Raw genomic sequence first — 57,275 nt, 5'->3', positions numbered from 1 at the left:
GGGTGCTTCTGGGTCTCAGACATAGCGAATCTTCCAGTCGGGGACCGGCAGGTGGCATGGAGCCGCCAGGGCTTTCCGGCAGGAAGGTGCCCAGGGGTGGCCGGTACGAGAGTGAATCGGTGTGGTGAGGCCGGGAGCCGCGGGAGCGGACGGGGAAGGTCCGGGATCCGGACGATGTCCGCATCGTTATCGAATATACATGTTCGTTATCTAAACGCAACTATTGCTGTGACGGGTGTCTCTGGCGTGTCGCGCGGGGCGGGCCGCTGCCCTGCCGGCGCGATCCGGCCGGTAGCGTGGGCACCGTGACAGACCGCCCCCTGCGCCTGCTGATGGACGCCCGCTACACGCGCACCGACTTCCATGACGGCATCTCGCGCTACGGCGCCAGTCTCATCGCGGCCGTGCACCGGCTGACGACTGCGGGGGAGTGGGCCGGCCGTGTTCAGATGCACATGCTGGTCAGTGACGAGGCGCAGCTGCGCCTGCTGCCGGCCGGCGTCCCGTGGCACCGCGCCACCGGGCCCACCTCGCCCCTCGAACCGACGCTTCCCGTGCAGGTGAACCGGCTGCGTCCGGACGTGGTGTTCTCCCCGATGCAGACGATGGGCTCCGCCGGCCGCCGCTACGGGCTGATCCTCACGCTCCACGACCTCATCTACTACGAGCACCGCACCCCGCCGCGGAACCTGCCCGAGCCGGTGCGCTGGCTGTGGCGGCTCTACCACCTCGGCTACGGACCGCAGCGGCTGCTGCTCAACCGCGCGGACCGCGTGGCCACCGTCTCTCAGACCACGGCCGGGCTGATCGCCGAGCACGCGCTGACGCGACGCCCCGTGGACGTGGTGCCCAATGCGCCGCAGCCGGTGGCCGAGCCCCGGAACCCGGACGCGGCGCCGGCCCGCTCGCTCGTCTACATGGGCTCCTTCATGGACTACAAGGACGTGGACTCGCTCGTGGCCGCGATGCCGCTGCTGCCGGGGTACACGCTGCATCTGCTCTCGACGGTGCCGGCCGAACGCCGGGCGGAGCTGGAGGCGCTGCTGGCGCGGCGGCGCGCCGAGACGGGGGCCGGGACAGCGACCGGAGCGCACGGCGCGGGGGCCGGAACCTCCGGTGAGGTGGTCTTCCACAACGGCGTCACCGACGAGGAGTACATCGCCCTGCTCCGCGAGGCCACGGCGCTGGTGACCCTGTCCCGGGCCGAGGGCTACGGCCTGCCCGTGGCCGAGGCGATGTCCCACGGCACTCCGGTGATCGGCTCGGACATGCCGATCTTCCGCGAAGTCGCCGGGGGAGCCGAGCCCGCCTTCCTCCCGGTTCCGCTCGACGGCGACCGTCCCGCCGCCTTCGCCGCGCAGGTCCGCACCCTCACCGCGCCCGGCGCCTGGGCCGCGGCCTCGCGGGCCGCCGTGGGGCGTGCCGCCCGCTACCGCTGGGAGGACTCGGCGGCGCGGCTGCTCGCGGCAGTGGAGTCCGTCGCCGATGAACGCGCTCAGTCCCGCTCCCGCCGCGGCTGAGCCCCGTCCTCACCGGCATCGTCCTCCCTCCCGGCGCCGCCGTCCTCGCCGAGCGGCCACAGCACCGAGGGGCCGGACAGCCCCAGCAGCAGCGCCGGGTCCAGATAGCGATCCCGCAGCGTGCGGCCCACCAGCCAGCCGTCCAGCACGCGCACGCCCAGGTGCACGCACGGCTCGGCGCAGTGCTCCGCCGCCGGGTCCAGCCGGCCGACCGGCTGTCCCGCCGTCACCGTCTCCCCCTTCCCGACGACGGCCACCACCGGCTCCATCGAGCTCACCACCTCCTGTCCGTGGTCGATCGACAGCACCGGCCGCCCCGCCACCATGCCGACGTGCCGGACCGTCCCGTCCGCCGGAGCCAGCACGACGTCCCCGCGCAGCCGCAGGTCCACGCCGCGGTGACCGGGATCCCAGGGCTGTTCGGGGGCGTCGAAGGCGCGCAGCAGGTCTCCGGCACCCGCGCCGGGCGCGGGGGAGGACCAGCGCAGCCCCGCCGGGATCGGTGTGGGGTCGGGTGCGGAGGCGGCGGTGCCTGCAGCGGACGACGCCGCCGGTGGGCCGGCACCGGCCGGTGCGGCGCCGAGCAGCACGGTCAGCAGCAGCACCGTCGCCGGGCGGCGCAGGCCGGGGCGGCGGAAGGGCGCCCGCCTGCTCGGGCGGGGCGAAGCGGTGAGTGACGTTCCCATGGGGCCAGGGTGCGCAGAAGACGGAGGCCGGTGCCGTCGTCGAGAAGCGAACTGTGGAGGGAACCGGGCAACCGGTCCGCTGTGCAGGAGGGGACGAGCGGGCGGAAGAGGTGCCGGGCGGGCTGGGGTACGATGGTCACAGCGGTGACGTGTGCTGTGCCCGGAAACGGGAGGCGACGTCATCGACTACGCACACCACGGTGCGGCTGCGGGGCCCCGGTCCCACAGCGGCAGACCCCACCGACGGTCCCGTCCCCACGGACGGGTTTCGGCGGCGGTCCGGCGGCACCGCCGTCGTGGTGTCAGGGACCGCCCGGCCGGGCGGTCGAAGAACCGTGAAACAACGATCGGCAGCCGCCTGCGCACAGACGCGCGGGGTCCTACGGCCGCCACAGAAGGGATTCGACATGTCGTCCGTCGTGACCATGCGCCAGCTCCTCGACTCCGGTGTCCACTTCGGCCACCAGACCCGCCGCTGGAACCCCAAGATGAAGCGCTTCATCTTCACCGAGCGCAACGGCATCTACATCATCGACCTCCAGCAGTCGCTGACCTACATCGACCGTGCCTACGAGTTCGTCAAGCAGACCGTCAAGCACGGTGGCACCATCCTGTTCGTCGGCACCAAGAAGCAGGCCCAGGAGGCCATCGCCGAGCAGGCCAACCGCGTCGGCATGCCGTACGTGAACCACCGCTGGCTGGGCGGCATGCTCACCAACTTCCAGACCGTCTCCAAGCGCGTGCAGCGCATGAAGGAGCTCGAGGAGATCGACTTCGAGGACGTGGCCGGCTCGGGCCACACCAAGAAGGAGCTCCTCCTGCTCTCCCGCGAGCTGCAGAAGCTCGAGGCCAACCTGGGCGGCATCCGCAACATGTCCAAGACCCCCTCCGCCGTGTGGGTCGTGGACACCAAGAAGGAGCACCTCGCCGTGGACGAGGCCCAGAAGCTGGGCATCCCGGTGGTCGCCATCCTCGACACCAACTGCGACCCGGACGAGGTCACCTACCCGATCCCGGGCAACGACGACGCGATCCGCTCCGTCGCCCTGCTGACCCGCGTGGTCGCCGACGCCGTCGCCGACGGCCTGAGGGCCCGCTCCGGCAAGGGCGGCGACGCCTCCGCCGAGCCGATGGCCGAGTGGGAGCGCGAGCTGCTCGAGCAGCACAACGCCGAGAAGGCCGCCGAGGCCGAGCAGACCGAGGGTGAGGCCGCTGAGGCCGCCGCTCCGGCCGCCTCCGAGGACGCCGCCAAGGGCGAGTGACCCCGGACCGCCCCGGCGGGCGCCCAGCCGCACCCGCCGGGGTGGACCCCAGACATCAGCATCCCGCAACCACCCCATCCAACGGGAAGGACCGAACGAGCATGGCGAACTACACCGCTGCCGACATCAAGGCCCTGCGCGAGCGCACCGGCGCCGGCATGATGGACGTCAAGAAGGCCCTCGACGAGGCCAACGGCGACACCGACAAGGCCATCGAGATCATCCGCGTCAAGGGTCTCAAGGGCGCCACCAAGCGCGAGGGCCGCGCCGCGGCCGAGGGCCTCGTCGCCGCCACCGTCGAGAACGGCGTCGGCGTGATGGTCGAGCTGAACTGCGAGACCGACTTCGTGGCCAAGGCCGAGAAGTTCATCACCCTGGGCGACGTCGTCCTGAAGACCGCCGTCGACTCCGGCGCCGCCGACCTCGAGTCGCTGCTGGCCGCCGAGTACGAGGGCCGCACCCTCGGCGACCACGTCACCGAGGAGGGCGCCCTGATGGGCGAGAAGGTCGTCGTGCGCCGCATCGCCCGCGTCGAGGGCGCCTTCGTGGACGCCTACCTCCACAAGACCTCCAAGGACCTGCCGGCCCAGGTGTCCGTGCTCCTGGCCGTGGACTCCGACTCCGACGAGGCCAAGACCGCTGCGCACGACATCGCCGTGCACACCGCCGCCTACTCGCCGACCTACCTCACCCGTGAGGACGTCCCGGCCGAGACCGTGGAGAACGAGCGCCGCATCGCCGACGAGACCGCGCGTGCCGAGGGCAAGCCGGAGCAGGCCCTGCCGAAGATCGTCGAGGGCCGCCTGACCGGCTTCTTCAAGGAGATCGTCCTCGAGGACCAGCCCTTCGCCAAGGACCCGAAGACCACGGTGGGCAAGGTCGCCTCCGAGGCCGGCACCAAGGTCACCGGCTTCGCTCGCTTCCGCGTCGGCAACTGAATCACGCCGCGGCGCCTGCCGCTCGGTCCGCCCCTGATTCGGGGGTAGGATCGTAGCGATCCGAGCCCGCGCCGGTCCGCATGCACCGCATGCGGCCGCCACCGATGGCGGGGTGGTCACCAGCTCGGTGACCACCCCGCCGTTGTGTGCCCACACCTGGACAAGCCCGAGACGACGCCCCGAGGAGTCCCGCACATGGAGACGAACACCCACACCCAGTCCCTGCCGACCGTGACCGACGCCGCCACGGGACGCCGCCGCGTGCTGCTCAAGCTCTCCGGCGAGGTCTTCGGCGGCGGCAAGGTCGGCGTGGACCCGGACACCGTCCGCGGCATCGCGGAGCAGATCGCCGAGGCCGCCGAGTCCGTCGAGATCGCGATCGTGGTCGGCGGAGGCAACTTCTTCCGCGGCGCCGAGCTGTCCGAGAACGGCATGGACCGCCGTCGCGCCGACTACATGGGCATGCTCGGCACCGTCATGAACTGCCTCGCCCTCCAGGACTTCCTCCTCCAGGCCGGCGTCTCCACCCGCGTGCAGTCCGCGATCTCCATGGAGCAGGTCGCCGAGCCGTACATCCCGCTGCGCGCCATCCGCCACATGCAGAAGGGGCGCGTGGTGGTCTTCGGCGCCGGCACCGGCCTGCCCTACTTCTCCACGGACACCGTGGCGGCGCAGCGCGCCCTCGAGATCGGCGCGGACGAGGTCCTCATGGCCAAGTCCGGCGTGGACGGCGTCTACACCGCCGACCCGAAGAAGGACCCGAACGCCGAGCGTCTGGACCACCTCACCTACGACGAGGCCCTGCAGCGGGACATCCGCGTCATGGACCTGACCGCCATGACCATGTGCAAGGACAACGGCCTGCCCATGCGTGTGTTCGGGATGGAGGGCCCCGGCAACGTCACCGCTGCTCTGCGCGGCGACGGCATCGGCACCACCGTCACCCCCTGAGCCGGGGCCCGCCCGAGTCCGAGTCCCTGAATCCCACGTAGGATGGAGGGCAGCCACTCACCCACACGTCAGGAGACATCGTGATCCAGGAGACCCTGCAGTCCGCCGAAGAGCAGATGGGCCGCACCATCGAGGCCACCCGCGAGGACTTCGCCTCCGTGCGCACCGGCCGCGCCAACCCGGGCCTCTACTCCAAGGTGATGGTGGACTACTACGGCGCCATGACCCCGCTGCAGCAGCTGGCCTCCTTCACCACCACGGACGCCCGCACCCTGCTGATCACCCCCTTCGACGTGTCCGCGCTGCGCAACATCGAGAAGGCCCTGTCCGAGTCGGAGGTCGGTGCCAACCCGTCGAACGACGGCAAGGTCATCCGCGTGGTGATGCCGGAGCTCACGGAGGAGCGCCGCAAGGAGTACGTGAAGCTGGTCAAGCAGAAGGCGGAGGAGCACAAGATCTCCGTCCGCAACGCCCGCCGCAAGGCCAAGGAGGCCATCGACAAGGCCGTCAAGGACGGCGACGTCGGCGAGGACGAGGGCGCGCGCGGGGAGAAGGAGCTCGACGCCATGACGAAGAAGCACGTGGACCTCATCGAGGACATGGCGAAGAACAAGGAAGCCGATCTGCTCGAGGTCTGAGGCCCCGCCCGGGCCCCAGCGACGCCCCACCGGAAGCATCCAATGACCACAGCCGCGGAGACCCCCGCACCCCCACGCGGCGGCCGAGACCTCAAATCCGCCGTCCTCGTGGGGGTCGTGCTGTTGGGCGTCGCCCTGGCCGGCCTGATCCTGTGGGACTGGCTGCTGGCGCTGCTCATGGTGGTGCTGCTGGTCGCCGGCGTCACCGAGGTCGCGAATGCCGTCCGAGGCATCGGCCTGGACGTCCCCAAGCCCCCGCTGTGGATCGCGGCCGTCGCCCTGCCGCTGGCCGCGCTGCTGTGGGGAGTGGAGGCGCTGTTCATCGCCCTGCTGGGGTCGTTGATGCTGGTCTGCCTCTGGACGGAGGCCACTCGCCGCAGACCCACCGGCCAGATCATCCTGGCCGGCGTGTTCGCCGTGATGTGGGCCCCGTTCCTGCTCTCCTTCGGCGTCGCGCTGCTGGACCAGCCGCGCGGCAACTTCATGGTGGCCTGCCTGCTGCTGATGGTGATCGCCAACGACACCTTCGGCTACATCGTGGGCTACCGCTTCGGCAAGAACCCCATCGCGCCGCGCATCAGCCCGAAGAAGTCGTGGGAGGGCCTGGTGGGCTCGCTCCTCGGCGCGGTGCTGGTGGGCGTGGTGGCGGTGCCACTGCTGGTGGGCCAGCCCTGGTGGGTCGGCCTGCTGCTCGGCGTGTTCGCGGTGGTCGCCGCGACCGCCGGCGACTTCTCCGAGTCCATGGTCAAGCGTGAACTCGGAATCAAGGACATGTCCTCCCTGCTGCCGGGCCACGGCGGGGTCATGGACCGCCTGGACTCACTGGTGTTCGCCGCACCGGTGGCCTACACCCTCTTGGCCCTGCCCATCGCCTGAGCGGCGCCCCTGCCCAGGCACCTTCCCCTACGGCCGCCCCAGCGGCCCCTGACACCACAGGAGTGCGGATGTCGAAGAAGTCGCCTGATGACCTGAAGACCACCGTCGACCAGCCCTTCGAGCGCGTGGAGTCCGACGAGATCGGCTATGAGCCCAGCCACGTGGACGCCTTCATGGTGCGTGCCCGCAAGGCCTACGAGGGCGCCGGCGAGCTATCCGTCGAGGACGTCCGCCAGGCCCGCTTCGCCACCGTCAACGGCGGCTACGCCACGGACCAGGTGGACGACGCCCTGGACCGCCTCGAGGACGCCCTGGCGGACTCCGAGCGCGAGGCCTTCGTCTCCGAGCGCGGCGACGAGGACTGGGCCGTGATGCTCACCGAACGCACCGAAGAGCTGCTCGGCCGTGCCGACCGCGCCCCGGGCGAGCGGTTCCGCCGCCCGTCGCGCGCCGATGCCCAGTCCTATGACGTGGACCAGGTGGACGAGTTCTGCGACCGCCTCGCCGAGGCGCTGCGCGCCCCGGAGGGGGAGTCCGAGCTCGATGCGGACGACGTGCGCCGCGCCGCCTTCGCCGCCGCGGAGGGCCGCAAGGGCTACGAGGAGGGCCAGGTCGACGCGTACCTCGACGCGGCCGTGGACGTTCTGCTCCGCCGCGGCTGAGCCGCACACGAACTGTCCGGCAGCCCTACGCGGAGGGCTTCCGGCTGCCTCCGCGCGTGTTGTCAAGTCCTGTCCATGTGACTAGACTCACCCGGAGTCATCGGAGGTGACTGAGGCCACAACCGCGCCCGTGTCACCCGCCCCCGGACGGCGCCGAACACCTCCGGTGCCCGGTCACGAGAGTTGAGGACATGACGCAAGTCGATCTCCCCGCTGAGGCGGACATCCCGCAGTCAGAGCACCGCGAGTACCTGCAGGTGCTGGACGCCCAGGGCGTGCGCAGCGCCGAGCCCGAGTTGGACCCGTGGCTGGAGGACGTCGACGACGACGCCCTCTCCCAGCTGTACCGGGACATGGTCCTGATCCGCCGCCTCGACACCGAGGCCACCCACCTGCAGCGCCAGGGGCAGCTGGCCCTGTGGCCGCCGCTTCTCGGCCAGGAGGCCGCGCAGGCCGGCTCGGCCGCAGCGCTGCGCGAGGACGACTTCGTCTTCCCGTCGTACCGGGAGAACGGCGTCGCCCTGCTCCGCGGCGTGGACGCCCTCGGACTCATCCGCCTGTGGCGCGGCTCCACCTTCTCCGGCTGGGACCCGAAGGCCCACAAGGTGGCCGCCCAGCAGATCATCATCGGCGCGCAGGCTCTGCACGCCACCGGCTACGCCATGGGTGCCGCCATGGACGGGGACAAGTCCGCCACCATCGTCTACTTCGGCGACGGCGCGACCTCCCAGGGCGACGTCAACGAGGCCATGGTGTTCGCCGCCACCTACAAGGCGCCGGTCGTCTTCTTCTGCCAGAACAACCACTGGGCCATCTCCGAGCCGGTGACGCTGCAGTCGCCGCGGCACCTGGCCGACCGCCCGTGGGGCTTCGGCGTCCCGTCCCTGCGGGTGGACGGCAACGACGTGCTCGCCGTGCTGGCCGCGACCCGCCGTGCCGTGGAGCGCGCGGCGAACGGCGGCGGCCCGACCTTCATCGAGGCCGTCACCTACCGCATGGGCCCGCACACCACCGCGGACGACCCGACCCGCTACCGCTCGGACGAGGAGGTCGAGTCCTGGAAGGCCAAGGACCCGATCGACCGCGTGGCCGCCCACCTGCGGGCCAACGGCGTGGACATGGATGCCCTGGAGGCCGAGGCGACGAAGGAGGCCGACGCTCTCGCCGCGGACGTCCGCGCCGCTCTGGAGGTTCTCGAGGAGGCCGGCCCAGACGCCCTGTTCACCGAGGTCTACGCCGAGCCGCACCAGGAGCTCGCCCGCCAGCGCCGGGAGTCCGCGCTGTACCACGCCATGTTCGATGAGGAGGGCCAGGCATGAGCACCGAGAAGATGACCTTCGGCAAGGCGATCAACCGGGCCATGCACCGCGCGATGACGGACGACCCGAAGGTCGTCCTGATGGGCGAGGACATCGGCACCCTCGGCGGCGTCTTCCGCATCACCGACGGCCTGATCGACGAGTTCGGGGCCCAGCGCGTCATGGACACCCCGCTCGCCGAGTCCGGCATCATGGGCACTGCGCTGGGCCTGGCCTACCGCGGCTACCGCCCTGTCGTGGAGATCCAGTTCGACGGCTTCGTGTACCCGGCCTTCGACCAGATCGTGTCGAACCTGGCGAAGATGCGTGCCCGCACCGCCGGCAACGTGCAGCTGCCGGTCACCATCCGCATCCCGTTCGGCGGCGGCATCGGCTCCCCGGAGCACCACTCGGAGTCGCCCGAGGCCTACTTCATGCACACCGCCGGCCTGCGCGTGGTCTCGCCGTCCACCCCGCAGGAGGGCTACGACCTGCTCCGCGCCGCCATCGCCTCGGACGACCCGGTCGTCTACCTCGAGCCGAAGCGCCGCTACCACGACAAGGGCGAGGTCGACCTGGACGCCGAGATCCCGCCGATGGCCCCGGCCAAGATCGTGCGCGAGGGCAAGGACGTCACCCTGGTGGCCTACGGCCCGCTGGTCAAGACCGCCCTGCAGGCCGCCGAGGTGGCCGCGGAGGAGGGCATCGAGATCGAGGTGATCGACCTGCGCTCGATCGCCCCGATGGACTCCGGCCTGGTGGAGTCGTCCGTGCGCCGCACCGGCCGTCTGGTCGTGACCCACGAGGCCGGCCGCTCCGGCGGCGTCGGCGCCGAGCTCGTCGCCACCGTCACCGAGCGCTCCTTCCACTGGCTGGAGTCCCCGCCGGTGCGCGTGACCGGCTTCGACATCCCGTACCCGGCTGCGAAGCTGGAGGACTACCACCTGCCGGACCTGGACCGCATCCTCGACGGCGTGGACCGTGCCATGGGCCGACCCCACTCGCTCGACTCCGTGGACATGTTCGCCGCCCCCGAGACCGCCGCCGACTTCCTGGCCGCCCAGGCCCAGCAGGAGGGAACCCGATGACGAAGAAGATCTTCATGCTCCCCGACCTGGGCGAGGGCCTCACCGAGTCCGACATCACCTCGTGGCGCGTCTCCGTCGGTGACGCGGTCGAGGTGAACCAGGTGCTGGCCGACGTCGAGACCGCCAAGGCCGTCGTCGAGCTCTCCAGCCCCTATGCCGGCACCATCGCCGCGCTGCACGCCGAGGAGGGCGACACGGTGGACGTGGGCGCCCCGGTGGTGACCTTCGACCTCGGCGGCGACGACGGCGGCGACGACGCCCCCGCCTCCGACGGCGCCGAGGAGTCCGGCTCCGGTGACGGCCGCGTCCCCACCCTCGTGGGCTACGGCGCCGCCGCGGAGAAGGGTCGCCCGGCCCGCCGTGCCCGTCGTGGAGTCGGACAGGCCGCTTCGGCCGCCGCCACAGCCTCGGCCCCGGCCGCTCCGACCGAGGCCCCGGCCACGGCGCCCGCAGCCCCGGCCGCTGCCTCCGGCTCCGGCGAGCGTCCGCGCTCCACTCCGCCGGTGCGCCTGTACGCCAAGCAGAACGGCGTGGACCTGGAGACTGTGACCGGCACCGGCGCCCACGGCGTGATCACCCGTGCCGACGTCGAGGCGGCCATCAACGGCGGCTCCGCTGCCGGCCCGGCAGGCCCCGCGTCCGCCGCCGCACCGGCCGCCGCTGCCGCCGTGGGCGCAGCGGCCGGAGCCGTGCGCACCCTCGGCGGTCGCGAGCGCGAGGTGTCCGTCCCGGTCAAGGGTGTCCGCAAGGCCACCGCCGCGGCGATGGTGAACTCCGCGTTCACGGCCCCGCACGTGACCGAATTCCTGCAGGTGGACGTCACCGAGACCATGGAGCTACTCGCCGAGCTCAAGGCCTCCCGCGAGTTCCGCGACGTGAAGCTCACCCCGATGACCCTCACCGCCCGCGCCTGTGTGCTCTGCATGGAGCGCACCCCGGACGTCAATGCCCGCTGGGACGAGGCGGCCGGCGCCATCGTGCAGCAGAACTTCGTGAACCTGGGCTTCGCCGCGGCCACCCCGCGCGGGCTCATGGTCCCGAACGTCAAGGATGCCCAGGCCATGGACCTGCGCGGCCTGGCCGATGCGATCCGCGACCTCACGGACAAGGCCCGAGAGGGCACGCTGGCGCCGGCCGAGCTGACCGGCGGCACCTTCACCCTGACCAATGTGGGCGTGTTCGGCGTGGACGCCGGCACCCCGATCATCAACCCGGGTGAGGGCGCGATCCTCGCCCTCGGCCAGGTCCGGAAGATGCCGTGGGAGCACAAGGGCGAGATCGCCCTGCGCGACGTCATGACGCTCTCCCTGTCCTTCGACCACCGCTTCGTGGACGGCGAGCAGGGCTCCCGTTTCCTCGCGGACGTCGGCGCCATGCTGCGCCGCCCGGGCATGACCCTCGCCATGGTCTGACCCGCACCGACTGCGCTCCATCCCGCGCACCGTCAGAGCGAAGGGCCCCGGAACCGTGTGGTTCCGGGGCCCTTCCGTGTCCGTTCCGGCCCGCCAGGGTCGGGGAGGAAAAGCACGACGACGGCCGCCCGCCCCGCGCTCCCGCCTCACCGGGGTCGGAGGGCGGGGCTCACTCTCCGGTGAGCTCGAGGATCTCCTCGGTGACGATTTCGGCGCGGGCGTTGGAGAAGACCTTCTCCTGGCCGACGACCTCGAAGCCGCGGCGCTTCAGGACCTTCTGGGAGCCGACGTTGTCCGTGGGCACGTGGGCGCGGACCGGGCGCTCTGCGAAGTCGGCGAGGAACTCGTCCACGGCCGCGGTGGTGAGGCCTCGGCCCCAGTATTCGCGGGCGGTCCAGAAGGACAGCTCCGGGATGCCGTCCTCGCGGGAGCAGACGAGGGCTCCGGCGGCGCGGCCCTGTTCGTCCTGGATGGTCTTCACCTGCGTCTTCTCGTCGTTCAGCAGGTGGTCCCAGTGGTAGTCGAACACGCCCCGATCCTTCGGATTGCGCGGGGCGAACGCGGACATCACGTTGGCCTCGTCGTCCTGCTGGTGGGCGAAGAACTCGTCCAGGTCCTCGGGGCGGACATCTCGGAGCGACACGGCGGTGGACCTCTCTGTCACGGTGCGGTCTGCGGTCGCCGTCCGTCGGCACGGACGGGTGCGGCGGGTGCTGATCACGCTACCACCGCGGACCGGGCGCGCAGGGCGCCCCAGGCCATGGCGATCAGGGCCGGGCGGCGGGTGCGGCGGTCCGCGGGGGAGCGGCGCACAGAGCGCGGGGTGGAGTTGAGCAGGCCGAAGACGGCCTGGGCGCGGAAGACGGCGGCGGCCTCGTCCTCGTCCGGGTGGAGGACGCCGATGTGCTCCGCCCAGAGGTCGATGTACGCGCGCTGCACGCGGATCAGGTCCTGGCGCTCCTCGTCCGGCACCGAGCCGAGGTCCCTGTCCTGGACGCGGATGACGTCACGGCGGTGCAGGGCGAAGTCCGTGTGGAACTCGACGAGCGCCTCGAGGGCGTGCTCGCCGGGGCGGCGGCCGGCCACGGCGGCGCGGCCTCCGTCCAGCAGGCCGTGGGAGGCGCTCTCCAGGATCTGCGTCAGCACGGCGGCCTTGCCGCGGAAGTGGCGGTAGATGCCCGGGCCGGAGATGCCGCAGGCCGCGCCGATGTCCTCCAGGCGGACGGACTCGAAGCCGCGCTCGGCGAAGAGCCTCGCGGCGGCGTCGAGCAGGTCCTGGCGTCGCTGGGCCTTGGCCGCCTCCCGGGCGGTGACGGGCTCGGCGACGCTGGAGCTGCGGGGCGTGGGCATGCGGACCATCGTAACGGGCACGTCGGCGCGGCCCGGCGGGCGACGGTCGGGCGGTCCGGCGGTCCTCACGGGCCCGGCGCCCGGCATGCTGTGATGTGGACGACATGGGCATCGGGACAGTAGACTCGACCCTGGTCTTCCAGTTAATCGCAATTCACTGAGTTGGAGGTCGGGCATGTCCGTCCTGTCCACGCGCGCCGTCCCCGAGTCCGCGGAGTTCGCGGACAACGTGGCCGGTCACGCCGAGCTCGAGAAGAGCCTGCGCGAGATCGTCGCGCGCACGGCCCTCGGCGGCAGCGAGAAGTCCCGTCAGCGCCACGTCTCCCGCGGCAAGCTGCTGCCCCGCGAGCGCGTGGACCTGCTGCTGGACGAGGGCTCGCCGTTCATGGAGGTCGGGGCGCTGGCCGCCCACGGCATGTACGACGGCGACTCCCCGGGGGCCGGCATGGTCGCCGGCATCGGCCTGGTGCACGGCCGGACCGTGATGGTCGTCGCCAACGACGCCACCGTCAAGGGCGGCACGTACTACCCGATGACCGTGAAGAAGCACCTGCGCGCCCAGGAGATCGCCCTCGAGAACGCGCTGCCCTGCGTGTACCTGGTGGACTCCGGCGGCGCCTTCCTGCCCCGTCAGGACGAGGTCTTCCCGGACCGCGAGCACTTCGGCCGCATCTTCCGCAACCAGGCGCTGCTGTCCTCGAAGGGCATCCCGCAGATCGCTGCGGTGTGCGGTTCCTCCACTGCCGGCGGCGCCTATGTGCCGGCCATGTGCGACGAGACCGTGATCGTCCGCAACCAGGGCACGATCTTCCTCGGCGGCCCGCCGCTGGTGAAGGCCGCGATCGGCGAGGACGTCACCGCCGAGGAGCTCGGCGGCGGCCGGCTGCACGCCGAGGTCTCCGGCGTGGCCGACCACCTGGCGGACGACGACACCCACGCGATGCAGATCCTCCGGGACATCGTGGCGACCCTGCCCCGCCCGAACGAGCCGGCCTGGACCGTGGTGGACCCTGTCGAGCCCGCCGTGGACCCGGAGCAGCTCACCGGCGTCGTCCCCGTGGACGTCAACGCGGCCTATGACGTGCACGAGGTCATCGCACGGATCGTGGACGGCTCCGAGTTCCACGAGTTCAAGGCCGGCTACGGCACCACTCTGGTCACCGGCTTCGCCCGGATCGACGGTCACCCGGTGGGCATCGTGGCGAACAACGGCATCCTCTTCGGCGAGTCCGCCCGCAAGGGCGCGCACTTCGTGGAGCTCTGCGACCAGCGCGGCGTCCCGCTGCTGTTCCTGCAGAACATCTCCGGCTTCATGGTCGGCCGGGACGCGGAGGCCGGCGGCATCGCCCGGGACGGCGCCAAGATGGTCACCGCCGTGTCCACCTGCCGGGTGCCCAAGCTGACCGTGGTGATCGGCGGCTCCTTCGGCGCCGGCAACTACGCGATGTGCGGCCGCGCCTACTCGCCGCGCTTCCTGTGGATGTGGCCGAACGCCCGCATCTCCGTCATGGGCGGCACCCAGGCGGCCTCCGTGCTCACCCAGATCAAGCAGGACGCCCGCGAGAAGGCGGGCGAGGAGCTGATGAGCGCCGAGGAGTCCGAGGCCTTCGCCGCCCCCATCCGCGCCCAGTACGAGGACCAGGGCAACCCCCTGTACTCCACCGCCCGCCTGTGGGACGACGGCATCATCACCCCGGGCCAGACCCGCCGCGTGCTGGCCATGGCCCTCGACGTCGTCTCCCGCCAGCCCCTGCCGGACACCCAGTTCGGCCTGTTCAGGATGTGATGCCCGTGTCCGAGAAGCTCTTCGACACCGTCCTGGTGGCCAACCGCGGCGAGATCGCGGTCCGCGTCATCACCACCCTGCAGCGCCTGGGCATCCGTGCCGTCGCCGTCTACTCGGATGCGGACGCGGACGCCGCCCACGTGCGCCTGGCGGACGAGGCCGTGCGGCTCGGCCCCGCCCCGGCCCGCGAGTCCTACCTGGACATCGACGCCGTGGTGGCGGCGTGCAGGGCCACCGGCGCCCAGGCCGTCCACCCCGGCTACGGCTTCCTCTCCGAGAACGCGGACTTCGCCCGTGCCCTCGATGCCGCCGGCGTGGTCTTCATCGGCCCGCCGGTGTCCTCCCTGGACGCCATGGCGGACAAGATCCGCGCCAAGGAGACCGTCTCCGCCTACGGGGTGCCCGTGGTCCCGGGCATCGCGGACCCGGCCCTCACCGACGAGCAGATCATCGCCCGGGTGGACGAGGTCGGCTTCCCGCTGCTGATCAAGCCGTCCGCCGGCGGTGGCGGCAAGGGCATGTTCGCCGTCCACTCCAAGGACGAGCTGCCCGGCGCCCTGGCCTCGGCCCGCCGCACCGCGTCCAACGCGTTCGGCGACGACACCCTGCTGCTCGAGCGCCTCATCACCTCCCCACGTCACATCGAGGTGCAGGTCTTCGCGGACTCGCTCGGCACCACCGTGCATCTGGCCGAGCGCGAGTGCTCCCTGCAGCGCCGCCATCAGAAGGTCATCGAGGAGGCACCGGCCCCGCTGCTCACCGCCCACGCAGACGGCGAGGCCCTGCGCGCCCGCCTCGGTGACGCCGCCGTGCAGGCCGCCACCTCCGTCGGCTACGTGGGCGCCGGCACCGTCGAGTTCCTCGTCTCGGACGACAACCCGGACGAGTTCTTCTTCATGGAGATGAACACCCGCCTCCAGGTGGAGCACCCGGTCTCCGAGGAGGTCGTCCGGGTCCGTGGCGAGCAGCAGGACTTCGTCGAGCTGCAGGTCCGCGTCGCCGCCGGCGAGCCGCTCGGCTTCGTCCAGGAGGACGTGACCGTCGAGGGCGCGGCCGTCGAGGCCCGCGTCTACGCAGAGGACCCGGCGAACGGCTTCCTGCCGTCCACCGGGCAGGTGCTCACCTTCGTGGCCCCGCAGGGCGAGGGCGTCCGCGTGGACTCCCTGATGCATGTGGAGGACCCGGACTCCCAGCCCGAGGTCACCGGCTTCTACGACCCGATGATCGCCAAGGTCATCACCCGCGGCGCCGACCGTGCCGAGGCCATGGAGCGCCTCGACGCGGCCCTGAAGGACACCGTCCTCACCGGCGTCACCTCCAACCTCGCCTGGCTGCGCCACCTGGCGGCACTGCCCGAGGTGCGGCAGGGCCGCCTGACCACCACGATGATCGACGGCATGGACGAGTGGTCCGCCCCCGAGCTGGACGCGGACACCCTCGCCGCCGCGGCCGGCGCGCTCGCCGAGGTGGACGTGGACACCGCCCACGAGGGCGCGGCGAGGCAGACCTTCGCCCGTCCCCGCGGCGGCCACGGCGCCTGGGCCGCGGGCGACGCCTGGCGCTCCGTCGGCGCCCCGGCCCCGACCCTGTCCGTCGAGGTCGACGGCGTCCGCCACAGCATCAGCCCGGTGCCCGTCGTCGCGGAGGAGGCGGACGAGCACGGCGCGGCCACGGACGCCCCGGAGCCGGCCGTGGACGCCGCGGAGATCCTGGTGCACCCGGCCGACCCGCGCACCGCCTGGGTCCGCCGTGACGGGTTCACCTGGCGAGTCCACCGCCAGACCCGCGCCGAGCGCCTCGAGTCCGCCCGCTCCGCCGCGGCCGCCCGCCTCGTCCCGGGGGGCGCCGGCTCCCCGGAGGCCCGGACCCCGATGCCGGGCACCGTGGTGGCCGTGCACGTGGCCACCGGCGACCGCGTGGAGGCCGGTGCGCACCTGGCTGACGTCGAGGCCATGAAGATGGAGCACCCCATCACCGCTGCTCTCGCCGGCACCGTGACCGTCCACGTGTCCCAGGGCGACTCCGTCCCGGCCCAGGGCCTCGTGGCCACCGTCGAGCCGGACGCCGCCGAGGCCCCGGCCCAGGACGCCTGACCCGACCGGGACGGTCCGCGGCCCCGCCGTCGCGGACCGTCCTGCCACCAGCACACCCCATCGACCAGACCGACCCGGCGCCCCGGCGCCGCACGGACGAGAAGAACAAGGAGCAGCCCCATGGCCAGCCCGAACCATCGCACCCTGCCCGCCCTGGACGAGGACTACCAGGCCCTCTCCGACACCGTCCGCGAGTTCGCGGACGAGGTCGTCGCCCCGGTCTCCGCCGAGCTCGACGAGAAGCACGAGTTCCCGTACGAGATCGTCGCCCAGATGGGCGAGATGGGCCTGTTCGGCCTGCCGTTCTCCGAGGAGTACGGCGGCATGGGCGGCGACTACTTCGCCCTGGCCCTCGCGCTCGAGCAGCTCGGCCGCGTGAACCAGTCCGTGGCCATCACCCTCGAGGCCGGCGTGTCCCTCGGTGCCATGCCGCTGTACAAGTTCGGCACCGACGAGCAGAAGCAGACGTGGCTGCCGGACCTCGTGGCCGGCAAGCGCCTGGCCGGCTTCGGCCTCACCGAGCCGAACGCCGGCTCGGACGCGGGCGGCACCCAGACCACCGCGAAGCTGGAGGACGGCAGCTGGCGCATCAACGGCGCCAAGGAGTTCATCACCAACTCCGGCACCGACATCACCTCGCTGGTGACCGTCACCGCCGTCACCGGCACCGTCGAGGGCAAGACCGGCCCGGACGGCAAGCCGGTCAAGGAGATCTCCACGATCATCGTCCCGTCGGACACCGAGGGCTTCACCGCGGCCAAGGCCTACAACAAGGTCGGCTGGAACTCCTCGGACACCCACCCGCTGCACTTCTCCGACGCCGTCGTGCCGGAGGAGAACCTGCTGGGCACCCGCGGCCGCGGTTTCGCGAACTTCCTGTCCATCCTGGACGAGGGCCGCATCGCCATCGCCGCGCTCGCCACCGGCGCCGCCCAGGGATGTGTGGACGAGTCCATCGCGTATGCGAAGACCCGCACCGCCTTCGGCCGGAACATCGGCTCCTACCAGGCCGTGTCCTTCAAGATCGCCCGCATGCAGGCCCGCGCCCACGCCGCCCGCCTGGCCTACTACGAGGCCGCGCAGAAGATGCTGGCCGGCAAGCCGTTCAAGACCGAGGCCGCCATGGCCAAGCTGATCGCCGGCGAGGCCGCCATGGACAACGCCCGCGACGCGACCCAGGTGTTCGGCGGCTACGGCTTCATGAACGAGTCCCTGGTGGCCCGCCACTACCGAGACTCGAAGATCCTCGAGGTCGGCGAGGGCACCACCGAGGTGCAGCTGATGCTGATCGCCCGCGAGCTGGGCCTCTGACGTGGCCGAGCAGATGAAGCACGACGACGGCCGCCCGGCTGCCGAGGACCCCTCGCCCACGGCGGAGGGCACTGAGGGCGCCCGGGGCGCCGGGAGCGCCCCGGCCGAGCCCGAGGTGATCGAGCAGCGTGGCCGCTACGCGGACGAGATGGCGGTCGGCCAGGTGTACCTGCACCGTCCGGGCCGCACGCTCACCGAGGCGGACAACGTCCTGTTCACCACGCTGACCATGAACCCGCAGGCGCTGCACCTGGACCACGCGTTCGCGCAGTCGCAGCCGTTCGGCAAGCCGCTGATGAACTCGATGCTGACGCTGTCCACGCTGATCGGCCTGTCCGTGGGGCAGACCACGCAGGGAACGCTCGTGGCGCAGCTGGGGCTGGGGGAGATCTCCTTCCCGCACCCGGTCTTCCCCGGGGACACCCTGTACGCCCGCTCCACCGTGACGGCGATCCGCGAGTCCTCCTCGCGTCCCGGACAGCGGATCGTGACCTTCGACCTCGAGGGGACGAACCAGGACGGCACGGTCGTGGCCAAGGCCCAGCGCACCTGCCTGATGTGGACACGGCAGGCGCACTGCGCCGCCGAGTCCGACGCCTGAGCGCACGGGGCGCCGCCCGGAAGCCGGGCGGCGCCCCGCCTCCTGCCCTCCCACCGACCTCTGCGAAGGAGCAGACCGATGACCGAGATCGCCGCGAAGGCCTGCACCCTGGGCCCGGCCGTCATGTTCACCCCGGCGGACCGCCCGGAGCGGTACGCCAAGGCCCTGGATCGCGCGGACGCGGTGATCCTGGACCTCGAGGACGCCGTCACCGCGGCGGACCGTCCCGCCGCCCGCGAGGCCGTGGCCGCAGCGTGGACCGAGCGGGCGTCCCAGGGCATCGACGCGGACCGCGTGGTGGTCCGCGTGAACCCGGTGGACACCGAGGACCACGCCGCGGACGTGGCCATGCTGAAGGAGACCGGCTGGCGGACCCTCATGCTCGCCAAGGCCGAGTCCGCCGCCCAGGTGGACCGTCTGGTGGAGGCGCTGGGGGAGGACACCCGGGTGGTGGCCCTCTGTGAGACCGCCCGGGGCGTGCTCGCCGCCGCCGAGCTGGCCGCACACCCGCACGTGACCGCCCTGATGTGGGGAGCCGAGGACCTTGTGGCCTCCATGGGAGGCACGTCCTCCCGCACCGTGGACGGCGCCTACCGTCAGACGGTGGCCCACGCCCGCTCCACCGTGTTGCTGGCCGCGGCCGCGCACGGCGCCGCCGCCTGGGACGCGGTCTACCTGAACCTCAAGGACCCGGACGGCCTGGCCGCCGAGGTCGAGGACGCCGTGGCCGTCGGCTGCCGCGCCACCGTGTGCCTGCACCCGAACCAGGTGGCCGTCGTCCGCCAGGGCTACCGTCCCACTCACGAGCAGGTCGCCCGTGCCGAGGCGATCCTCGCCGAGGCGCGGAACCACCCGGGCGCCTTCGCGTTCGACGGCGGCATGGTGGACGAGGTCGTCCTCGCCCAGGCCCGTATCACGCTGGCCCGCGCCGGCCGCTGAGGCCCGGCAACGCCCCTGGTGGGTGCCGTGAGGGTGGGGCACGTCACGACGGCGTCACATGAATACATATCCTTGACTCGGGAAATGGGGTATTTCAGGATGACCGTGATCCGGGTCACATGAACCGGAGGCTCGCACACCTTTGGAGGAGCACCCTCATGGCCCCACCTGACACCGCAGCGTCCGCCCCCACGCCGGCCCAGTTCCGTGCCGCCCAGAGTTCAGAGGAGTTCGGCGAGCTGCGCCGCACGCACCGCAGCTTCGTCTGGCCGATGACCGTGGCCTTCCTGGTCTGGTACGTCCTCTTCGTGGTGCTCGGCGCCTTCTTCCACGACGTCATGTCCATCCGCCTGATCGGCAACATCAACCTGGGACTGGTCCTGGGCCTGCTTCAGTTCGTCAGCACGTTCGCCATCACCGCGGCCTACGTGCAGTTCGCCAACAAGAAGCTCGACCCGCGCGCCGCCGCGATGCGCGAGCGGCTCGAGGCCGAGGCCGGCGACGGCCGCCACGGTGAGGAGGAGATCCGATGAGCACCGTCATGCCCCTGCTCGCCGGCGAGACCGTCGGCACCCCGTGGGTGAACATGCTGATCTTCGGCATCTTCGTCGCCGGCACCCTCGTGATCGTCCTGCGGGCGTCGAAGAACACCGCCACCGCGGCGGACTACTACGCCGGCGGACGTGCCTTCACCGGCACCCAGAACGGCACCGCGATCGCCGGCGACTACCTGTCCGCCGCGTCCTTCCTGGGCATCGTGGGAGCCATCGCCCTCTACGGCTACGACGGATTCCTCTACTCCATCGGCTTCCTCGTCGCCTGGCTGGTCGCCCTGCTGCTCGTGGCCGAGCCGCTGCGCAACACCGGCAAGTTCACGATGGCCGACGTGCTCTCCTTCCGCCTGCGCCAGCGCCCGGTGCGCATCGCGGCGTCCCTGAACACCCTGGCCGTCTGCCTGTTCTACCTGCTGGCCCAGATGGCCGGCGCGGGCGCCCTCGTCTCGCTGCTGCTGGGCATCGACTCGAAGCTCGGCCAGTCCCTGGTCATCGTCATCGTCGGCGCGCTGATGATCCTCTACGTGCTGGTCGGAGGCATGAAGGGCACCACCTGGGTGCAGATCATCAAGGCGATCCTGCTGGTCACCTCGGTGATCGTCATGACCGTCTGGGTCATGGCCCTGTTCGGGTTCAACCTCTCCGCGCTGCTCGGCGGCGCCGTGGACGGCCATGGTGGCGACGAGGCCATCCTGGATCCGGGCCTGCAGTACGGCGCCTCGGCCGTGTCCCAGCTGGACTTCGTCTCCCTGGGCCTGGCGCTGGTGCTCGGCACGGCCGGCCTGCCCCACGTGCTGATGCGCTTCTACACGGTCCCCACCGCCAAGGAGGCCCGCAAGTCCGTGGTCTGGGCGATCATCCTGATCGGCCTGTTCTACCTGTGCACCCTGGTGCTCGGCTACGGCGCCGCCGCCATGATCGGTCCGGAGCGCATCTCCGCGGCCCCGGGCGGCCAGAACTCCGCGGCCCCGCTGCTGGCCTTCGAGCTCGGCGGCTCCCTGCTGCTCGGCATCGTCTCGGCCGTGGCGTTCGCAACGATCCTTGCGGTGGTCGCCGGTCTGACCATCACCGCCGCGGCCTCCTTCGCCCATGACATCTACTCCTCGGTGATCGCCAAGGAGCATGTGAGCCCGGAGAAGGAGGTGAAGATCGCCCGCCGCACCGTGCTGGTGATCGGTGTGCTCTCGATCCTCGGCGGCATCGGAGCCCAGGGGCAGAACGTCGCCTTCCTCGTGGCGCTCGCCTTCGCCGTGGCCGCCTCGGCGAACCTGCCGACCATCGTGTACTCGCTGTTCTGGAGGGGCTTCACCACCCGCGGCGCCCTGTGGTCCATGTACGGCGGCCTGATCACGGCCCTGGTGCTGATCGTCCTCTCGCCGGTGATGTCCGGCTCGGAGACCTCGATGATCCCGGGTGCCGACTTCGCGGTCTTCCCGCTGAAGAACCCGGGCATCATCTCGATTCCGCTGGCCTTCTTCCTCGGCTGGCTCGGCTCCGTGACGGAGAAGCGCACCGAGGATCCGGACAAGCAGGCCGAGATGGAGGTCCGCTCCCTCACCGGCGTCGGTGCCGAGAAGCCGGTCGACCACTGATCGCCTGACCGGGCCCACGCCCGCCACGACCCGCGGGGTCGGACCGTCACGGTCCGGCCCCGCGGGTCGTGCCAGGAAGGATCCGTAGGATGGCCGGGTGAGCATCGCCGACGTCTCCTCCGCAGCCGCCCCGTCCGCCTCCGCCTCCGCCGAGGGGGCGTCCGCCGCGTCCGTGCCGGCCTTGCGCCGGGTGGCACTGGTGGGCTCGACCGGGTCGATCGGCACGCAGGGCCTGGAGGTGATCGCCGCAGCCCCGGAGCGCTTCGCCGCCGTCGCGCTCGCCGCGGGCACGAATGTGCAGCTGCTGGCCGAACAGGCCGTGGCCACCGGCGCGGAGGCCGTCGGTGCGGCGTCCGCCACCGAGGAGCAGGTGCGCTCCGCGCTGGCCGCGGCCGCCGCCCGGGCCGGTGCCCCCGTTCCGGACCCCGAGGTGTTCGTCGGGCCCGAGGCCGCCGAGCGGATCGCCGCCTGGCCCGGCGCGGACACCGTGCTCAACGGCATGACGGGCTCCATCGGCCTGCGGCCCACCCTGGCCGCCCTGCACGCAGGCCACCGCCTGGCCCTGGCCAACAAGGAGTCCCTGATCGTCGGCGGCGCGCTGGTGAAGCAGGCCGCCGCGCCCGGGCAGATCGTCCCGGTGGACTCCGAGCACTCCGCCCTGGCCCAGGCGCTGCTGGGCGGCACCCCCGCCGAGGTCCACCGCCTGGTGCTCACCGCCTCCGGCGGCCCGTTCCGCGGCCGCACCCGCGCCGAACTCGAGCACGTGACCCCCGCCGAGGCGCTGGCCCACCCGACCTGGGACATGGGCCGGGTGGTCACCACCAACTCCGCCTCCATGGTGAACAAGGCGCTCGAGGTGATCGAGGCCCACCTGCTCTTCGACGTGCCGCTGGAGAAGATCGACGTGGTGGTCCACCCGCAGTCCGTGGTGCACTCCATGGTCGAGTTCGTGGACGGCTCCACCCTCGCCCAGGCCTCCCCGCCGGACATGCGTCTGCCGATCGCGCTCGGCATGGGCTGGCCCCACCGGGTGCCCGGAGCCGCCTGCGGCTGCGACTGGACACAGGCGACCTCCTGGACGTTCGAGCCGCTCGACGAGGAGGCGTTCCCGGCCGTCGCCGCCGCGAAGGCCGCCGCCGCGGCCTCGCCCACCCACATGGCCGTGTTCAACGCGGCGAACGAGGAGGCCGTGGACGCCTTCCACGACGGGCTGCTCTCCTTCCCCGCGATCGTGGACACCGTCCGCGCCGTGGTGGACTCCTACGACCCCGCCGCCGTCCCTGGCGTGGGGGAGGAGCTCACCGTGGAGTCCGTGCTGGCGGCCGAGGCGTGGGCCCGCGAGGCCGCGCGCGGACGGTGGTGAGCATGGAGATCCTCTGGTTCGTGGTCGGCGTGCTGGCCATGGCGGTCGGCCTCGCCGCCTCCATCGCCCTGCACGAGGTCGGCCATCTCGTGCCCGCCAAGCTCTTCGGCGTGCGCGTCACGCAGTACATGATCGGCTTCGGCAAGACGATCGTCTCCTGGCGCCGAGGGGAGACCGAGTACGGCTTCAAGGCCATCCCGCTCGGCGGCTACGTCTCCATGGTGGGCATGCTGCCGCCGCCCAAGGACGGGCAGGCGGCCCGCACCGCCTCCACCGGACTGGTCCAGCAGATGGGCCAGCTGGCCCATGACGCCCGCGCCCAGGCCGCCGAGGAGCTCACCGCCGCCGACGAGGGCCGCCAGTTCATCCAGCTGCCGGTGTGGAAGCGCATCGTCATCATGCTCGGCGGCCCGTTCATGAACCTGCTCATCGCCCTCGTGCTCATGACCGTCCTGGTCATGACCGTCGGCACGGCGACCCCCACCACCACGGTCTCGGAGGTCTTCCGCTGCGTGGTGACCTCGCAGGAGCAGCAGTCGCGCGCCGAGGCCGGCCAGGCCGACTGCCGTGACACCGACCCGGTGGCCCCGGCCCACGCCGCCGGCCTCGAGCCGGGGGACACCGTGACCAGCTTCGACGGGCATCCGGTCCACACCTGGGACGAGCTCTCCGCCGCCATCCGCGCCCGCGCGGACCAGCCCACCGCCATCGAATGGACCCGGGACGGGCAGGCCATGTCCGGCACCCTGACCCCGCGCCTGACCGAGCGTCCCGTCACCGACGCCCTCGGCCGCCCCGAGCGTGCCCCGGACGGCACCGCCAAGACCGAGCAGGTCGGGTTCATCGGCATGGGCTCGCAGATCGAGAACGTGCGCGGCACCCCGCTGGACGCCGTCGAGCAGGTCGGCGTGCAGATCCGCGGCGTCGTGGACGTCGTCCTGGTGCTGCCGCAGCGCCTCTGGGACACCGCCGTCGCCGTGGTCACCCCGGTCGAGCGCGACCCGAACGGCCCCATGTCCGTGGTGGGCGTCGGCCGCATCGCCGGCGAGGCCGCCGCCCTCGAGGACGTGCCCCTGCAGGACAAGGGGGCGCTGCTGCTGTCCCTGCTGGCCAGCGTGAACATCGCCCTGATGGTGTTCAACCTCATCCCGCTGCTGCCCCTGGACGGCGGCCACGTGGCCGGCGCCCTCTGGGAGAAGCTGCGCCGCGGGTTCGCGAAGCTCACCGGACGCCCGGACCCCGGCCCGTTCGACCTGGCCACCATGCTCCCGCTCACCTACGTGGTCGGCGCGGCCATGCTCGCCATGGGCGTCATCCTCATCGTCGCGGACATCGTCAAGCCGATCCGGCTCTTCTGAACCGGCCCCGCACCCGAAGTGCGCCGCCGGTGCAGGGCGGGCTGCCGTCGTCGTGAAGCCGCCGGAGGGACACGGAGAGGCGAGGGTCACCCGGGGCCTGCCCTGCGGCCCCACAGCCCCTAGGATGGGTGGGCGCGGTCCCGCCGGGCCGCGCCAGTGAAACACCCCAGCCGCGTCTGAACTCTTAGGAGCCGAAGTGCCCGTCAGCCTTGGAATGCCGTCCGCCCCGCCGCCCGTGCTGGCCCCGCGCCGGCAGACCCGGCAGATCCAGGTCGGCTCCGTGGGCGTCGGCTCGGACCACCAGGTGTCCGTGCAGTCGATGACCACCACCAAGACGCACGACATCGGCGCGACCCTGCAGCAGATCGCCGAGCTCACCGCCGCCGGGTGCGACATCGTGCGCGTGGCCTGCCCGACCGACAAGGACGCCGCGGCGCTGAAGGTGATCGCGCAGCAGTCCACCATCCCGGTCATCGCGGACATCCACTTCCAGCCGAAGTACGTCTTCGCCGCGATCGAGGCCGGCTGCGGCGCCGTCCGCGTCAACCCGGGCAACATCAAGAAGTTCGACGACAAGGTCAAGGAGATCGCCCAGGCCGCCTCGGACCACGGCACCTCCATCCGCATCGGCGTCAACGCCGGCTCCCTGGACCCGCGCCTGCTGAAGAAGTACGGCAAGGCCACCCCGGAGGCCCTCGTCGAGTCCGCCGTCTGGGAGGCCTCCCTGTTCGAGGAGCACGGCTTCAAGGACTTCAAGATCTCCGTGAAGCACAACGACCCGGTGATCATGGCCCGCGCCTACGAGCTGCTCGCCCAGGAGGGCGACTGGCCGCTGCACCTCGGCGTGACGGAGGCCGGCCCGGAGTTCCAGGGCACCATCAAGTCCGCCACCGCCTTCGGCTACCTGCTCGGCCAGGGCATCGGAGACACCATCCGCGTCTCCCTCTCCGCCCCGCCGGTGGAGGAGGTCAAGGTCGGCCTGCAGATCCTGCAGTCGTTGAACCTGCGCGAGCGCAAGCTCGAGATCGTCTCCTGCCCGTCCTGCGGACGCGCCCAGGTGGACGTGTACACGCTGGCAGACGAGGTCACCGAGGGCCTGAAGGACGTCACCGTCCCGCTGCGCGTGGCCGTCATGGGCTGTGTGGTGAACGGTCCGGGCGAGGCCCGCGAGGCCGACCTCGGCGTGGCCTCCGGCAACGGCAAGGGGCAGATCTTCGTCAAGGGAGAGGTCATCCGCACCGTGCCGGAGGAGCAGATCGTGGAGACCCTCATCGAGGAGGCCCGCCGCATCGCCGCGGAGATGGGCCTTGAGGAGGACGGCGGTGACGACGCCGCAGCCGGCGCCCCGGTGGTCAGCGTCCACTGACCTGGACGTCCGGGCCGCCACCGGAGGCGCCGCCCGGCTCCTGACCGACGCCGACACCCCGCAGGTGGCGGAGCTGGCCGACGCGGACCCGGTGGCGAACGTCTTCGTCGCCTCCCTGCTGCAGGCCGGACGCCGCACCGGGCCGCGGGGCCGCACGGCCGCCACCTGCTTCCTGGGCGTCGCGGACCCCGACGACGGCCCCGCCGCTGCATTGCGAGCGGTCGCCTGGGTCGGGTCGAACGTCGTGCCCCTGGCGATCCCGGGTGCCGCCCGCCACGCCCTCACCCTGGGCCGGGCCGCCGCCGCACTGCGGCGCCGCTTCGGCTCCCTCTACGGGCCGGCGGACCAGGTGCTCGGCATCGAGGCGATGCTCGCCTCCCACGGACACCGGCCCCGCTCCGTGCGCCCGGACCAACCGCTCATGGTGGCCCGCGGACCGGGCACGGTGCTGCCCAGCCCGACGCTGCGGCAGGCACAGCCGGCGGACCTGGACACTGTGCTGCCGGCCTCCGCGGCGATGTTCGAAGAGGAACTCGGCTTCTCCCCGCTGCGCCAGGGCGCGGCGTCCTACCGGGACCGTGTCCACCGGCTCATCCAGGCCGGGCGCGTGCTGATCGAGCCGGGGGAGGACGACGGCCAGGCGCCCCGGCGGATGCCGCTGTTCAAGGCGGACCTCGGCGTGCTCAGCACGGACTGCGTGCAGGTGCAGGGGGTCTGGGTGCGCCCGGACCGCCGCGGCGAGGGGCTGGCGGCACCGGCCATGGCGGCCGTGGTGCAGTACGCCGCGCGCACCGCCGACCATGTGAGCCTCTACGTCAACGCCTACAACGAGCCGGCCGTGCGCACCTACGCGCGGGTCGGATTCGAGCAGGTCGGCACCTTCGCCACGGTGCTGTACTGACCGGACGGGCGATAGGATCGCCCGGAGAATCCCTCGCCCGGAGAACGGGCGCTCCGACCGCACGACTCGAAGGAGTCCCACGCATGGCACTGCGCATGTCCACCCTGTTCCTGCGGACCCTGCGCGACGACCCGGCCGAGGCCGAGGTCGCGAGCCACAGGCTGCTCGTCCGCGCCGGCTACATCCGGCGCGCCGCCCCCGGCATCTACACCTGGCTGCCGCTGGGCCTGAAGGTGCTGTCCCGGGTCGAGCGCATCGTGCGCGAGGAGATGGACGCGATCGGCGGCCAGGAAGTCCACTTCCCGGCCCTGCTGCCCCGCGAGCCCTACGAGGCCACCGGCCGCTGGGACGAGTACGGCGACGGCGTCTTCCGCCTCAAGGACCGCAAGGAGGCCGACTACCTGCTGGCCCCCACCCACGAGGAGATGTTCACCCTCCTGGTGAAGGAGCACTACTCCTCCTACAAGGACCTGCCGGTGTACCTGTACCAGATCCAGACGAAGTACCGCGACGAGGCCCGTCCGCGCGCCGGGCTGCTGCGCGGCCGCGAGTTCGTCATGAAGGACTCCTACTCCTTCACCGTGGACGACCAGGGCCTGCAGGAGGCCTACGACGCGCACCGTGCCGCCTACCTGCGGATCTTCGAGCGGCTCGGCCTGGAGGTCGTGCCTGTGCAGGCGACCGCCGGCGCCATGGGCGGCTCGCGCTCCGAGGAGTTCCTGCACCCCTCGCCGATCGGCGAGGACACCTACGTCGAGTCTCCGGGCGGCTACCGCGCCAACGTGGAGGCCGTGACCTCCGTGGCCCCGGATCCGCTGTCCGAGGAGGCCATGGCAGCGCTGCCGGCCGCCGAGGTCAAGGACACCCCGGTCTCCACCACCATCGCCGCCCTCGTGGACGTGGCCAACGACCTCGCCCCGCGCGAGGACGGCCCCTGGACCGCGGCCGACACCCTCAAGTGCGTCGTGCTCACCGCCGTCCTGGACGGCGACGAGCGCCGCCAGTTCGTGGTGGCCGTCCCCGGCGACCGCGACGTGGACCTCAAGCGCCTCGAGGCGTCCGTGGGCGAGGCCCTGGGCGTGCACGGCGAGCCGACCGTGGAGGCCGCCACCGAGGCGGACCTGAAGCGTCACCCTTCCCTGGTCAAGGGCTACATCGGCCCCGGCGAGGGTCCGGACGGACGGAAGGTCCTCGGGGCCGAGGACTCGGTCTCCGGGCTCACCTTCCTCGTGGACCCCCGCATCGCTGCCGGCACCACCTGGATCACCGGAGCCAACGCGGACCAGAAGCACGTGTTCGGCCTCGTGGCCGGCCGCGACTTCACCTGGGACGGCGTGGTCGAGTCGACCGTCGTCCGCGAGGGCGACGCCTCCCCGGACGGCACCGGCGCCCTGACCACCCGCCGCGGCATCGAGATGGGTCACATCTTCCAGCTGGGCAGGAAGTACGCCGAGGCCCTGGACCTGAAGGTCCTGGACCAGAACGGCAAGCAGGTCGTGGTGACCATGGGCTCCTACGGCATCGGCGTCACCCGCAGCGTCGCCGCGATCGCGGAGACCCACCACGACGAGAAGGGCCTGGTCTGGCCGCGCGCCGTCGCCCCGGCCGACGTGCACGTGGTGGTCGCCGCCAAGGGCGCCGACGCCTTCGCCTACGCCGAGCAGCTCACCGCGCGGCTCGAGGAGGCCGGCCACACCGTCCTGCTGGACGACCGCACCAAGGTCAGCCCCGGCGTGAAGTTCAAGGACTTCGAGCTCATCGGCATCCCGACCGCCGTCGTGGTCGGCCGCGGCCTCACCGAGGGGTTGCTCGAGCTCAAGGACCGCGCCACCGGCGAGACCCGCGAGGTCTCGGTGGACGAGGTCGTGGCGGCCGTGTCCGCCGTCGTCGCCGCCGACCCGGAAGCCTGAACGCGGTGGACCTGTTCGGCCCGGTTGAGCTCACCGTCGGCCTGCTGCTGATGGTGGTGCTCGCCGGGCTGGCCGCCGGCTGGATCGACGCCGTCGTCGGCGGCGGTGGGCTGCTGCAGCTGCCGGTCGTCATGCTCATCCCGGGCCTGACGCCGGTGCAGGCGCTGGCCACCAACAAGATGGGGTCGGTGTTCGGCACGGCCACCTCCGCCGCCACCTACGTCCGCCGCGTCAGACCGGACCTGCGCACGGCCGCCGCCACCGCCGCGGTGGCCCTGGCCGCCAGCTTCGGCGGGGCGCTCGTGGCCGCCGTGCTGCCGGCCGCCGTCATCCGCCCCGTGATCCTCGTCGCCCTCGTGGGCGTCGCCGTGTTCACCGCGGTGCGCCCCCAGCTCGGTCATTCCCAACAGCTGAAGTTCACCGGCGCAGCCCACCTGGTGCGCGCGCTGCTCATCGGCCTGGTGATCGGCTTCTACGACGGCGTCCTGGGCCCGGGCACCGGCACGTTCCTGATCATCGCGCTGGTCACCGTGCTCGGCTACGACTTCCTCCACGGCTCGGCCACCGCGAAGATCGTCAACCTCTGCACGAACCTCGGCGCGCTGGCGTTCTTCCTGCCCCAGGGGCACGTGGTCCTCGGCATCGGCCTGGTCCTGGGCGTCTCCAACCTGCTGGGCGGGTACATCGGCGCCCGCATGGCGATCGCCCGCGGCTCCGGGTTCATCCGCGTGGTCTTCCTCGTGGTGGTCGCCGCGCTCATCCTCCGCCTGGGCTGGGACACCCTCGCCCCGCTGCTGGGCTGATCCGGCGCCGGCGGCCCCTGCACCGTGCCAGGCCGGTGCGGGTACAGTGTCCAGGTCCCCGCACCGGCCGCCCGGGCCGGAACGGAGCCGAGAAGGTGAGGAGCGCACAGCCGTGCAGGAGCAGAACCAGTCCGCCGCCGGGTCGCCGCAGCAGGCCCTCGAGCAGATCGTGGCCGCGGCCGTGGAGCCGGAGGGCTTCGTGGTGGAGAAGGCGGTCGTCGTCGGTGCCGCGGACGTGCCCACCGTCCAGGTGACCCTGGACCGCGCCCACGGCGCCGAGGGCGTGGACATGGACGCCGTGGCCCGCCTGTCGCGCCTGGTCTCCGCCGCCCTGGACGACCACGGCGAGTCGGTGCCCGGCGTGGGCACGGGGGAGTACCTGCTCGAGGTCTCCTCGGCCGGCGTCGACCGTCCGCTCACCGAGCGCCGACACTGGGCGCGGAACGTCGGCCGGCTCGTGGAGGTCTCCGTGGACGGCGCCGCCCCGATCACCGCCCGGGTGCTCGAGGTCGGTGCGGACGGCGTGGAGCTCGCCGAGCACCGACCCGGCGCGAAGAAGGGCATGCCGGCCAAGACGCTGGCCCCCGTCCGCGTCCCGTTCGCACAGCTCGGCACCGGAGCCGTCCAGGTAGAGTGGGGCGGAAGTCAGCAGTCCACCGGCGCCGCCCGTGACGGGAAGGGCCCGGCAGATACGACGGAGGCATAAGTGGATATCGACATGAGCGCGCTGCGCATGCTGGAGAAGGAGCGGGAGATCCCGCTGGACAAGCTCGTCCCCACCATCGAGCAGGCGCTGCTGACGGCATACCACCGTACGCCGGGCGCCGTGAAGCAGGCCCGCGCGGAGATCGACCGCAAGTCCGGACGCGTGACCATCTGGGCCACGGAGGTCGAGGAGGACGGCACCGCGATCGGCGAGTTCGACGACACCCCGAACGGCTTCGGCCGCATCGCCGCCTCCACCGCCCGCCAGATCATCCTGCAGCGGCTGCGCGACGCAGACGACGAGAGGGTCCTCGGCGAGTTCCGCGGCAAGGAGGGCGAACTGGTCTCCGGCGTCATCCAGCAGGGCAACAACGCCCGCATGATCCAGGTGAACCTCGGCACCCTCGAGGCCGTCCTGCCCCCGCCGGAGCAGGCCCCGGGCGAGGACTACCGCCACGGCCGCCGCCTGCGCGCCTACGTGGTCTCCGCGGTCCGCGGAGCGAAGGGCCCGTCCGTGACCCTGTCCCGCTCCCACCCGAACCTCGTCCGCAAGCTCTTCGAGCTGGAGGTCCCCGAGATCGCCGACGGCGCCGTGGAGATCACGGCGCTGGCCCGCGAGGCCGGCCACCGCACCAAGATGGCCGTGAAGGCCACGCGTGCGGGCATCAACGCCAAGGGCGCCGCGATCGGCGAGATGGGCACCCGTGTCCGCGCCGTCATGACGGAGTTGAACGGCGAGAAGATCGACATCGTCGACTACTCGGACGATCCGGCGACCATGATCGCCAACGCGCTGTCCCCGGCGAAGGCCGTGTCCGTGGAGATCGTGGACGAGGCCGCCCACTCGGCCCGCGTCGTGGTCCCGCAGCACCAGCTGTCCCTGGCCATCGGCAAGGAGGGCCAGAACGCCCGCCTCGCCGCCAAGCTGACCGGATGGCGCATCGACATCGTCGGTGACGGGGCGGAGCCCGAGCAGCCCTGAGCCCGCACCGCACGAAGGCCGCCTGCCGGCCGCCACGCTGTGACGGCCCGCACACGAGGATGTGTGCGGGCCGTCGTCCTGATGTGCGACGGCGCCCCGGAGGGCGAGAATCCGCCGCGGACGCGCTAGACTCGTAGAGGTCCACCTTCGGGCACCCCTGCAGGCAGGGGTTCGTCCCCGCAGTGCAGAGGAGTCCCGCATGACGTCGCAGACGCCCGTGCGGACTTGCGTCGGGTGCCGGGAGAAGGCGGATCAGACAGAGCTGGTGCGCGTGGCCCTGGACCGCAGCACGGACCCCCCATCCGTGCAGTGGGACGAGGCACGCCGGCGCCCCGGCCGCGGTGCGTGGGTGCATCGCGACCCGGAGTGTGCGGCACGCGCCCTCGCCCGCGGCGGCTTCGCCCGGTCCTTCCGGACCCGGGTGGACTCCGCCGCCCTCGAGGAGGCGCGCCGGCTGAAGAGACAAGAAGACGAAGGCGGGTCAGAGATCTGATGCGTACCCGATGAGCACTGAAGCATGAGTGCCCAACGATGAACATCACCCCCTGCTGTCAGGCAGGCCGTGCGGCGTCGACCATGATGCACGCCCCGGTCTGGGACACCACCGACGGTCTCAAGGCGGGCTGAACGAGGACCACATCTGTTCCGTTCGGCCTCGCTGAGGAGGCCAGAACAGGAGAAACGTGGCCAAGGTCCGCGTCCACGAGCTCGCCAAGGAGCTCGGCATCCCTTCCAAGGAGGCCTTGAGCAAGCTCAAGGAGCTCGGCGAGTTCGTCAGCTCGGCCTCCTCCACGATCGAGCCCCCGGTCGTGAAGAAGCTCCGCAACGCCTACGCCGGCTCCGCGCCGGCCGGCGATGCCAAGAGCTCCGCCGCGAAGCCCGCGGCCGGAGCAGCCAAGAGCTCCGCCGCGAAGCCCGCGGCCGGAGCATCCAAGCCGGCGGCCGCCCCGCAGGCTCCGGCATCCTCGGCCCCCAAGCCGGGTGCCGCCGCCCCGAAGCCGGGTGCCCAGGCCCCCCAGGCCGGCACGCCGAAGCCGGGTGCCGCGGCTCCGAAGCCGGGTGCCGCCGCCCCGAAGTCTGGTGCCCCGAAGCCGGGTGCGCCGACGCCGGCCTCCTCGGCTCCGAAGCCGGGGGCCGCCGCGCCGAAGCCGGGTGCCCCGAAGCCGGGTGCCCCGAAGCCGGGAGCCCCCCGTCCGGGCAACAACCCGTTCACCTCGAAGGCCGGCTCCGCCGGTCCGCGTCCGGGCGCCCGTGGCGGCCGCGGCGGCCCGCGCCCGGGCAACAACCCGTTCTCCTCCAGCCAGGGCATGCGCTCCGGCCGTGAGGACCGCGCCCCGCGCCCCGGCGGCCCCCGCCAGGGCGCCGGCGCCGGCGGTCCGCGTCCGGCCGCAGGCGGCCCCCGTCCGGGTGCCCCGCGTCCGAACCCGGGCATGATGCCCAAGCAGATCACCCCGGCCCCGGCCCCGTCTCGCGGCGGTGGCCGCGGACGTCCGGGCGGCGGCCCCGGCCGCCCCGGCGGCTTCGGCGGCCGTGGCCGCGGCAACGCCCAGGGTGCCTTCGGCCGTGGAGGCGGCCCGCGCAAGGGGCGCAAGTCCAAGCGCGCGAAGCGCCAGGAGTTCGAGCAGCAGCACACCCGCGAGATCGGCGGCGTGAAGATCCCCAAGGGCGACGGCAACACCGTGCTTCGCCTGCGCCGGGGCGCTTCGCTCGCCGACTTCGCCGAGAAGATCCGCGCGGACGTCGCGGACCTGGTGAAGGTGCTGTTCACCCTGGGTGAGATGGCCTCGGCCAACCAGTCCCTCGACGAGGACACCTTCCAGCTGCTGGGCGAGGAGCTCGGCTACAAGGTGCAGATCGTGTCCCCGGAGGACGAGGACAAGGAGCTGCTGGAGGCGTTCGACATCGACCTCGAGGCCGAGGAGGCCGAGGAGGACGACGAGGACCTCGAGCCGCGTCCGGCCGTCGTGACCGTCATGGGCCACGTGGACCACGGCAAGACCCGCCTGCTCGACGCCATCCGCTCCTCGAACGTCATCGAGGGCGAGGCCGGCGGCATCACCCAGCACATCGGCGCGTACCAGGTGCCGGTGGACCACCAGGGTGAGCGGCGTCGCCTGACCTTCATCGACACCCCGGGCCACGAGGCGTTCACCGCCATGCGTGCCCGCGGTGCCAAGGTCACCGACATCGCCGTGCTCGTGGTCGCCGCGGACGACGGCGTCATGCCGCAGACCGTGGAGGCCCTGAACCACGCGCAGGCCGCCGACGTGCCGATCGTCGTCGCCGTGAACAAGATCGACAAGGACACCGCCGCCCCGGACAAGATCCGCGGCCAGCTGACCGAGTACGGCCTGGTGCCGGAGGAGTACGGCGGAGACACGATGTTCGTCGACGTCTCCGCCCGCCAGAACCTGCACATCGACCAGCTGCTCGAGGCCGTCCTGCTCACCGCGGACGCCGCCCTGGAGCTCCAGGCCAACCCGGACAAGGACGCCCGCGGCGTCGCCATCGAGGCCAACCTGGACAAGGGGCGCGGCGCCGTGGCGACCGTGCTGGTCCAGACCGGCACCCTGCGCGTCGGCGACACCATGGTCGTCGGCTCGGCGCACGGCCGCGTCCGCGCCATGTTCGACGAGAACGGCGAGGCCGTGGAGGAGGCCCTGCCCTCCCGTCCGGTCCAGGTCCTGGGCCTGTCCGCCGTGCCGCGCGCCGGTGACTCCTTCCTGGTGACCAACGACGAGCGCACCGCCCGTCAGATCGCCGAGAAGCGCGAGGCCGCCGAACGCAACGCCCAGCTGGCCAAGCGCCGCAAGCGCATCACCCTGGAGGAGTTCGACCAGGCGGTGGCCGAGGGCAAGCTGGACACCCTCAACCTCATCATCAAGGGCGATGCGTCCGGTGCCGTCGAGGCGCTCGAGGACTCGCTGCTCAAGATCGATGTGGGCGAGGACGAGGTGCAGCTGCGCGTCATCCACCGCGGTGTGGGTGCGATCACCCAGAACGACGTCAACCTGGCCACCGTGGACAACGCCATCATCATCGGCTTCAACGTCCGTCCCGCCGAGCGCGTGGGCGAGCTGGCCGACAAGGAGGGTGTGGACATGCGGTTCTACTCGGTGATCTACGACGCGATCGACGACATCGAGGCCGCACTGAAGGGCATGCTCAAGCCGGAGTACGAGGAGGTCGAGCTCGGCTCGGCCGAGATCCGCGAGGTGTTCCGCTCCTCCAAGTGGGGCAACATCGCCGGCTCTCTCGTCCGCTCCGGTCTCATCCGCCGCAACGCCCAGGCCCGCCTGGTGCGCGACGGCGTGGTGGTGGCCGACAACCTCAAGATCGACTCGCTGCGCCGCTTCAAGGACGACGCCACCGAGGTCCGCGAGGGCTACGAGTGCGGCATCGGCCTGGGCAGCTTCAACGACATCAAGGAAGGCGACGTCATCGAGACCTTCGAGATGCAGGAGAAGCCGCGCGACTGACCTGCGCCGGACGCAGGACAGCCCCGCAGCCACAGGAAGGAAGTGAGCTCATGGCCGATCCGACACGTGCAGCCAAGCTGGCCCAGCGCATCAAGGTCCTCGTGGCCGAGGCGCTGCGGCGCAGCGTGAAGGACGACCGTGTGGAGCCGGTGACCGTGACGGAGGTCCGCGTGACCAACGACCTCCAGCACGCCACCGTGTACTACACCGTGCTGGGCGACGACGACACCGTCGCCGCCGCCCACCAGGGCATCCAGGACAACCGAGGGATCCTGCGCCGCGAGGTCGGCCGGAACCTGACGATCCGCCTGGTGCCCACCCTCGAGTTCGTCGCGGACACCGTGCCCGAGGCCGCCGCCCACCTCGAGGAGGTGCTGCGCGCGGCCCGGGAGCGGGACGCTCAGATCGCCAAGTCCAGCGAGGGCGCCGCCTTCGCCGGCGAGGCGGACCCGTACCGCCACGCGGACGAGAACGACGACGAGCGAGCCTGAGGCCCCACCGACCGTGAGCTCTCAGCGCACCGCAGCAGCCCCCGACGCCCCGGGCACCGAGGCGTCGGGGGTTGTCCTCGTCGACAAGCCCGGCGGCTGGACCTCGCACGACGTGGTCGGGCGCATCCGCCGCCTGGCCGGGACCCGCAAGGTCGGCCACGCCGGCACCCTCGACCCCATGGCCACCGGCCTGCTCGTGGTCGGGGTCAACAAGGCCACCCGCCTGCTGACCTCCATCACCGGCACGGACAAGGTCTACGAGGCCACCGTGCGGCTCGGGGTCTCCACCGTCACCGACGACGCCGAGGGCGAGGTCCTGCAGACCCGCCTGGCGAACGCCGTCACCGAGGAGCGGGTGGCCGAGCAGGTCGCCGCCCTCACCGGGGACATCGAGCAGGTCCCCTCCGCCGTGTCCGCCGTGAAGGTGGCCGGCCGCCGCGCCTACGACCGCGTCCGTGCGGGCGAGGACGTGAAGCTCGACGCCCGTCCCGTCACCGTGCACTCCTTCGACGTGCTCGAGATGCGCCGCCTGGACGACGGCCGCGTGGTGGACCTTCACGTGCGCGTCCACTGCTCCTCCGGCACGTACATCCGTGCCCTGGCCCGCGACCTGGGGGAGGCCCTCGAGGTCGGCGGCCATCTGACCATGCTGCGGCGCACCAGGGTCGGCCCGTTCGACGTGGCCGACGCCCACAGCCTCGAGGCCCTCGCCGAGCGCTTCGCCATGACCGAGCTCTCCGCGGCCACCGCGGACCTGTTCCCCGTGCGGGAGGTCTCCGACGCCGAGGCCGAGGAGCTCTCCTTCGGCCGCGCGATCGAGCCCACGGCCACCGGTGAGGAGCTCACCGCCGCCCGCCGCGGCGACGGCACCGTCGTCGCCCTGATCAAGGACGCCCGCCGTCGCGGGAAGGACATCGCGCGTCCGCACCTGGTGTTCTCCCCGTCGGAGGGCCCGGGCGCCGCCGAACAGGACGAACAGAAGGAGCCCCGCCCGTGATCCTGGACGCCTGGTTCTGGACGGGCACCGTCATCGGCGTCCTGTCCCTGCTGATCTGCCTCGTGGCGGCGGCCGTGCGCCGCCACCCGGCGGACTCGGCGATCCTCTCGGCCGCCGCCGTCGAACTGTTCCTGATCGTCTACGGTGTGGCCGGCGCGATCCGGCAGTTCTCCGGGGACACCCTCAACGGTCCGGGCTGGGAGTTCTGGGGCTATGTGATCACGGCCCTGCTGATCCCGCCGCTCGCCGTGGCCTGGGCGATCACGGACAAGACCCGGTGGGCCAACGTGGTGCTCGCCGTCGCCGGCCCCACCGTGGTGGTCATGCTCCACCGCATGCAGGTCATCTGGTACGGACAGTGGTGAGGAGGACCATGAGCACCGAACTGCAGACCCCGCCGCGCCGCAACCAGGGGCTGGGCCGCATCATCGTGATGGTCTACGCCGTCTTCGCCCTCTCGGCGCTGGCCCGCAGCCTCTTCCAGATCCTCAGCCACTTCGACCGTGCCCCTGTGGCCTATGTGCTCTCGGCGTTCGCGGCGATCGTGTACATCGTGGCCACCGTCTCCCTGGCTCGGATCGGCCGCACCGCGTGGCTGGTCTCCCTGGTGGCCGTGCTGATCGAGCTGGTCGGCGTGGTGGGCGTGGGCCTGGCCACCGTCCTGCACCCGGAGCTGTTCGCGGATGCCACCGTGTGGTCGCACTTCGGCGCCGGCTACGGCTACGTGCCGCTGGTGCTGCCGATCGTGGGCCTGGCGTGGCTGCTGACCCACCGCGAGCCGAAGGAGTCCTGAATGAAGCTGTGGACCTCGCTGGACCAGGTGCCGGCGGACCTGCCGAGCACGGTCGTCGCGCTCGGGAACTTCGACGGCGTGCACCGCGGCCACCGTCAGGTGCTGGCCTCCGTGGTGGAGCGCGCCCGTGCCGGCGGCCATGCCGCGGTGGTGGTGACCTTCGCCCCGCACCCGCGCGCCGTGCATCTGCCGCACGTGGTGCACGAGGACATCGTCAGCCCACGCCAGCGGATCGCCCTGCTCGAGGCCGCCGGCGTGGACGCCGTGCTCCAGCAGCACTACTCGCTCGAGTTCGCCCGGCAGACCCCGGAGGAGTTCGTGCGCTCGATGTTCGTGGACGGCCTGAACGCCGCCGCGGTGGTGGTGGGCCATGACGTCCGCTTCGGCCGGGACAACTCCGGCGACTTCGACACGATGGTGCAGCTGGGCCGCGCCCACGGCTTCGAGGTGATCGCGGTGGACGAGTACCCCGCGGACCTGCCGGAGCACCCGGACCGCCGCTGCTCGTCCACGTGGGTCCGCGAGGCGCTGGCCGCCGGCGAGGTCGCGGAGGCGGCCGCGGTCCTGGGCCGCAACCACGTGGTCTCCGGCGAGGTCGTGCACGGCTGCGCCCGCGGCCGCGAGCTCGGCTTCCCGACCGCCAACCTGGCGGCCGACTCCGAGGGCATGATCCCGGCGGACGGCGTCTATGCCGGCTGGGTCCGCGACGGCGAGGGCGGCGTCTGGCCCGCCGCCATCTCGGTCGGCACCAACCCGACCTTCGAGGGCGTGAGCCGTGTGGTCGAGGCGCACGTGATCGACCGCCCGGACGAGCAGGTCGAGGACTTCGACCTCTACGGCAAGCACATCGACGTCGAGTTCGTCGCGCGCATCCGCGGGATGGTCGCCTATGAGGGCGTGGAGAGGCTGATCGCCCAGATGCACGACGATGTCGAGCAGGTCCGCGCGATCCTCGCCTCCTCGTGATCCTTCCCGACGACGGACCCCCACCCGCTGCGGGGCATCTCGCCTCCGACCGGGGCGGGGAGGCGTCGGCCGGTGCCGGCGGCACCGGTGCCGCACCCGCCGTCCCGTCCCTGCCGGGCCGGGCCGCGATCACCCGCACCCGCGGGGTGAACCCCTTCGACGTGACGGTGCAGGAGGGCGAGCACTACGACGCCGTCCGCCCCTCCTACCCGGAGGCCGCCGTGGACTGGGTGCTCGAGGGGCTGGAGGCGCCCCTGGACGTGGTGGACCTCGGCGCCGGCACCGGCCTGTTCACCCGGCTGCTCACCGCCCGGCCGGTGGAGGAGGTCGGTTCGGTGGTGGCCGTCGAACCGTCCGCAGCCATGCGCGCCGTACTTGCCAGGGACGTGGCGGACGCGCCCGGGCCGGTCTCTGACACACCCGGGCCGGTGCCTGACACGCCCGGGCCGGCGTCAGCCGCACCGAGGCGCGCCGCCGGGCGGGTGTCCGGACCGGGACCGACCGGGCGCATCCGCGCCTTGCCGGGCACCGCGGAGGCGACGGGCCTGGCGGAGGCCGGTGCCGACGTCGTGGTGGCGGCCCAGGCCTGGCACTGGGTGGACGTGCCGGCGGCGAGCGCCGAGGCGGCGCGTGTGCTGCGGCCGGGAGGGAGGCTGGCGGCGGTGTGGAACCAGCTGGACACCACCGTGCCGTGGGTCCACCGGCTCACCCGCATCATGCATGCCGGAGACGTCCACGCCGCCGCGCCGCAGCAGCGTCGGTTCGCCGCACCGTTCGGGCCCGAGGAGCACGCGCGCTGGAGCTGGTCCACGGACCTGACACCGGCGCAGCTGCACGGGTTGATGGCGTCGCGGTCCTACTGGCTGCGGGCGAAGGAGCCGACGCGGGAGAGGATGACCGCGAACCTGCGCTGGTACCTGCATGAGCACCTGGGGCACGCCGAGGAGGCGGTGCTCACGGTGCCGTATCTGACCGTCGCGTGGCGGGCACGGCGGCCGCGGCGCCGCTGAGGCAGGCTGGGAGCAGGGCCGCTGTGATGGCCGGGCTGCCGAGGCGAGGAGGACGGACATGGCACGGGTGCGGGTGATCGGTGCGGGCGTGATCGGGCTGAGCTGCGCGGTGCGCCTGCTCGAGGCCGGGCACGGGGTGACCGTGCTGACGGAGCAGGACCCGCAGCAGACGACCTCCCGGGTGGCCGGCGCCCTCTGGTACCCCTACCTGGCCGCACCCGTGGAGCGGGTGACGGCGTGGGGTGTGCAGACGCTGCGGGAACTGATCCGGCTGGCCGAGGCAGAGCCGGCCTCCGGCGTGCACCTGGTGGACGGCACCGAGGTCGGCGTGGACGCGCTGCCGGACCCGGCGTGGGCGGCGGAGGTGCTGGACTTCCGTCGCGTGGCCGGGCGGGACGGAGAGCCCGGGGGAGGCTGGGCCTTCGCCGCGCCGCTGGCGGACACGAGCGTCTACCTGGGCTGGCTGGTGCGGAAGGTCGAGGCGCTCGGCGGGCGGATCGAGCGGCGGCGGCTTCAGGCGGTCCCGGACGACGGCGTGCCCACCGTGGTGGCCGCCGGGCTGGGGGCGCGCGAGCTGCTGCCGGATCCGAGCATGTCCACCGCGCGCGGGCAGATCCTGCTGCTGCGGCAGTGCGGTCTGACCCGCTGGGCGCTGGACCAGACCGGTGAGCAGCCGGTCTACGTGTTCCCGCGGGAGAAGGACATCGTGGTGGGCGGCACCTCGGACCCGGCGGACACCCGGATCGACCCGGACCCGGCCATCGGGGCGGCCGTCCTGGACCGCGCCGTGAAGCTGGTGCCGGAACTGGCCGGGGCGCAGGTGCGCGAGCACCGGGTGGGGCTGCGGCCGGTGCGGCCTGCGGTCCGGCTGGAGGCCGAGACGCGGGGATCCACTCCGGTGGTGCACTGCTACGGCCACGGCGGCGCCGGCGTCACCCTGTCCTGGGGCTGCGCAGACGAGGCCGCGGCCCTGCTCGAGGCATCCCTCTGAGCCCACCCCTCTCGTTTTCGCTAGCGAAATGGGAAGCGGGCGCCTCCCATTTCACCAGCGAAAGTGTGGAGGGAGGGGAACTATCGGGCGGGGCATCGTTGACACCTCCTATTTCGTCAGCGAACGTGCCGAAGGCGGGCGAACAGTGGGCCGGAGCGCCGCCGGACGCCTCCCATTTCGTCAGCGAAAACGCATCAGGGGCGGGCGCCGACCTCCACCGGAACGGTCCGCTCGATGCCGGCGCGCGAGGCCTGCCACCCCAGCAGCGCGGCGCAGCCCGCCGAGAACACCACGGACACCAGGGCCGTCGCCGGGTCGCCGCCGGTGGACGGGTCCACGTACGAGTCGGCGGCGGTGCCGACCAGCGTGCCGACGGCGATCACCACCACGTTGTTCACCACGTGCAGGGCGATCGCCGCCTCGAGTCCGCCGGTGCGCCACGTCAACCAGACGGCGGCCGCGGCGAACGCGCCCAGGTCCAGCAGGATCCAGACGTCGAGGGACCCGTGCGCGAGGGCGAAGACCGCCGTGGAGACCAGACCGCCGACGATCCAGCCGACGAGCGGGCGGCGGAACCAGGAGCCCACGGAGGCCAGCACCCAGCCGCGGAACAGGTACTCCTCACCCGCCGCCAGGAACGGGGTGAGCACGAACGCCATGAGGAACAGCCACACCCAGTCCTCGGAACGCGGCAGGACCACCGCCCCGGTCAGCGCCCAGGTGCCCACCACGTAGACGAGGTAGACCGGCAGCAGCACCAGCGTGCAGCGCAGTATCCAGGCCCAGCGCACCCGCCCGGTCACCGAGTGCAGGAACCGGGCGGCCACCGGGTGGCCCCAGTGCACAGCCAGCAGGGCGACGGGGATGAGCGCGGCTAGCATCACGTTGTTGACTGCGACCACCGGTGCGGACTCGAGGGCCGCGTCGTACACCGCGTCCGGGGCGTCGAGCACGCCCGGGCCTGCCGAGGAGACCAGCGCGGGGACCATGGCGAGGCCTCCCACCACGACCCACACGATCGTCAGGCCGAGGGCGATGCCGAACGAGCCCAGCGGATGCCACCAGCGGTGCCGCGGCGTCCGCATGGTCTGGGAGTAGTCCGCGCCGATCAGCGGCAGATCCAGCGGCCTGGCCGGCCGTGGGGGAGCCGCCGGCGGGAACGGGGCAGTGGCCGCTCCGGAGCCCTGGGGCCCGAACCCGCCCTGTGGGATGACGCCGTACGGCGCCTGCTGCGGAGGAATGCCCTGCGGCGGCACCCCGGAGGGCGCCTGCTCGGGGGAGGCCGGCCGGCGCGGCGGCTCGTCGAGGGCGGGGTTGTACGGCGGCTGGCTCATGAGGAAGACGCTAGCAACGCACCCGGACGCTGCGGAGCCGCCCTGAGGCGGAGGCGCACCCGCGACGAAAGGGCGAGGCGCCGTCGTCGTGTAGGCTGGAGGGTCGGTGCCCGCTGCAGTCCGCGGTGGAGGGCATCCCGGACGCCCGGCGTCCGGCCCACTGTTCGCGGCACAACTCTCAAGGAGTTCACCATGGCCCTGGATCCGGCTGTCAAGCAGCAGATCATCAAGGAGTACGCCACCCACGAGGGCGACACCGGTTCGCCGGAGGTGCAGATCGCGGTCCTGTCGCGTCGCATCAAGGACCTGACCGAGCACCTCAAGGAGCACAAGCACGACCACCACACCCGCCGCGGCCTGATGGCCATGGTCGGTCGCCGTCGTCGCATGCTCGGCTACCTCAAGGACACCGACATCGAGCGCTACCGCTCGCTGATCGAGCGCCTCGGCCTGCGCAAGTGACGCAGTGCTGAACAGGCGATGACGAGGCGGCACCGGACCGGCGTGGGACTCCCGCCCGGTGCGGTGCCGCCTCTAGTCTGTTCTACGACGACGGCCGCACACCTGACGCGGTCGCGTCACCACGACCGAAGTACCCGACGCCCCTGCCGGCACCCTTCGCGGTCCTCGACAGTGGCTCCCGGACCCGCCCCCTCACAGGGCAGGCGGACGCCGAGGGCCTCGATCGAAGACCAGGACGGTGCCTCCGGATGTGCAGGGACGTCGTCTCTGAAAGGAGGGACCATGGAAGGTCCTGAGATCACGTTCGCCGAAGCCGTCATCGACAACGGCTCCTACGGAAAGCGCACCGTCCGCTTCGAGACCGGCCGCCTCGCCCAGCAGGCCGCCGGCGCCGCGATGGTGTACATCGACGAGGAGACGTCGATGCTGTCCGCCACCACCGTCGGCAAGTCCCCGCGCGAGGGCTTCGACTTCTTCCCGCTCACCGTGGACGTCGAGGAGCGCATGTACGCCGCGGGCCGCATCCCCGGCTCGTTCTTCCGCCGCGAGGGCCGCCCGACCACCGACGCGATCCTCACCTGCCGCCTGATCGACCGTCCGCTGCGCCCCGCCTTCGTCAAGGGCATCCGCAACGAGGTCCAGGTCGTGGTGACCGTCACCTCCATCGCCCCGGACGAGATCTACGACACCGTGGCCATCAACGCCGCGTCCATGTCCACCCAGCTCTCCGGCCTGCCGTTCTCCGGCCCGATCGGCGGCGTGCGCATGGCCCTGCTGGACAACGGCATGGGCGAGCGTCAGTGGGTGGCGTTCCCGAAGCACTCCCAGCTGAAGGACGCCGTCTTCAACATGGCCGTGGCCGGCCGCATCGCCGGTGACGACATCGCCGTGATGATGGTCGAGGCCGAGGCCACCCCGGACGCCTGGACCCTCATCAAGGATCAGGGCGCCGGTGCCCCGACCGAGGAGGTCGTGGCCGAGGGCCTCGAGGCCGCCAAGCCGTTCATCCGCACCCTGTGCGAGGCCCAGGCCGACCTGGCCGCCCGCGCCGGCAAGGAGCCGGTGGACGTGCCGGTCTTCAAGGACTACGAGGACGACGCCTACGCCGCCGTGGAGAAGCTCGCCTCCGAGCGCCTGACCGAGATCTTCTCGATCGGCGACAAGCAGGAGCGCGAGGCCGCCTCCGACGCCTACCACGCCGAGGTCATCGAGGAGCTCGCCGGAGAGGGCAAGGAGTTCGAGGAGCGCCGCAGCGAGATCGCCAAGGCGTTCGGCTCGGTCACCAAGGAGATCGTGCGCCAGCGCATCCTGCGCGAGCAGGTCCGCATCGACGGCCGCGGCCTCACTGACATCCGCAAGCTCACCGCCGAGGTCGAGGTCCTGCCGCGCGTGCACGGTTCCGCGATCTTCGAGCGCGGCGAGACGCAGATCATGGGCGTCACCACGCTGAACATGCTCAAGATGGAGCAGCAGATCGACTCCCTGGCGCCGGAGACCTCGAAGCGCTACATCCACCACTACAACTTCCCGCCGTACTCCACCGGCGAGACCGGCCGCGTGGGCTCCCCGAAGCGCCGCGAGATCGGCCACGGCGCCCTCGCCGAGCGCGCCGTGGTGCCGGTGCTGCCCTCCCGTGAGGAGTTCCCGTACGCGATCCGCCAGGTCTCCGAGGCCCTCGGCTCCAACGGCTCCACCTCCATGGGCTCGGTCTGCGCCTCCACCCTGTCCCTGCTGAACGCCGGTGTGCCGCTGCGCGCCCCGGTCGCCGGCATCGCCATGGGCCTGGTCTCCGCCGAGGTGGACGGCCAGACCCAGTACGCCGCCCTGACCGACATCCTCGGCGCCGAGGACGCGTTCGGGGACATGGACTTCAAGGTGGCCGGAACCTCCGAGTTCGTCACCGCGATCCAGCTGGACACCAAGCTCGACGGCATCCCGGCCTCCGTGCTCGCCGCCGCGCTGACCCAGGCCCGTGAGGCCCGCCTGCACATCCTGTCCGTGCTGAACGCCGCGATCGACGGCCCGGACGAGATGGCCCCGACCGCGCCGCGCATCATCGCGGTGCGCATCCCGGAGGACAAGATCGGTGCGGTCATCGGCCCCAAGGGCGCCATGATCAACCAGATCCAGGACGACACCGGCGCGGAGATCACCATCGAGGACGACGGCACCGTGCTGATCGGCGCGACCGACGGCGCCTCCGCCGAGGCCGCCCGCTCCGCCGTGAACGCGATCGCCAACCCGCAGGTCCCCGAGGTCGGCGAGCGCTACCTCGGCACCGTGGTGAAGCTGACCACCTTCGGCGCCTTCGTGTCCCTGACCCCGGGCAAGGACGGCCTGCTGCACATCTCCGAGCTGCGCAAGCTCAACGACGGCAAGCGCGTGGACGACGTCGAGGACGTCGTGGGCGTGGGCCAGAAGGTCCAGGTCGAGATCACCAAGATCGACGACCGCGGCAAGCTCTCGCTCGCCCCGGTGGTCGCCGAGGACGGCGCCGAGGCGGAGACCGCCGACGCCGTCGAGTCCTCGGAGTCGACCGAGGCCTGATCGGCCCGCCCCGGTGAGGGAGGGGTTGCACGGCCCCTCGGCCTGATCGGCCCGCCCCGGTGAGGGGAAGGGCCGCACGGTCCCTCGGCCTGATCGGCCCTGACGCACGGCCCCGTGCCGGCGAGCGGACAGCTCGTCGGTGCGGGGCCGACGTCGTGCTCGGAGGAGGGTGCGCTTCGGGCAGCTCGTCCGCTGGCCACCCCGCGCGCCGCGCCGAGCCAGAAGGTTCGGCCCCTTCGTGCACTCGGGAAGTGCCCACTTCTTCTGGTTCGGCGAGCCAGAAGGTTTGGCCGGTTGACGGCCCGCTGAAGTAGCCGTTTGTTCTGGTTCGCCGCGGGGTGGCGCCGGGGTGATCGCCGAGCCAGAAGCTTTGGCCCCTTCGTGCATTCGGGAAGTGCCCACTTCCTCTGGTTCGGCGCGGGGTGACGGCGGGGCGTTCGGCGAGCAAGAAGGATTGGCACCGGGTCGCCCGGTTCGCACCCTCGCGCCGGGTCCGGAACAATGGAGCGGGTGACGTCCATCCAACAGATTCCCCTCGACTACACCGGCACGCTCGCGGACGACGGCGCCGGTGAGATCCGCCGCTCCGTGCTGCCCGGCGGCGTGCGCGTGCTGACCGAGGCGATGCCGAACCAGCGCTCGGTGACGATCGGCTACTGGGTGGCGGTCGGTTCCCGCGACGAGTCCCCGCAGGGGTTCGGCTCCACCCACTTCCTGGAGCACCTGCTGTTCAAGGGCACCCCCACCCGCAGCGCGATGGACATCGCGGCGGCCTTCGACCGCGTCGGCGGGGAGTCCAACGCCGGCACGGCGAAGGAGTCCACGGTCTACCACGCCCGCGTGCTGGACGAGGACCTGCCGATGGCGATCGAGGTCCTCACGGACATGCTGGCCTCCTCGGTGATCGACCCGGCCGAGATGGAGACCGAGCGCGGCGTGATCCTCGAGGAGCTCGCCATGGACGCGGACGACCCCGTGGACTACGCCCACGAGCGCCTCGCGGAGGTCCTGCTCGGGGCGCACCCGCTGGCCCGCCCGATCGGCGGCACCCCGGACACCATCCGCGGCGTCACCCGCGATCACGTGTGGGACCACTACGCGCACTGGTACCGCCCGGACGAGATCGTGGTGACCGCCGCCGGCGGTCTGGAGCACGACGAGGTCTGCCGCCTGGTCCTCGAGGCCCTGTCCCGGTCCGGCTGGGACCTGCCCGAGGGAGCCTCCCCGGCCCCGCGCCGCGCCGTGGACACCACCGCTGGCGCGGCCGCGTCGATCGCCCCCGGCATGCACCGCTTCGCCAAGCAGGTGGAGCAGGCCAACGTGCTGGTGGGCGGCCGCTCGCTGTCCACCACGGATGAGGACCGCTTCGCCCTGGGCGTGATGAACGCGATCCTCGGCGGCGGCATGTCCTCCCGACTGTTCCAGCAGATCCGTGAGCGTCGCGGGCTGGCGTACTCCACCTACTCGTTCTCCGCGGGCTACTCGGACCTGGGCTACTACGGCCTCTACGCGGGCTGCCAGCCCTCCCGCGTCAGCGAGGTCGCAGACCTCATGGTGGCCGAGTTGGAGAGGATGGCCACCGAGCACGTCACCGCGGAGGAGCTGGACCGCGCCCACGGCCAGATCTGCGGCGGCACGGTGCTCGGCATGGAGTCCACCGGTGCCCGTATGTCCCGCCTCGGCCGGTCCGAGCTGGTGCTCGGCGAGTTCGTGGATCTCACCGGCTCCCTGGACCGTGTCCGTGCCGTCGGCGCCGAGGACGTCCGAGCCGTCGCCGCCCGCCTGGTGGAGGGGGAGCGGGCGTCCGTCGTGGTCGGCCCGGAGGCCTGATCCGGCGCGTAGGCTGGTACGCATGAGTGCCGAGTACACCCCCGCAGCCGAGAACGCCCGGATCCGCGTCGCCCTGCTGGGTGCCTCCGGGAAGATGGGCCGCCGTGCCGTGGAGGCGGTCACTGCCGCAAAGGACATGGAGCTGGTCGCCGAGCTGACCTCCACGGACCCCCTCGAGCGCGTCGTCGAGGCCGGGGCCACGCACGTGGTGGACCTCACGGTCCCGGACGCCTCCCCGGACAACGTGGCGTTCGCGGTGGAGCACGGCCTGCACACCGTTGTGGGCACCTCGGGCTGGGTCCAGCAGCGCCGTGAGCGCCTGCAGGCCCAGCTTGCTCAGCACCCGCAGGTCGGCGTGCTCATCGCCCCGAACTTCTCGGTCGGCTCCGTGCTGGCCTCCGCCTTCGCCGCGAAGGCGTCCCGGTTCTTCGAGTCGGTGGAGGTCGTCGAGCTGCACCACCCGGCGAAGCTGGACGCGCCCTCGGGCACCGCGGTGCGCACCGCGGAGATGATCGCCGCCTCCCGCGCGGAGGCGGGCGTGGCCCCGAGCCCGGACGCCACCGAGCGTGACCCGGACGGCGCCCGCGGCGCGGAGGTGGACGGTGTGCGTGTGCACGCGGTGCGCCTGCGCGGGCTGGAGGCGCACCAGGAGGTGCTCATGGGCGGCCCCGGCGAGCAGCTCACCGTCCGCCACGACGCCTTCGACCGCGGCGCCTACATGCCCGGCGTGCTGCTGGGCCTGCGCCGGGTGGCCGCGCACCCGGGCCTGACGTACGGACTGGACGGATACCTCGACCTTGACTGACCCGCACACCCCGCACGAGCCGGCCGACGCTCCCGACCGCCGGGACGCCACCGCCACCGGCGGCGAGCCCCGGCCGCAGCGTCCCCTGCTGACCAAGGTGGGGGTGGCCGCGGTCACCCTGCTGCTGCTGTTCTTCGCCGGCGTGGCCGTGTACTCGGCGATCGGCTTCGTCATGGCCCCGCAGCCGGTGGCGAAGCTGATCGGCGTGGCCGTGCTCGGCATCGTGGCGGTCGGTCTGTGGGCCCTGTGGCGCGAGATCCGCTTCGGCCTGCTCTCCGAGCGCATGGCCGCGATCCTCGCCGCCGAGGGCAACCTGCCGGTGGACGACCTGCCGCGTTCGCCCGGCGGCCGCATCGACCGCGCCTCGGCGGACGCCGAGTTCGAGACCTACCGCATCGAGGCCGAGGCCGCCCCGCAGTCCTGGCGTGCCTGGTACCGGCTCGGCCTGGCCTACGACGCCTCCGGGGACCGTCGCCGCGCCCGCGGCGCGATCCAGACCGCCGGCCGCCTCTTCACCGAGGACGCCCGCGCCGCCCGCAGCTGACCGCTCAGCCTCCGCGCCCCGTTCGGGTCCGTCCGGGGCGTCCGCCTGTGGGGCGGGCGCTGCCGGCCAGCCTCAGCGTGGTCCGGGCCCCCGCTTCCCGACGACGGCACTCGCCGCCGCCTGCAGGCCAGCCTCGAGCGGTCCCCTGCTCCGGCACAGGCGGAAGGCCAGCGCCACGGCGAGGCAGCCGGCCCACGCCACGAGCACGGCCACGTCCGTGTTCCAGCACCAGCCGGGCTCTGCGCAGACGGCGGACGGGCCCCGCAGCCCCGCGTCGGCCAGGGGTGCGAGCACCATCAGGTGTCCGGCGTAGAGGGTGAGCGGGATCCGTCCCACCGCCTCGAGCGGCGCGGGCAGGACCCGCAGCGGCACCCGCCCCGACGCCCGCTCCCGCAGCGGCACCCGCCCCGATGCCCGCTCCCGCAGCGGCCCGGAGGCCACGGCTGAGGGGACGACGGCCGCGGTCCGGTCGGCGAGCAGCACTGCCAGACCGAGCAGGGCCGTGGCCGCCCCGGCGACGCGCACCGCCTCGCCCATGCCACCGCCGTGGGGCACGGCCAGCGCCAGCCACAGCGGGTCCGGGATGAGCCAGACCAGGGAGTGCTCTCCGGTCAGCAGGGTGGCCCGCAGCGTCTGAAGGTCCACGCCCGTGGCCGTGGAGATCCGCACCCGCAGGGACTCGTCGCGGGGGAGGGCCAGCCACACGGCGGCACCGGCTCCCCAGGCCGCCGCGCCTGCCGCCAGCATCCGCCCCGCGGCACGCGGCAGCTCTCCCCGGTCCCGGGCGGCCTCGACGGCGCGGCCCAGGCCGATGCCCAGCATCAGGAAACCGCCCCAGGCCAGCACCGGGTAGTAGCCGGTGAGCAGCAGGTCCGAGAGCAGCACGCCGGGCCGGAGCAGGTCGGCGGGAGCCGGCGAGGTCCAGAGCCGGCCGTCCACGGACACGGCGGTCCGGCCGAGGAAGGACCAGCCCAGCGCGGTCAGGGCGAACACGGCCACGGGTCCGAGCAGGGTCCAGGCCACGCCGGCGGCCAGCGCAGTCCGGACCCGCAGCCGCAGCAGGGCAGGAGCCAGCGCGAACAGCACGCCGTAGTGGCACAGGATGACCGCCACGGGGGACTCGAGCAGGCCCAGCAGCAGCCCGAGCAGGAACAGCAGCCCCGCGCGGACCAGGAGGCGGGTGGTCCGCCGGGGGTGAGGGTCCGTCGTCGGGAGGCCGGCGGAGCCGGGGGAGGGCCAGCTGAGTGCGAGGGAGACGCCGGCAACCACCACGAACACCGCCGAGGCGAGCCCGGCGAACGCCAGGTGCTCCCAAGAGGGCGAGCCGTCCGCTGCGGTCGGGTTCCCCACATGCACGGCCACCATGCCCAGCACCGCCAGCCCGCGGACGGCGTCCACGCCCCGCACACGACGGGCCGGTCGAACCGACGCGGGGCCGCGCCCGGAGGCGGGGGAGGAGGCAGAGGTCACGGCAGGCTCCCGAGACGGCGGCGGACGGCGGGCGGTGCGTCTCCGCATGGCGGAACGGCCTCATTCTCCCAGGTGGCGGGCGGTAGGCTGGACCCATGAGTGAGATCCGCGCCAGCCTCGCACCCGTCGACCCCGTGTTCGGCACCGTCGTGCCCGCCATGGTCACGCCCATGCGGCCGGACGGCTCCGTGGACCTGGACGCCGCCCAGGCGCTCGCCGAGCACCTGGTGGACAACGGCGCCGACGGTCTCGTGGTCACCGGCACCACCGGCGAGACCTCGACCCTCACGGACGAGGAGAACGTCGCCATGTTCCGCGCCGTCGTGGAGGCGGTCGGTGGGCGCGCGAAGGTCGTCGCCGGCACCGGCACGAATGACACGAACCACTCGCTGCACCTGAGCCAGGCGGCCGCCGAGACCGGCGTGGACGGCCTGCTCCTGGTGACCCCGTACTACAACAAGCCCCCGCAGGCCGGCATCGCGGCGCACTTCCGTGCGGTCGCGGACAAGGTCGACCTGCCCATCATGCTCTACGACATCCCGGGCCGCTCCGTGATGCCGATCCAGGCCGAGACGCTCCTGTCCCTGGCCGAGCACCCGAACATCGTGGCACTCAAGGACGCCAAGGGCGACCTGCAGTCCACGACCACCGTCCTGGCCGAGACCGACCTGGTGGTCTACTCCGGCGACGACGGCGCCACCCTGCCGCTGATGTCCCTGGGCGCCGTGGGCGTCGTCTCCGTGTCCGCCCACGTGGCCCCCGCGAAGTACCGCGAGCTCGTGGACGCCGCCAACGCCGGCGATATCGCCGCCGCCCGGAAGGCCCACTTCGAGCTGGACCCGGTCCAGCGCGCAATCATGACCCACGTCCAGGGCGCGGTCGCCGCCAAGGCCGTCCTCGCCGCCCAGGGCGTCATCCCGGCCGCCACCGTGCGGCTGCCGCTCGTCGAGGCCACCTCGGACGAGCTCTCGATCATCCGCGCCGACCTCGCGGAGGCCGGCATCACCTTCTAGAAGGGAAACCCACACCATGCCCTCAGGCGCACGCCTGCAGACCCCGCCCAAGCTCAAGAAGGGCGCACTTAGGATCGTGCAGCTCGGAGGTCTCGAAGAGGTCGGCCGCAACATGGTCACCTTCGAGATCGACGGCAAGATCCTCGTCGTCGACTGCGGCGTCCTCTTTCCCGAGGACACCCAGCCCGGCGTCGACCTGATCCTCCCGGACTTCTCCTACCTGAAGGACCGGCTGGAGGACATCGTGGGCATCGTGCTCACCCACGGCCACGAGGACCACATCGGTGCCGTGCCGTACCTGCTGCGGCTCAAGTCCGACATCCCGCTGATCGGCTCCCAGCTCACCCTCGCCCTGATCGAGGCCAAGCTCGAGGAGCACCGCATCAAGCCGCTCACCCTCGCCGTGAAGGAGGGGGACACCGAGCGGTTCGGCCCCTTCGAGTGCGAGTTCGTGGCCGTCAACCACTCCATCCCGGACGCGCTCGCCGTGTTCGTCCGCACCGCCGCGGGCACCATCCTGCACACCGGCGACTTCAAGATGGACCAGCTGCCGCTCGACGGCCGCATCACGGACCTGCGCGCCTTCGCCCGGCTGGGCGAGGAGGGCGTGGACCTGTTCATGACGGACTCCACCAACGCGGAGGTCCCGGGCTTCACCATGACCGAGAAGGAGATCGGCCCGACCATCGAGCGCTACTTCGCGGACGCGAGGCAGCGGATCGTGGTGGCCTCCTTCTCCTCGCACGTGCACCGTGTGCAGCAGGTCCTGGACGCGGCCGCGAAGCACGGCCGCAAGGTCGCCTTCGTCGGCCGCTCGATGATCCGCAACATGGGCATCGCCTCGAAGCTCGGCTACCTGGACGTGCCCGACGGCCTGCTCATCGACGCCCGCAAGGTGGACAAGTACCGGGACGACGAGGTCGTGCTGATGTGCACCGGCTCCCAGGGCGAGCCGATGGCCGCCCTGTCCCGCATGGCCAACGGCGACCACCAGGTCCAGCTGGAGGAGGGCGACCTCGTGGTCCTCGCCTCCTCGCTGATCCCGGGCAACGAGAACTCCGTCTTCCGCATCATCAACGCCCTCATGAAGCTGGGCGTGCAGGTGGTGCACAAGGGCATGGCCAAGGTGCACGTCTCCGGCCACGCCTCCGAGGGCGAGCTGCTCTACTGCTACAACATCGTCAAGCCGCGTCACGTCATGCCGGTGCACGGCGAGACCCGCCACCTGATCGCCAACGGCCGCATCGCGCAGAAGACCGGCGTGCCGGAGGAGAACATCGTCCTGGCCGCCAACGGCACCGTGGTGGACATGGCGGACGGCCGCGTCCGCGCCGTCGGCGAGATCGACTGCGGCTACGTCTACGTGGACGGCTCCTCGATCGGCGAGATCTCGGACGCGGACCTGAAGGACCGCATGGTGCTCGGCGAGGAGGGCTTCGTCTCCGTCATCACCGTGGTGAACCGCCAGTCCGGCAAGATCATCTCCGGCCCGGACATCCACGTCCGAGGCGTGGCCGAGGACGCCAAGGTGTTCGAAGGCATCAAGCCCAAGATCGCCCGCGCGCTCGAGGAGGCCGTGCAGTCCGAGAAGACGCACACCACCCACCAGCTGCAGCAGGTCGTCCGCCGCACCATCGGCACCTGGATCAACCGCAAGCTGCGCCGCCGCCCGATGATCGTCCCGGTGGTCATCGAGGCCTGACCGGGACGCAGCCGGCCGCGCGTCGCCCGCACGCCGGTCGCGTGTTGGTAGCGCCGGCCGCGCGTCGCTCGCCACACGGGCCGCGCGCCGGCAGCACCGCCCGGGCCCGCTGGCCCGTCACGGCCGCCCGAAGCCCCGCGGTGTCCTCCTGGGACGCCGCGGGGCTTCGCGGTACCGTAGGAGCGATATGGCGACTCGTACTTCCCCCGCGCGCTCGTCGTCCTCCTCCACCCGTTCCCGCTCCGGCTCCCGCCGGTCCGGGGGCTCCACGCGAGGCAAGGGCGCGACCACCAAGACCACCGTCGACCTGGACCGGCCGCCGCTGCCGGTCCGGGTCCTCCACGCGATCTGGATGGCCCTGGCCACCCCGGTCGGCGCCGTCGTGCGCAAGCTCGGCCCGGACGTGCGCATCCCGCGTGAGGACCGCCGGGACGGCACCGGCTTCCTGCTCGTGCTCCTGGCCGCGCTCGTCGCCGCCGTCGAGTGGTGGGGCCTGCGGGACGTCACCGAGTTCGGCCGCATCGTCAACGCGGTGGTGGCCGGCACCGTCGGCTGGTTCGCCTTCCTCGTCCCCTTCGTCCTGGTGATCATCGCCGTACGCTGCTTCCGCACGCCCACCGAGCACCGGACCAACGGACGCATCATCATCGGGCTGCTGGTCGCCACGGTCGCAGGCTCCGGCATCGCCCACCTCGCCGGGGGACTGCCCTCGGCGGCCGAGTCCTTCGAGGACATGCTTCGCGCCGGCGGCATGGTCGGCTACCTCGCCACCAGCCCCCTGGCCTCCCTGCTGACGGCCGTCCCCGTGTGGGCGGTCATGATCGCCCTCGCGTTCTTCTCCCTCCTCATCATCACGGCCACCCCGCTGGGGGCCATCGGCGAGCGCCTCCGCGCCGGCTACGCCTGGCTCACCGGGCAGGACCCGCAGGCCGCCGCCGAGATCGCCCGCGAGCGCAAGGCCGCCCGTCGGGCCCGCCGCGAGGGCCACGCGGACGAGGACGGCACCGAGGGCTCTGAGGGTCGCACGCACCCGGACCACGACCAGTCCTACCTGGACTCCACCTCCCGCACCGCCGACGCGCCGGCCCCGGCCCGGCGCCCCGGTCTGTTCGCCCGCCTGTTCGGCCGCGGCCGCCGGGCCGAGGAGCCCGTGGAGCCGGAGTACACGCAGACCCGCGCCTACGACTCGGCCCTCGTGGACGAGGACGAGACCGCCGCCGTGCCCGCGGACGAGCAGCCCACCCAGGCGCTGTCCCGTCCGCTCGACGACGCTGGCCGCCGCTCCGGCTCCCACGTCTTCGACGCCGCCGCGGACTTCCCTGAGGCCGAGGACGAGGCCGCCGGCCCGGACACCGAGGAGCTGCCGGCCGTCCCGGCGGGCGTGAAGCGCCCGACCGCCGCGGACCGCGCGCTCGAGCAGGTCCGCGAGCACGCCCGTGCCCAGCAGGCCTCCCGCCCCGCGGAGGCGGGCGCCTCCGCCCGCCCGGTGGCGAAGCATGCCGGCGAGGACTGGACCGACGCGTCCGGCGAGGCGGACGCGGACGGCAGGGGGCCGTCGTCGTCCGCGGATGCCGCCGGCGCCCCGGCCGTGCAGTCCGTCTCCACCCCGGAGCCGGTGCCGGCCGTGCCGTCCGTCCCGGCCAAGACCGAGCAGCTCGAGCTCGGCGGGGACGTGTCCTACACGCTGCCCGAGTCCTCCCTGCTGCCGGCCGGACCGGCGCCGAAGGAGCGCTCGGAGTCCAACGACCGGATCGTGGAGGCGCTGACCACCTGCTTCCAGGAGTTCAAGGTGGACGCGAAGGTCACCGGGTTCTCCCGCGGCCCCACCGTGACCCGCTACGAGGTGCACGTCGCCCCGGGCACCAAGGTGGAGAAGGTCACCGCCCTGGAGAAGAACATCGCCTACGCGGTGGCGTCCTCTGATGTGCGCATCCTCAGCCCCATCCCGGGCAAGTCGGCGATCGGCATCGAGATCCCGAACACGGACAAGGAGGTCGTCGTCCTCGGCGACGTCCTGCGCTCGCAGGCGGCCCAGCGCAACGAGCACCCGATGATCATGGGCGTTGGCAAGGACGTGGAGGGCGGCTACGTGGTGGCCAACCTGGCGAAGATGCCGCACATGCTCGTGGCCGGCGCCACCGGTGCGGGCAAGTCCTCCTTCGTGAACTCGATGATCACCTCGATCCTCATGCGCGCCACCCCGGACGACGTCCGCATGGTCATGGTGGACCCGAAGCGCGTGGAGCTCACCGCCTACGAGGGCGTCCCGCACCTGGTGACCCCGATCATCACCAACCCGAAGAAGGCCGCCGAGGCGCTGCAGTGGGTGGTGAAGGAGATGGACACCCGCTACGACGACCTCGCCGCGTTCGGCTTCAAGCACATCGACGACTTCAACAAGGCCGTCCGCGCCGGGAAGGTCCAGCTGCCGCCGGACTCGAAGCGTCAGCTGCGCCCGTACCCGTATCTGCTGGTGATCGTGGACGAGCTCGCGGACCTGATGATGGTCGCGCCGCGTGACGTGGAGGACGCGATCGTGCGCATCACCCAGCTGGCCCGTGCCGCCGGCATCCATCTGGTGCTGGCCACCCAGCGGCCGTCCGTGGACGTGGTCACCGGCCTGATCAAGGCCAACGTGCCCTCCCGCATGGCGTTCGCCACCTCTTCGGTGACCGACTCCCGCGTGGTCCTGGACCAGCCCGGTGCCGAGAAGCTCCTCGGCCAGGGCGACGCCCTGTTCCTGCCCATGGGCAAGTCCAAGCCGATGCGTGTGCAGGGCGCCTGGGTCAACGAGTCCGAGATCCACGCCGTGGTGGAGCACGTGAAGTCCCAGATGCAGGTCCAGTACCGCGACGACGTGGTGCCGGAGAAGGCCGAGAAGGTCATCGACGAGGACATCGGAGACGACCTGGACCTGCTGCTGCAGGCCGTGGAGCTGGTGGTCACCACCCAGTTCGGCTCCACCTCCATGCTGCAGCGCAAGCTCCGCGTGGGCTTCGCCAAGGCCGGCCGCCTCATGGACCTCATGGAGTCCCGCGGCGTGGTGGGCCCGTCCGAGGGCTCCAAGGCCCGCGACGTGCTGGTCAAGCCGGACGAGTTGGCCGGTGTGCTCGCCACCATCAGCGGCGACGCCCCGCCGGAGCCTGCCCCCGCGCCGGCCGCCGAGGCCCCGTCCGGCGGTGCCGGCGCGGGTGCCGGAGCCGCCGGGGGCGACGGCGCCCGTGACCTGGTGGCCGAGGACCTGGACAATCGTCCTCAGGCCCAGCAATGGCACGATGAGGACGACGCGGAGGGGTCTGAGGACGCATGGCAGCTGACCGGCCGATGAGCGGCTCTGTGAACGGTGCCGACGCGCCGACCCCGCCGGACGCCTCCGAGCAGGCGGCGGCCTCGCAGACCCCGCCTCAGCACTCCAACTGGAACCTGCCGAACGTGCTCACCGCGGTGCGCATCGTCATGGTCCCGTTCTTCGTGTGGGCGCTCTGGGCCGGCGGCCCGTGGGGCGAGGGCTCCACCGCCGCCCGCTGGATCGCGTTCGTGCTCTTCGCCGCGGCGATGTACACGGACAAGCTGGACGGGGACATCGCCCGGGCCCGCGGCATCGTGACGGACTTCGGCAAGATCGCCGACCCCATCGCGGACAAGCTGCTCACCGGCGCCGCCCTGGTGGTCTTCTCCCTGCTCGGCGAGCTGTGGTGGTGGGTCACCGTCCTGTTCCTCGTGCGCGAATGGGGGATCACCCTGCTGCGCCTGGTGGTGATCAGGTACGGCGTCATGCCGGCCTCCAGGGGCGGAAAGCTCAAGACGGTGCTGCAGACCGCGGGCATCGGCTTCCTGTCCATGCCCCTGTTCGAGGTCCTCGGCTTCTGGTGGGCCTCTGTCGGCTGGTTCTTCCTCGGCGCCGCGCTCGTGGTGACCGTGGTGACCGGCGTCGACTACGTCCGTCAGGCGGTGCTGCTGCGCCGCGAGGCCCTCGCCTCCGGGCGCGTGACCCGCTGAGTCCGGTGCCGGTGCCGGTGCCCTGAGGAGACCCACATGACGACGACGGCACAGCCCTCCGCCTTCCTCCTCGCCCTGGTCCGGGGGCTGAGGGAGCAGGGCCTGACCCTGGCCTGCGCCGAGTCCCTCACCGCCGGCCGCGTGGCGGCCGCCGTGGCCGACGTTCCCGGGGCCTCGGCCGTGCTGCAGGGCGGGGTGGTCGCCTACCAGAACCGCGTGAAGCACGAGGTGCTCGGCGTGGACGCGCAGGTGCTGGACACCCGCGGCGCCGTGGACCCGGAGACCGCCCGCCAGATGGCCGCCGGCGCGCGCCGCCTCGTCGGCGCGGACATCGGGGTCTCCACCACCGGCGTCGCCGGTCCGGAACCGCACCAGGGCAAGGCCGTGGGGACGGTCTGGGTGGGCCTGGCCGTCGGTGAGGATCTGGCGGATCGGGCGGCCGTCGTCGTGGGCGAGCGCGGTGAGCCGCAGGCGGACGGGACGGTCACGGCGGCCCGGCTCCTCCGGCTGGACGGGGACCGCGAGGAGATCCGGGCCCAGTCCACGCAGGCCGCGCTGGCCATGGTGGCCGAGCTGCTCGGCCGCTGACGTGCGCGGACCCACGCCTGCCGCGCCGCCGGTGCGATGCCGTCGGCCGGACGCTCACAGCGGACCGACAGGCCCCGGTCCCTCGACATCCCCGCCCCCACCGGCCGTACGGTGCTCCGGTGACCCCGCGCGACACCGAGAACCCCCTGCACCGCCCGGATGAGTCCGCTCCCGACGGCGGCGGCCGCCACGTGGTCGGGCTCGTCGCCGACCCGGGCCTGCCGTTGCGGCTGGCCGAGGACATGGCCCAGACCCTGCCGGAGGTGCTCTCCGCCCGGCTCGGGGACGCGACCGACTGGGAGGTGCGCGTTGTGGAACGGGCGCTGCCGGTCTCGGCAAACGGCGGCATGATCCTGCCGGAGGCCGTCCACGAGCTGGCCGATCAGCAGGGGTGGGACACCGTGGTGGCCGTCGTGGACCTGCCCCGCTTCGAAGATGGCCGTGGCGTGGTCGCGGACGTGGTGCCCGCCGAGCGCTGGGCCGTGGTCTGCGTGCCGGCGCTGGGTGTGCTTCGCATCCGCCATCGTCTGCGCGAGACCCTCGCGCGGGTGGTGGGCCATGTCCTGGGGGAGGAGCACGTCGGTGTGGCCGAGGACCTCGAGTTCGACGCGGACTCGGGTCACACCCGCACGGACCTCAGTGCGGGGCTGACCCCGCTGCCGCACACCGAGACGCGTGCCGAGACGGAGGGCCTGCTGCCGGACGGCACACGGTCAGGGACGGTGTTCGCCCGCGGGCTGCGCGGTCGACTGCGGCTGCTCTCGGGCATGGTCGCCGCCAACCGACCGCTGCGGATGCCGCGGTCGATGAGCTGGACGCTGGCCTCGGCCGGGGCGGTCGGCGCCTACGGCGTCTTCTTCGGCTCGATCTGGGTGCTGTCCAATGAGATGTCGGTCGGCCGGCTGACCGCGGTCATGCTGGTCTCCCTCGCGCTGCTGGTGATCTGGCTGATCACCGCGAACGGGATGTGGACTCACTCGGCGGGCAGCCGGGGGCGGGCGGGCCTGGACAATGCGGCCACGCTGGTCACCGTGGGGGTCGCCGTCTGTGTGCTCTACGCGGGGCTGTTCCTCGGCCTGGCACTCGTGGCAGGGCTGATCATCCCGCAGGGCTACCTGGCGGCCGAGCTCGGCGGCTCCGCCGGGGTGGGGGACTACGTGGCCCTGGCGTGGCTGGCCACGTCCATGGGCATGATCGCCGGCGCCGTGGGCTCCAGCTTCGACGACTCCACGGCGATCCGCACGGCCACCTACTTGTAGGAGGGCATGACGTTGTTGACACATGCAGGGGCCAGTGAGGCCGGAGGAGC

General features: G+C 72.3%; 51 protein-coding genes (1 of these 51 running past the window's edge). 45 read left to right on the top strand and 6 right to left on the bottom strand.

From position 1 onward, the window contains the following. Positions 1 to 23 carry the beginning of a C40 family peptidase gene (locus FM125_RS03585; protein ID WP_087133654.1) on the bottom strand. Its footprint begins 880 nt before the window's first position, so the window shows 23 of its 903 coding nt (coding positions 1–23); it begins with the start codon at positions 21 to 23; its stop codon lies off the left edge, out of view. 297 nt (positions 24 to 320) lie between these two features. Here FM125_RS03585 and FM125_RS03580 point away from each other — a divergent pair, with 297 nt between their 5' ends. Then, the gene (locus FM125_RS03580) at positions 321 to 1,520 is read left to right on the top strand and encodes a glycosyltransferase (protein ID WP_227718895.1); all 1,200 of its coding nucleotides are present in this window, start codon (positions 321 to 323) and stop codon (positions 1,518 to 1,520) included. Here FM125_RS03580 and FM125_RS03575 read toward each other — a convergent pair. After that, on the bottom strand, positions 1,496 to 2,206 hold the full coding sequence (locus FM125_RS03575; protein WP_167635515.1) for a M23 family metallopeptidase: 711 nt from the start codon (positions 2,204 to 2,206) through the stop codon (positions 1,496 to 1,498). The two genes, FM125_RS03580 and FM125_RS03575, sit on opposite strands and share 25 nt — an antisense overlap. A gap of 407 nt (positions 2,207 to 2,613) precedes the next feature. Here FM125_RS03575 and rpsB point away from each other — a divergent pair, with 407 nt between their 5' ends. From rpsB to FM125_RS03530, 9 genes are all read left to right on the top strand, one after another. After that, on the top strand, positions 2,614 to 3,468 hold the full coding sequence (rpsB, locus tag FM125_RS03570; protein ID WP_087133653.1) for a 30S ribosomal protein S2: 855 nt from the start codon (positions 2,614 to 2,616) through the stop codon (positions 3,466 to 3,468). Positions 3,469 to 3,569: 101 nt separating this feature from the next. After that, complete coding sequence (gene tsf, locus FM125_RS03565) at positions 3,570 to 4,406, top strand: translation elongation factor Ts (RefSeq protein ID WP_070638471.1); 837 nt, start codon at positions 3,570 to 3,572, stop codon at positions 4,404 to 4,406. 195 nt (positions 4,407 to 4,601) lie between these two features. After that, a complete protein-coding gene (gene pyrH / locus FM125_RS03560) occupies positions 4,602 to 5,357 on the top strand; it encodes a UMP kinase (RefSeq protein WP_067189779.1) in 756 nt (251 codons plus the stop codon). 80 nt (positions 5,358 to 5,437) lie between these two features. Then, entirely contained in the window at positions 5,438 to 5,995 is a 558-nt protein-coding gene (gene frr, locus FM125_RS03555; RefSeq protein ID WP_067189781.1) for a ribosome recycling factor, read from the top strand. Between the two features lie 42 nt (positions 5,996 to 6,037). Beyond that, positions 6,038 to 6,871: a phosphatidate cytidylyltransferase gene (locus FM125_RS03550; RefSeq protein WP_070638466.1), complete on the top strand. Its 834-nt coding sequence runs from the start codon at positions 6,038 to 6,040 to the stop codon at positions 6,869 to 6,871. Between the two features lie 68 nt (positions 6,872 to 6,939). Then, positions 6,940 to 7,533, top strand: a complete 594-nt coding sequence (locus FM125_RS03545) for a DivIVA domain-containing protein (RefSeq protein ID WP_070638463.1) — start codon at positions 6,940 to 6,942, stop codon at positions 7,531 to 7,533. 191 nt (positions 7,534 to 7,724) lie between these two features. Further along, complete coding sequence (gene pdhA, locus FM125_RS03540; protein WP_067189787.1) at positions 7,725 to 8,852, top strand: pyruvate dehydrogenase (acetyl-transferring) E1 component subunit alpha; 1,128 nt, start codon at positions 7,725 to 7,727, stop codon at positions 8,850 to 8,852. Beyond that, the gene (locus tag FM125_RS03535) at positions 8,849 to 9,919 is read left to right on the top strand and encodes an alpha-ketoacid dehydrogenase subunit beta (RefSeq protein WP_067189789.1); all 1,071 of its coding nucleotides are present in this window, start codon (positions 8,849 to 8,851) and stop codon (positions 9,917 to 9,919) included. Before pdhA ends, FM125_RS03535 begins: the two co-directional genes overlap by 4 nt. Continuing rightward, positions 9,916 to 11,331 carry a dihydrolipoamide acetyltransferase family protein gene (locus tag FM125_RS03530; protein ID WP_087133652.1) on the top strand — a complete coding sequence of 472 codons (1,416 nt, stop codon included), beginning with the start codon at positions 9,916 to 9,918 and terminating at the stop codon, positions 11,329 to 11,331. Before FM125_RS03535 ends, FM125_RS03530 begins: the two co-directional genes overlap by 4 nt. 169 nt (positions 11,332 to 11,500) lie before the next feature. On the opposite strand, the gene FM125_RS03525 is transcribed toward FM125_RS03530, so the two are convergent. Further along, entirely contained in the window at positions 11,501 to 11,974 is a 474-nt protein-coding gene (locus FM125_RS03525; protein WP_082739721.1) for a GNAT family N-acetyltransferase, read from the bottom strand. 74 nt (positions 11,975 to 12,048) lie between these two features. Next, positions 12,049 to 12,681: a TetR/AcrR family transcriptional regulator gene (locus FM125_RS03520; RefSeq protein ID WP_067189792.1), complete on the bottom strand. Its 633-nt coding sequence runs from the start codon at positions 12,679 to 12,681 to the stop codon at positions 12,049 to 12,051. A 175-nt stretch (positions 12,682 to 12,856) separates the two neighbouring features. Here FM125_RS03520 and FM125_RS03515 point away from each other — a divergent pair, with 175 nt between their 5' ends. The 24 genes from FM125_RS03515 to FM125_RS03400 all read left to right on the top strand — a co-directional run bounded on the left by FM125_RS03515 (position 12,857) and on the right by FM125_RS03400 (position 39,672). Next, positions 12,857 to 14,467 (top strand): carboxyl transferase domain-containing protein, encoded by a 1,611-nt coding sequence (locus FM125_RS03515; RefSeq protein WP_067189794.1) that lies wholly within the window; start codon positions 12,857 to 12,859, stop codon positions 14,465 to 14,467. Beyond that, positions 14,467 to 16,560 (top strand): ATP-binding protein, encoded by a 2,094-nt coding sequence (locus tag FM125_RS03510; protein ID WP_070638457.1) that lies wholly within the window; start codon positions 14,467 to 14,469, stop codon positions 16,558 to 16,560. Before FM125_RS03515 ends, FM125_RS03510 begins: the two co-directional genes overlap by 1 nt. A gap of 120 nt (positions 16,561 to 16,680) precedes the next feature. After that, positions 16,681 to 17,871, top strand: coding sequence for an acyl-CoA dehydrogenase family protein (locus tag FM125_RS03505; protein WP_070638454.1), 1,191 nt, complete (start codon positions 16,681 to 16,683; stop codon positions 17,869 to 17,871). A 1-nt stretch (position 17,872) separates the two neighbouring features. Beyond that, on the top strand, positions 17,873 to 18,472 hold the full coding sequence (locus FM125_RS03500) for a MaoC family dehydratase (RefSeq protein WP_342743397.1): 600 nt from the start codon (positions 17,873 to 17,875) through the stop codon (positions 18,470 to 18,472). A gap of 78 nt (positions 18,473 to 18,550) precedes the next feature. Continuing rightward, positions 18,551 to 19,411, top strand: coding sequence for an HpcH/HpaI aldolase/citrate lyase family protein (locus FM125_RS03495; protein WP_067189800.1), 861 nt, complete (start codon positions 18,551 to 18,553; stop codon positions 19,409 to 19,411). Between the two features lie 158 nt (positions 19,412 to 19,569). Further along, the gene (locus tag FM125_RS03490) at positions 19,570 to 19,944 is read left to right on the top strand and encodes a DUF485 domain-containing protein (RefSeq protein ID WP_070638451.1); all 375 of its coding nucleotides are present in this window, start codon (positions 19,570 to 19,572) and stop codon (positions 19,942 to 19,944) included. Further along, a complete protein-coding gene (locus tag FM125_RS03485) occupies positions 19,941 to 21,557 on the top strand; it encodes a solute symporter family protein (protein WP_087133650.1) in 1,617 nt (538 codons plus the stop codon). Before FM125_RS03490 ends, FM125_RS03485 begins: the two co-directional genes overlap by 4 nt. A 172-nt stretch (positions 21,558 to 21,729) precedes the next feature. Next, positions 21,730 to 22,920, top strand: a complete 1,191-nt coding sequence (dxr, locus tag FM125_RS03480) for a 1-deoxy-D-xylulose-5-phosphate reductoisomerase (protein WP_087133666.1) — start codon at positions 21,730 to 21,732, stop codon at positions 22,918 to 22,920. A 2-nt stretch (positions 22,921 to 22,922) separates the two neighbouring features. After that, a complete protein-coding gene (locus FM125_RS03475) occupies positions 22,923 to 24,278 on the top strand; it encodes a M50 family metallopeptidase (protein WP_180525326.1) in 1,356 nt (451 codons plus the stop codon). 214 nt (positions 24,279 to 24,492) lie between these two features. Beyond that, on the top strand, positions 24,493 to 25,644 hold the full coding sequence (gene ispG / locus FM125_RS03470) for a flavodoxin-dependent (E)-4-hydroxy-3-methylbut-2-enyl-diphosphate synthase (RefSeq protein WP_067189808.1): 1,152 nt from the start codon (positions 24,493 to 24,495) through the stop codon (positions 25,642 to 25,644). Continuing rightward, positions 25,601 to 26,545 (top strand): GNAT family N-acetyltransferase, encoded by a 945-nt coding sequence (locus FM125_RS03465; protein ID WP_087133649.1) that lies wholly within the window; start codon positions 25,601 to 25,603, stop codon positions 26,543 to 26,545. Before ispG ends, FM125_RS03465 begins: the two co-directional genes overlap by 44 nt. Before the next feature lie 83 nt (positions 26,546 to 26,628). Further along, on the top strand, positions 26,629 to 28,455 hold the full coding sequence (locus tag FM125_RS03460) for a proline--tRNA ligase (RefSeq protein WP_067189811.1): 1,827 nt from the start codon (positions 26,629 to 26,631) through the stop codon (positions 28,453 to 28,455). A 50-nt stretch (positions 28,456 to 28,505) separates the two neighbouring features. Then, positions 28,506 to 29,258, top strand: coding sequence for a TSUP family transporter (locus FM125_RS03455; protein ID WP_067189842.1), 753 nt, complete (start codon positions 28,506 to 28,508; stop codon positions 29,256 to 29,258). Between the two features lie 112 nt (positions 29,259 to 29,370). Continuing rightward, the gene (locus FM125_RS03450) at positions 29,371 to 29,964 is read left to right on the top strand and encodes a ribosome maturation factor RimP (protein ID WP_245232178.1); all 594 of its coding nucleotides are present in this window, start codon (positions 29,371 to 29,373) and stop codon (positions 29,962 to 29,964) included. After that, entirely contained in the window at positions 29,965 to 30,945 is a 981-nt protein-coding gene (gene nusA / locus FM125_RS03445) for a transcription termination factor NusA (RefSeq protein WP_087133648.1), read from the top strand. Between the two features lie 199 nt (positions 30,946 to 31,144). After that, entirely contained in the window at positions 31,145 to 31,438 is a 294-nt protein-coding gene (locus FM125_RS03440; protein WP_087133647.1) for a YlxR family protein, read from the top strand. Positions 31,439 to 31,628: 190 nt separating this feature from the next. Next, positions 31,629 to 34,424 (top strand): translation initiation factor IF-2, encoded by a 2,796-nt coding sequence (gene infB / locus FM125_RS03435; protein ID WP_087133646.1) that lies wholly within the window; start codon positions 31,629 to 31,631, stop codon positions 34,422 to 34,424. 50 nt (positions 34,425 to 34,474) lie between these two features. Continuing rightward, positions 34,475 to 34,915, top strand: coding sequence for a 30S ribosome-binding factor RbfA (gene rbfA / locus FM125_RS03430; RefSeq protein WP_067189820.1), 441 nt, complete (start codon positions 34,475 to 34,477; stop codon positions 34,913 to 34,915). A gap of 13 nt (positions 34,916 to 34,928) precedes the next feature. Then, positions 34,929 to 35,912: a tRNA pseudouridine(55) synthase TruB gene (gene truB, locus FM125_RS03425; RefSeq protein ID WP_087133645.1), complete on the top strand. Its 984-nt coding sequence runs from the start codon at positions 34,929 to 34,931 to the stop codon at positions 35,910 to 35,912. Next, positions 35,909 to 36,277, top strand: a complete 369-nt coding sequence (locus tag FM125_RS03420; RefSeq protein WP_087133644.1) for a hypothetical protein — start codon at positions 35,909 to 35,911, stop codon at positions 36,275 to 36,277. Before truB ends, FM125_RS03420 begins: the two co-directional genes overlap by 4 nt. Before the next feature lie 8 nt (positions 36,278 to 36,285). Next, entirely contained in the window at positions 36,286 to 36,705 is a 420-nt protein-coding gene (locus tag FM125_RS03415) for a hypothetical protein (RefSeq protein ID WP_070638424.1), read from the top strand. Then, entirely contained in the window at positions 36,706 to 37,671 is a 966-nt protein-coding gene (locus FM125_RS03410) for a bifunctional riboflavin kinase/FAD synthetase (RefSeq protein WP_087133643.1), read from the top strand. It begins immediately after the preceding gene. Next, positions 37,668 to 38,681 carry a class I SAM-dependent methyltransferase gene (locus tag FM125_RS03405; RefSeq protein ID WP_245829766.1) on the top strand — a complete coding sequence of 338 codons (1,014 nt, stop codon included), beginning with the start codon at positions 37,668 to 37,670 and terminating at the stop codon, positions 38,679 to 38,681. Before FM125_RS03410 ends, FM125_RS03405 begins: the two co-directional genes overlap by 4 nt. Positions 38,682 to 38,739: 58 nt before the next feature. Beyond that, positions 38,740 to 39,672: an NAD(P)/FAD-dependent oxidoreductase gene (locus tag FM125_RS03400; RefSeq protein WP_087133642.1), complete on the top strand. Its 933-nt coding sequence runs from the start codon at positions 38,740 to 38,742 to the stop codon at positions 39,670 to 39,672. Between the two features lie 194 nt (positions 39,673 to 39,866). Here FM125_RS03400 and FM125_RS03395 read toward each other — a convergent pair whose 3' ends face one another. Then, on the bottom strand, positions 39,867 to 41,006 hold the full coding sequence (locus FM125_RS03395) for a CPBP family intramembrane glutamic endopeptidase (RefSeq protein ID WP_087133641.1): 1,140 nt from the start codon (positions 41,004 to 41,006) through the stop codon (positions 39,867 to 39,869). A gap of 192 nt (positions 41,007 to 41,198) precedes the next feature. Here FM125_RS03395 and rpsO point away from each other — a divergent pair, with 192 nt between their 5' ends. From rpsO to FM125_RS03370, 5 genes are all read left to right on the top strand, one after another. Continuing rightward, complete coding sequence (gene rpsO / locus FM125_RS03390) at positions 41,199 to 41,468, top strand: 30S ribosomal protein S15 (protein WP_070639323.1); 270 nt, start codon at positions 41,199 to 41,201, stop codon at positions 41,466 to 41,468. Positions 41,469 to 41,750: 282 nt separating this feature from the next. Next, positions 41,751 to 44,015: a polyribonucleotide nucleotidyltransferase gene (locus tag FM125_RS03385; RefSeq protein WP_087133640.1), complete on the top strand. Its 2,265-nt coding sequence runs from the start codon at positions 41,751 to 41,753 to the stop codon at positions 44,013 to 44,015. 510 nt (positions 44,016 to 44,525) lie between these two features. Beyond that, positions 44,526 to 45,845, top strand: coding sequence for a M16 family metallopeptidase (locus tag FM125_RS03380; RefSeq protein ID WP_087133639.1), 1,320 nt, complete (start codon positions 44,526 to 44,528; stop codon positions 45,843 to 45,845). 22 nt (positions 45,846 to 45,867) lie between these two features. After that, a complete protein-coding gene (gene dapB, locus FM125_RS03375; RefSeq protein ID WP_087133638.1) occupies positions 45,868 to 46,650 on the top strand; it encodes a 4-hydroxy-tetrahydrodipicolinate reductase in 783 nt (260 codons plus the stop codon). Continuing rightward, on the top strand, positions 46,643 to 47,194 hold the full coding sequence (locus FM125_RS03370) for a hypothetical protein (RefSeq protein ID WP_425435779.1): 552 nt from the start codon (positions 46,643 to 46,645) through the stop codon (positions 47,192 to 47,194). The genes dapB and FM125_RS03370 overlap by 8 nt, the downstream gene beginning before the upstream one ends. Before the next feature lie 72 nt (positions 47,195 to 47,266). Here FM125_RS03370 and FM125_RS03365 read toward each other — a convergent pair whose 3' ends face one another. After that, positions 47,267 to 48,592, bottom strand: coding sequence for a heparan-alpha-glucosaminide N-acetyltransferase domain-containing protein (locus FM125_RS03365; RefSeq protein WP_245829764.1), 1,326 nt, complete (start codon positions 48,590 to 48,592; stop codon positions 47,267 to 47,269). 167 nt (positions 48,593 to 48,759) lie between these two features. On the opposite strand from FM125_RS03365, the gene dapA reads away from it, so the two are divergent. The 6 genes from dapA (at position 48,760) to FM125_RS03335 (ending at position 57,225) form a co-directional block, all read left to right on the top strand. Further along, positions 48,760 to 49,677, top strand: coding sequence for a 4-hydroxy-tetrahydrodipicolinate synthase (gene dapA, locus FM125_RS03360; RefSeq protein WP_067189862.1), 918 nt, complete (start codon positions 48,760 to 48,762; stop codon positions 49,675 to 49,677). Positions 49,678 to 49,693: 16 nt separating this feature from the next. Next, the gene (locus FM125_RS03355) at positions 49,694 to 51,379 is read left to right on the top strand and encodes a ribonuclease J (protein WP_067189864.1); all 1,686 of its coding nucleotides are present in this window, start codon (positions 49,694 to 49,696) and stop codon (positions 51,377 to 51,379) included. Between the two features lie 187 nt (positions 51,380 to 51,566). After that, positions 51,567 to 54,707 (top strand): FtsK/SpoIIIE family DNA translocase, encoded by a 3,141-nt coding sequence (locus FM125_RS03350; RefSeq protein WP_087133636.1) that lies wholly within the window; start codon positions 51,567 to 51,569, stop codon positions 54,705 to 54,707. After that, positions 54,704 to 55,378, top strand: a complete 675-nt coding sequence (locus FM125_RS03345; protein WP_087133663.1) for a CDP-alcohol phosphatidyltransferase family protein — start codon at positions 54,704 to 54,706, stop codon at positions 55,376 to 55,378. Before FM125_RS03350 ends, FM125_RS03345 begins: the two co-directional genes overlap by 4 nt. 36 nt (positions 55,379 to 55,414) lie before the next feature. Continuing rightward, complete coding sequence (locus FM125_RS03340) at positions 55,415 to 55,966, top strand: CinA family protein (RefSeq protein WP_067189870.1); 552 nt, start codon at positions 55,415 to 55,417, stop codon at positions 55,964 to 55,966. A 119-nt stretch (positions 55,967 to 56,085) separates the two neighbouring features. Next, on the top strand, positions 56,086 to 57,225 hold the full coding sequence (locus FM125_RS03335; protein WP_087133635.1) for a hypothetical protein: 1,140 nt from the start codon (positions 56,086 to 56,088) through the stop codon (positions 57,223 to 57,225). The last annotated feature ends 50 nt before the right edge of the window (positions 57,226 to 57,275 follow it).

This window comes from Micrococcus lylae (genome assembly GCF_900163825.1).
Classification (GTDB): Bacteria; Actinomycetota; Actinomycetes; order Actinomycetales; family Micrococcaceae; genus Micrococcus; species Micrococcus lylae.
The sequence above is the reverse complement of the archived record's forward strand: the minus strand, read 5'-3'. Positions and strand labels throughout refer to the sequence as shown.

What these genes read in the sequence shown, in the direction of transcription:
- FM125_RS03575 (WP_167635515.1), bottom strand. Translation starts at nt 2,206, where the DNA reads ATGGGAACGTCACTCACCGCTTCGCCCCGCCCGAGCAGGCGGGCGCCC.
- rpsB (WP_087133653.1), top strand. Translation starts at nt 2,614, where the DNA reads ATGTCGTCCGTCGTGACCATGCGCCAGCTCCTCGACTCCGGTGTCCAC.
- tsf (WP_070638471.1), top strand. Translation starts at nt 3,570, where the DNA reads ATGGCGAACTACACCGCTGCCGACATCAAGGCCCTGCGCGAGCGCACC.
- pyrH (WP_067189779.1), top strand. Translation starts at nt 4,602, where the DNA reads ATGGAGACGAACACCCACACCCAGTCCCTGCCGACCGTGACCGACGCC.
- FM125_RS03550 (WP_070638466.1), top strand. Translation starts at nt 6,038, where the DNA reads ATGACCACAGCCGCGGAGACCCCCGCACCCCCACGCGGCGGCCGAGAC.
- FM125_RS03545 (WP_070638463.1), top strand. Translation starts at nt 6,940, where the DNA reads ATGTCGAAGAAGTCGCCTGATGACCTGAAGACCACCGTCGACCAGCCC.
- pdhA (WP_067189787.1), top strand. Translation starts at nt 7,725, where the DNA reads ATGACGCAAGTCGATCTCCCCGCTGAGGCGGACATCCCGCAGTCAGAG.
- FM125_RS03535 (WP_067189789.1), top strand. Translation starts at nt 8,849, where the DNA reads ATGAGCACCGAGAAGATGACCTTCGGCAAGGCGATCAACCGGGCCATG.
- FM125_RS03530 (WP_087133652.1), top strand. Translation starts at nt 9,916, where the DNA reads ATGACGAAGAAGATCTTCATGCTCCCCGACCTGGGCGAGGGCCTCACC.
- FM125_RS03520 (WP_067189792.1), bottom strand. Translation starts at nt 12,681, where the DNA reads ATGCCCACGCCCCGCAGCTCCAGCGTCGCCGAGCCCGTCACCGCCCGG.
- FM125_RS03515 (WP_067189794.1), top strand. Translation starts at nt 12,857, where the DNA reads ATGTCCGTCCTGTCCACGCGCGCCGTCCCCGAGTCCGCGGAGTTCGCG.
- FM125_RS03510 (WP_070638457.1), top strand. Translation starts at nt 14,467, where the DNA reads ATGCCCGTGTCCGAGAAGCTCTTCGACACCGTCCTGGTGGCCAACCGC.
- FM125_RS03505 (WP_070638454.1), top strand. Translation starts at nt 16,681, where the DNA reads ATGGCCAGCCCGAACCATCGCACCCTGCCCGCCCTGGACGAGGACTAC.
- FM125_RS03495 (WP_067189800.1), top strand. Translation starts at nt 18,551, where the DNA reads ATGACCGAGATCGCCGCGAAGGCCTGCACCCTGGGCCCGGCCGTCATG.
- FM125_RS03490 (WP_070638451.1), top strand. Translation starts at nt 19,570, where the DNA reads ATGGCCCCACCTGACACCGCAGCGTCCGCCCCCACGCCGGCCCAGTTC.
- FM125_RS03485 (WP_087133650.1), top strand. Translation starts at nt 19,941, where the DNA reads ATGAGCACCGTCATGCCCCTGCTCGCCGGCGAGACCGTCGGCACCCCG.
- FM125_RS03475 (WP_180525326.1), top strand. Translation starts at nt 22,923, where the DNA reads ATGGAGATCCTCTGGTTCGTGGTCGGCGTGCTGGCCATGGCGGTCGGC.
- ispG (WP_067189808.1), top strand. Translation starts at nt 24,493, where the DNA reads ATGCCGTCCGCCCCGCCGCCCGTGCTGGCCCCGCGCCGGCAGACCCGG.
- FM125_RS03460 (WP_067189811.1), top strand. Translation starts at nt 26,629, where the DNA reads ATGGCACTGCGCATGTCCACCCTGTTCCTGCGGACCCTGCGCGACGAC.
- FM125_RS03455 (WP_067189842.1), top strand. Translation starts at nt 28,506, where the DNA reads ATGGTGGTGCTCGCCGGGCTGGCCGCCGGCTGGATCGACGCCGTCGTC.
- FM125_RS03440 (WP_087133647.1), top strand. Translation starts at nt 31,145, where the DNA reads ATGACGTCGCAGACGCCCGTGCGGACTTGCGTCGGGTGCCGGGAGAAG.
- rbfA (WP_067189820.1), top strand. Translation starts at nt 34,475, where the DNA reads ATGGCCGATCCGACACGTGCAGCCAAGCTGGCCCAGCGCATCAAGGTC.
- FM125_RS03415 (WP_070638424.1), top strand. Translation starts at nt 36,286, where the DNA reads ATGAGCACCGAACTGCAGACCCCGCCGCGCCGCAACCAGGGGCTGGGC.
- FM125_RS03410 (WP_087133643.1), top strand. Translation starts at nt 36,706, where the DNA reads ATGAAGCTGTGGACCTCGCTGGACCAGGTGCCGGCGGACCTGCCGAGC.
- FM125_RS03400 (WP_087133642.1), top strand. Translation starts at nt 38,740, where the DNA reads ATGGCACGGGTGCGGGTGATCGGTGCGGGCGTGATCGGGCTGAGCTGC.
- FM125_RS03395 (WP_087133641.1), bottom strand. Translation starts at nt 41,006, where the DNA reads ATGAGCCAGCCGCCGTACAACCCCGCCCTCGACGAGCCGCCGCGCCGG.
- rpsO (WP_070639323.1), top strand. Translation starts at nt 41,199, where the DNA reads ATGGCCCTGGATCCGGCTGTCAAGCAGCAGATCATCAAGGAGTACGCC.
- FM125_RS03385 (WP_087133640.1), top strand. Translation starts at nt 41,751, where the DNA reads ATGGAAGGTCCTGAGATCACGTTCGCCGAAGCCGTCATCGACAACGGC.
- dapB (WP_087133638.1), top strand. Translation starts at nt 45,868, where the DNA reads ATGAGTGCCGAGTACACCCCCGCAGCCGAGAACGCCCGGATCCGCGTC.
- dapA (WP_067189862.1), top strand. Translation starts at nt 48,760, where the DNA reads ATGAGTGAGATCCGCGCCAGCCTCGCACCCGTCGACCCCGTGTTCGGC.
- FM125_RS03355 (WP_067189864.1), top strand. Translation starts at nt 49,694, where the DNA reads ATGCCCTCAGGCGCACGCCTGCAGACCCCGCCCAAGCTCAAGAAGGGC.
- FM125_RS03350 (WP_087133636.1), top strand. Translation starts at nt 51,567, where the DNA reads ATGGCGACTCGTACTTCCCCCGCGCGCTCGTCGTCCTCCTCCACCCGT.
- FM125_RS03345 (WP_087133663.1), top strand. Translation starts at nt 54,704, where the DNA reads ATGAGCGGCTCTGTGAACGGTGCCGACGCGCCGACCCCGCCGGACGCC.
- FM125_RS03340 (WP_067189870.1), top strand. Translation starts at nt 55,415, where the DNA reads ATGACGACGACGGCACAGCCCTCCGCCTTCCTCCTCGCCCTGGTCCGG.